This is a genomic window from Pseudomonas neuropathica (assembly GCF_015461835.1).
GTDB classification, from domain to species: domain Bacteria; phylum Pseudomonadota; class Gammaproteobacteria; order Pseudomonadales; family Pseudomonadaceae; genus Aquipseudomonas; species Aquipseudomonas neuropathica.
Genome location: NZ_JACOPX010000007.1, coordinates 171314 through 227566, shown reverse-complemented (window position 1 = coordinate 227566; position 56253 = coordinate 171314). Strand labels below are relative to the sequence as shown.

The following is a 56253-nucleotide window of genomic DNA, read 5'->3' as shown; positions in this document are numbered from 1 at the left end:
ACAGCTGCCCCGCCTCGGTCAGCGTCAGACTGCGGGTGCTGCGCTGAAACAGCCGCACACCCAGCCGAGCCTCAAGCTTTGCGACACTTTTGCCAACCGCTGCCGGGGTCAGGCTCAAGCGCCGCGCCGCCTCGGCAAAGCTACCGACCTCAGCACTACGGACAAAGCATTCGATACTGCTGAAGGTTTCCATGGCCACCACTATAAACTTTTGGTTTACACAGACTATAGCAATCAGGGTCTACACGGTTGTGGATCAGAGGCCGATACTCGGCTCCAACAACAAGGCATCCCGCCTTGAATAGTCTGGAGATCGAACATGACCACTCAACACCTCAGCGGCAAAGTCGCTCTGATTCAAGGCGGTTCCCGTGGTATCGGCGCTGCCATCGTCAAACGCCTGGCCGCTGAAGGCGCTGCAGTAGCCTTCACTTACGTCAGCTCCACCGCCAAAGCCGAAGAGTTACAGAACAGCATCACCGCCAGCGGCGGCAAAGCCCTGGCGATCAAGGCCGACAGCGCCGACGCCGCAGCGATCCGCCACGCCGTCAGCACCACGGTCGAAGCCTTTGGCCGTCTCGACATCCTGGTCAACAACGCTGGTGTGCTGGCTGTCGCTCCGCTGGAAGATTTCACCCTGGAAGATTTCGACCAGACCCTGGCCATCAACGTGCGCAGCGTATTCATCGCCTCGCAAGAAGCCGCCAAGCACATGGGCGAAGGTTCGCGCATCATCAACATCGGCAGCACCAACGCCGACCGCATGCCCTTCGCCGGTGGCGGTGTGTACGCCATGAGCAAATCGGCGCTGGTCGGTTTGACCAAAGGTCTGGCCCGCGACCTCGGCCCGCGCGGCATCACCATCAACAACGTCCAGCCTGGCCCGGTCGACACAGACATGAACCCGGCGCACGGTGACTTCGCCGAAAGCCTCATTCCGTTGATGGCCGTCGGTCGTTACGGTAAAGCCGAAGAAATCGCCAGTTTCGTCGCCTATCTGGCAGGCCCGGAAGCCGGTTACATCACCGGTGCCAGCCTGACCATTGACGGTGGTTTCGGCGCCTGATTTATCTGAGTCGACTGAACGAAAAACGCCGCCCCTCTTTTTACAGAGGGGCGGCGTTTTTTTGTCTCAGATGTTTACGCCCATTCCAGCGCCGGCAAACCACAGGCACTCGGCGTGAACGCTTTCAGGGTACGAAGAATCCCGTCAGCGTGTGCGTACTTTTCATCGGCCATGGCGGCATCGGGGATGGCGATGGCCGTCATGCCTGCGGCTTTCGCTGCGGTCACGCCAAACGGCGAATCCTCGAACACCAGGCAGTCCTCAGGTGCCACACCCAGACGGCGAGCAGCGGTCAGGAAGATATCCGGCGCCGGTTTCGCCGCGCCGACTTCCGGATCGTCCGCCGTGACAATGAAGTCGAACAGCGCGAACCAGTCGCGGTGCAGCGTGGTTTTTTGTCCGAACGATTGCCGCGACGAACTGGTGCCGACGGCGATGGGGATGTTGTGCGCCTTGAGGTGGCGAATCAGTTCCTCGGCACCCGGCATCGCTTGCGCTGTGGGAAAACGCTCGCGCATCAATGGTTCGCGGATCACCAGAAACTCTTCGGCGGTGATCGGCAGATCCAGCGCCTGCACCACGTAGTTCGCCAGATCATTGGCTCCGCGGCCAATGATGTTCTGCTTGACGCTCCAGTCGAAGGTGCGCCCGTAGCGCTGGGCAATCAGCGAGGTGACTTCCGTGTAAATGCCCTCGGTGTCCAGCAGCAAACCGTCCATATCGAAAATCACGGCCTTGATCGGGCCGAACGCCTTCAGCGGTGCATTCATCATCGGATCCGTTAACAAAGACATCCCAGGCGGCAGGTGATGCCGCTGCTCGGATCTGATTAAAGGGTTCAGCAGCATAACGATCGCGACAGACATTGAGCAACGGGCAATATTTGTTGGGCGATGAACTACTCGCAAACATTTAGCGAAACATCCTACAGACATCACCTACTCGCCCGACTTCTTTCCTGATTGATCCCCCGCAATGTCCCCGCACCTTTTTGATGTGCGCGAGAGACTGCGAATGCTTCCAACCGATCGGCTGCTGGCCCTGAACAACAGCATCGGCCTGCTCGTTGTTGCTGCTTTGAATCCCGACGAACCGGACTTCGAACACCTGATCCGCGAATTCCGCCTGTGTCTGAACAACTACGACGCCTGGGCCGAGCAGTTCTGGACAGGCACCGCGCTGGATGTCGAGCAGGTGTTCACCGTCGGCAATGACGTGCGCCTCAGCGCGCCGATCAAGTCACGCCAGCCGCTCAGTTCATCGGTGGCCATGTGCTCGGCCAGCGGGGCGTTGACGCTGGTGCACATGTTCGAGGCCGCGAGATTTGTGCCGATTGGCAACACGCCGGTGACGCTCGAACCGGTGCTTGCCGATGTCGGCGGCGTGCTGACTTTCGGCGAAGCGCTGCATTACACCATCGGCCCCAGCGGCATTCTGCAAGTGACCGACTGCGATCGGGGCCAGCGTTATCGCATCACCTTCTTTCCCGATGTGTCCACCGACCATGTGCGTGCTCTGTATGCCTCTTATGAGGGTGTCACTGCAGGCCTGGAAGGCTGGCTGCGCGCTGAATGGGCCGGGTTTCAGCCGCAGTGGACGGAGTTTTCCAGCGCCGGGTTTTTTGACCGGTACGGTCAGTTGCAACAAGCCGATTGGCGTGGGTTCGAGCAAGCCCTGAATGGTGTCTGGGACGACATCAAACAGGTATTCGCCCTGCTCGCCGACTTGCAGGCCAACAGTGAAAAATTGCTGGAATACCTTAGCGAGACCGAGCTTGAGGCGTTATTGAATGCCTCCAGCGAGGCCATCGCCGACGGCCTGTTGATCCTCAGTGACGAACCGCTGCTGTTTATTCATCTGGCCGCGTTTACCAGTTGGCTGAAGATGCTACCGCCGCAGTATCTGGCCGAAGTGGTGGCCGAGGTTCGGGCCGAACTGCTGGTCAGTTTTCTGCTGATGGGGTTGTCGGGTGGCGTCGGTGTGCCGGTGCGCCTCAGCAGCAAGGTGCTGGCGAAGATCAAGTCGCCGCGCGCGCGCGAGTGGCTGGCGGCTTCGGCGTTGCGCCTGGCTGAGCTGACGTCCTCGGCGGATTTGACGCGGCATGCCAGCGTTTTGAAGCCGCTGATGCTCAATGTGCGTGACGTTGAGTTGAAACCGACACCGGCGATACCGCTGAACATTCGTCAGGCCGATTCGCTGGTGTTGACGGTGCCGAATCCGGCGCCTGTTGTGCGGGACAAGTCTGGCGGTTCGAGCCGGTTGCAACGGCATGAGCCTCACGACGATTCGCCGGATCAGGCGAAAAATCCCAACGGCGACAGCGCCGATTGCGTGCCCTTCACCTGCACCAACGGTTGTCCGGTGTCGATGGTCACCGGTGAGGAACTGCTGACCCTGAACGATGCGGTGCTCGATGGCGTGTTGCCGTTTGAGTTCACGCGGTTGTATCGCAGTAGTGCGGCGGAGATCGATGTCGGGCTGGGGTTTGGCTGGAGCCATTCGCTGGCGCATCGGCTGGAGTTTGCCGGCGACTTTGTGGTCTGGGTCGACCATGAAAACCGGCGCACTCGCTTTCCGTTGCCGAGCGTTGAACGACCGGCGATTCACAACAGCCTGTCGCGGGCGGCGATCTTTCTGGGCGATGAGCCGGAGGAACTGATCCTTGCGCTGGCCGGGGAAACGGCGCGGTTTTATCACTTTCGCGCGGGACGGCTGACGGCGATCAGCGATGCCTATGGCAATCGTCTGGCGGTGCAGCGCGATCGGTCTGACCGGGTGCAGCGCCTGGACAACGGCGCCGGGCGTTCGCTGTTGTTGCGCTATGACCGCGCGCAGTTGCTGGGTGTGGATTACCAGGTGTTTCGCGACGGTGCCTGGGGCACTGAACAAGCGCTGGTCAGTTACCGCTACGACGCTTATCAGCACCTGATCGAAGCGACCAACGCCGTCGGTGACAGCGAGCGTTACGACTACGACGACGCTCACGTGATTCTGCAGCGGCAACTGGCCGGCGGCGCGAGTTTCTTTTGGGAGTGGGAACGGTCGGGCAAGGCTGCCCGCTGCGTGCGCCACTGGGCGTCGTTTTCACAGATGGACACGCGCTACGTCTGGAACGACGACGGCAGTGTGGCGGTGCATTACGTCGATGGCACTGAAGAGGTTTACGTCCACGACGAGCGTGCGCGGCTTGTGCGTAAAGTCTCGGCGGATGGTAGCGAGCAGCTCAAGGCGTATGACTCCTCGGGGCGCTTGATCGCCGAGCAGGATGCCTTGGGCGCTGTCACTGAATACCGCTACGACGAGGTCGGACGGCTAGTGGCGCTGATTCCACCGGCTGACGCGCCAACGTCCTACGAGTATCGCAACGGTTTCCTGCATAAACGCTCTCGCGGTGACGCGGTATGGATGTACCGGCGCAATGCCGAGGGTGACGTCACCGAAGCAGTCGACCCCGATGGTCAGGTCACCCATTACTACTACGACACCCGTGGCCAGTTGCTGTCGATCCGCTACCCGGACAGTAGCCGCCATCGACTGGTCTGGAACAGCCTCGGCCAGTTGACCGAGGAAACCCTGCCCGACGGCGGCGTGCGGCGTTTTTCCTACGACGCGCTGGGGCGACGGATCACCACCGCCGACGAACACGGCGCGGTCACCCGTCAGCATTGGGACGCCGTTGGCCGACTGATCCAGACGACATTTCCTACCGGCAGCACCCGCGCCTACAGCTACGGCGCCTACGGCCAGGTCACCGCCGAGCGCGATGAACTCGGGCGCATCACCCGCTACGAATACGACGACGATCTGCACCTGGTCTCGCGGCGGATCAACCCCGACGGCACGCAGGTGCAGTACCGCTATGACCATGCGCAACTGCTGCTCACCGAGATCGAGAACGAATCCGGGGAAAAGTACCGGCTGGACTACACGTCCACCGGGCTGATTCGTCAGGAAAGCGGTTTTGACGGCCGCCGTACCGCGTACGCCTACGACCTCAATGGGCATCTGCTGGAAAAGACCGAGTTTGGTGATGACGGCTCGCAGCTGGTTACTGGGTATAAACGCGATGCCGCCGGGCGTCTTCTGCTCAAAACCCTGCCCGATGGGATCAAGGTCTCCTACCAATACGACCGCCTCGGACGTTTGATCGGTGTCGACGACGGCCAGCAACATCCGCTGGCCTTCGAGTACGACCGCCAGGACCGGCTGATCACCGAGCATCAGGGCTGGGGCACCCTGCGTTACCGCTACGACGCCTGCGGTCAGCTCAAGCGCATGCGCCTGCCGGACAACAGCCTGCTCGACTACCACCACGCCAAGGGTGGCGCGCTGACCGGCATCGACCTCAACGGCGCGCCGCTGACCCGTCATGTCTACCAGGCCGGGCGCGAACAACAACGTCAGCAGGGCCTGCTGCTCAGCGAATATACCTACGACGATCAAGGACGATTGCTCGCCCACGCCGTAGGCCATCAGCGTGATGCGTTGTACCGCCGCGATTATGCCTACAACGCCAACGGCAATCTCGCGCACATCGCCGATAGCCGCCACGGCCAACGCACCTACGGCTACGACGCCCTCGATCGCCTCATCCGCGTACGCCACTCACGCGACGAACTGCCGGAAAGCTTCGCCCACGACCCGGCCGGCAACCTGCTGATGCAGGACCGCCCCGGCCCGAGCCAGATCCAGGGCAACCGCCTGCTGATGCAGGGCGACCGCCACTACGACTACGACGCCTTCGGCAACCTGATCCGCGAACGTCGTGGCCGCGGCCAGACACTCGTCACCGAATACCGCTACGACAGCCAACACCGCCTGATCGGCATGACTCGCCCCGACGGCCAAACCGCCAGTTACCGCTACGACGCCTTCGGCCGACGCATCAGCAAAACCGTCGGCGACGACACCATCGAGTTCTTCTGGCAAGGCGACCACCTCGTCGCCGAAAGCAGCGAAAACGAATACCGCAGCTACGTCTACGAACCCGGCACCTTCCGCCCGCTCGCGCTGCTCGACGGCAAAGGCCCGAAAAAAGCCTGCCCGTTCTATTACCAACTCGACCACCTCGGCACCCCGCAAGAACTCACCGACTACAGCGGCGACATCGTCTGGTCAGCGCAATACGACGCCTACGGCAAAGTCGCCGCACTGACCCTCGCCGGCGAGGACTACCTGAACCAGCCGCTGCGCTTTCAGGGGCAGTACTTCGATACGGAAAGCGGGCTGCATTACAACCGACACCGGTACTACGACCCGCGGCTGGGACGGTATCTGACGCCGGATCCCATCAAGTTGGCGGGTGGCTTGAATCAGTACCAGTACGTACCGAATCCGACGGGGTGGGTGGATCCGTTGGGGTTGAGTTCCAACTGTCCGCCGCCGAATAAGCCTGGGTGTGAGGTGCCGGGTGGAAGTGACGGGATTACGGTTGATGAAGGAGAGCCAAACCTACCGGCCATCGCTCACAATATAGATCCAAAAACTTTGAAGCGAATACATACAATAGAGGGAAAGACTTCAACCAAGAAAGTCGAGGATTATAAAAATAAAATGCGCAACGGATACGATCCAGTAGATCCCATCGATGTCATAGAACATGACGGCAACCTGTATATTCTTGACGGACACCATCGCGCAGCAGCCGCACGGCAAACCTCAATAAATGTGACAATCAAACTCATAACCGACCTTATAAAATACGACAGAACTCTAAACAGTATTGAAGATGTAATAGATTCAGCAAACAACGTAGGTTTAGACAGATTGGAGCATCGGAGAAGAAGATGAGCGATCAAAATGAAACTTTGGACATCCTGATAAATGACTTTATCTCCATGGTGGAGTCCAGCACGCTGATATTTGAGCGCAAATTTGGCACTCGAGACATTCGAAGGCTTTGGCGCACCAAGGCAATAAAGCGATGCGGGAGAGTTACTCGTGGCGTTAAATATGAATTGCACGGTATTGGCTGCCGCATCAATTTATCGACAGGAAGCGTAGATTTCGACTATGGCCCTAACGGTGAAATCAATGGATTTGATACTTGGCGCCTATACAACTTTGCCTGTGAAAGACCCTCTAAACATAGAAAATATTGCGATGAAGAAACCATAAAAAAAGAACTCAAAGAATATATAGAGCTAAAAAAAATCAAAAAAATGTCAGGCATAAGTAACCTGTATGTATTGGCTGACTCAAAAGAAACCGATTAGACTCGACCACCAAAAGGGCCTGTTCACTCAGGCCCTTAAAACCAATTCCAGACTTTCAACCTAACCTATTCCCCTCACTGCTCATCCTCATCCTCTTCATACTCCATATCTGCCTCATCCGAATCATTCAACGGCACTGTCGCATCATCCATCAACGACCCCGGATCCTCATTCCCCGGATCATTGATAAACGGCAGTCCACTAGAACCTTTCTCTTCCTTGCCTTCGGTTTCGGGAGTCATGGCAAACCTCGTCATTTCAGGGAGTGTATGACGTTCGAAAAGCCCTACAGCCAATCGTTCCGAAGTCCGACGAGCAAATACAAAAAACCCGGCAAAATGCCGGGTTTCCGTTTAACCCTCCATCAATGATGGCGGTTTTTATGTTTGTTCTTGTGCTTGTGACCGCCGCCCGAATGAGAGCCACCATCGTCACCGAGATTATTGCCGACCGCACCACCCGCCGCGCCGCCCAACCCTGCACCAATGGTCGAGCCCGTAGAGCCGCCGAGGCTGTTGCCGACGACCGAGCCGCCCGCCGCGCCGAGACCACCGCCAATGGCAGCTTCGGTGCGATTACGCTTATTCGCGCCGACGGCACTGCCGGCCGCGCCACCAACACCCGCACCTACCGCCGCGCCAGTACTGCCACCGAGTTGTCCACCGACCACATTGCCGAGCGCGCCGCCCAAGCCGCCGCCCACAGCGGCGGTTCCATCACCGGCGGCCATCGCCCCTTGTGCTACCAGCAAACCGAAAAACAGTGCAGATAATGACAAGCGCATATGAACCTCACAGTTCCCGAAGCGGGACAGTCCGCCCAGACATGGGCCTATGTGAGATTGGAGAGTCGAACGGGGAAAACGTTCAGCCATGAAAAAGCCCGACATCGAGCCGGGCTTTTTCTGACAAGGGATTAGTCTCAGTGACGCTTGTGACCTTTGGACAAGTTGCTGCCCACTGCGCCGCCAGCTGCGCCACCCAGGCCTGCACCAATCGTGGCGCCGGTTCTGCCGCCCAGGCTGTTGCCGATCACCGAACCACCCGCTGCACCGACACCGCCGCCAATCGCCGCTTTGGTCCGGCTACCCTTGCGCGCCGCCATTGCGCTGCCCGCCGCGCCTGCTACGCCGGCACCAATGGCCGCGCCAGTGCTGCCGCCCATTTTCTGGCCGACGACATTACCCAGTGCGCCACCCAGACCACCGCCCAACGCAGCAGTGCCATCACCGGCAGCCATTGCACCTTGAGCAACCAGAAGCCCCAGAACCAGAGCAGGCAGTGTTAAACGCATGACGAAAACCTCAACAATTGGGATGACAAAAAGGGCCGGGATTTAATGCCGTCGTTGCGCGAAAGTCCAGCCAAAATCGCGGATCTCGCGCGCACTCGGCGCCGATTGGACAGCGATTCTGGAAAAGGTTTTATGGCAGGCAAAAAAAAGCCCGCTGGGGAAACGGGCTGGAGACTTGCTTTCTAACGGATGGCTTCACCCTACTGCGGCAGACGTGAAAAGTTTGTGAAAGCAGACTGATTTTCCGTCACCACCTGTAGGAAAATTCTTCAAACCCACAACCATAAAAAACCCCGCTCAGTAGCAGGGTTATGCAGAGAACCATTATTTCCTCGAACGCGTGGTGACCCTGGGGAGAAATTTCGCCTTGGGTCCCTTGGGTGCCGCGGATTTGATTTTGCCGATCTGCACCGGATCCTCGCCAAAACCTGACTGATACTCGGTCTGGCCGCACCGTACGCAGTTATTGAAGGAAAATTCAGCGCCATCGTCTTCGATATACGGATCAGTCATACCTTCACCCCGTCGCAACAGATCGACACCGGCAAAAACCCTTTTGCCTGAAAAAATATCGACCTCCATGGCTTTTTAGACTAGTCGGTCATTCCTGGACTTGTGATTCAGATCTCCTGATGCCGACGAATGGCCTGAAAAATTTAAACAGACGATGAACCATTGGTCCCACATTACTAAAGAATCTTAAAGCCAGGCCGTTGCCTTTTTCATACAAATGAATCTCAAGGAGAGAACATGCAAATCAACGGATTCCCCAATATGCCTGTCGTAAAACTCACGGACGAACAGATCGCAGCCGGCAAGGCTGGCGCGGAAAAACTCAAGGAGAAGATCGCTTCCGGTGAAATCACCATCAAGTATCCGGGTCCGGATACACCGGTTCTGCAACCAGGGGTCATTTACCATCCCAGCAAGCCAGTCGAACCCAACCCGCCTTCTGATACACCCCCTCTCGTCGCCGTCGACACACCACTGACCTATGACGAAAGAGGCACCGTAATCCTCAAGCCACAAGGCTGATTGCACCGCAAGATTGAGCCTATTCAACCTCTGAATGGGCTTACACACCCGTCAAACAAACTCAGCGCAACTTCACCGCCGTACCCGTCGCAAACACAACAACCATTCCGCCCTTCCCGCCGGGCATACTGATCTCAAAGTCCACCCCGACCACCGCATCCGCTTGCAAAGCACGCGCCCTCTCCCTGATTTCCTCGGTCGCCTGAATACGCGCCTCCTTCAAAGCGCGCTCCAGCGTCTGTGAGCGGCCGCCAAAAAAGTCGCGCATACCAGCGAACATATCGCGGATCACATTGACGCCCTGCACCGATTCGGCACTGACGATATCCAGGTAGGCCGCGATCTGCCTGCCTTCAATGGCGTGAGTGGTGGAAATGATCATGGAATGTCGTCCCTATATGGATGAATAAATCCGCAATGGTAATCGCTCAAAACGAACTTCAAGCCGTAGCCAATAAAATCCAGACGCCAGAAACCACAAAACCCCTGACTTCTTTCGAAATCAGGGGTTTTGTGTACTGAATGTGGCGGTGAAGGAGAGATTCGAAACTACCCGTTTGCGGTTTTTTGAGCATACCCCCCCGGTTTATAAGGGCTGCAGAGGAGCGAGTTTTTTAATCTCAGTCCCATGTCAGTCCCATGGGTTTTGCGCACCAGGTTGCAGAACACGGACGCGAAGGCCGTTTCGACGTTTCATGTTGACCCATGGGAAAAAGGTAATTTTGGTAATGCGGCATGAGGCAAGCTCTGGAAGCCTTGAAAATCGGGGCGTTGAGAGCAGTAAGCAAAGGTAATAATTTGGTAAGTATGAGGTTAGAAAATTACCTTTCCTATGAGTAATCCCTTATAGCCCTCAAACCCAGTAAAACCGGGCACTTCAGAAATTATTACCCTAACTCTTACCTAAAATTACCTCTTGAGGTAATGAGTGAAAGCCAGGCATGACAAGGGCTGTAGCGCGTTTCTACACCTCGCTTACCAAAATTACCTTTTTCCCAGCCCACGTCTGAAAAATGGCCAAGAAGACGTCCCTTTCCGACGTTTTTCACATCATGCAAATTGGCACTGGTCGTAAGTAAATCCTTGGTTACGCTGTGCAATACCAGAAAATAACGGAGAGCCAAGCAGGCTAGGCCTTACAGCCGTTTTGCAAGCGGACTGAGCGGTGTCGGATTCCCAGCTGGTGCGACCAGTGCCGAAAACGAAAACATCCTGTGCGGTAGGTTTTTCAGGGCGCCGCCCCTGCACGCCGGGCGTTTCACTCCCTTTGCCAACTCGTCGACGCTCCGTAACGCAGTGCAACTACCTTTGCTCTTTTTTGCAAAACCTTGCACTGCGTGCAATCGCTACAACGCCAACAGCCCCCGCAGCAGGCTTGGCCAGAGCAGGTGTTTGCACCACTCTGGCCTTTGCATAAAAAAGGGACGCAAAGCCCGTCGGCGGGAGGGGGATAAGTGCTTTTTGGATTATTTTTTTCTCCCTTAGCGATTTTTTGCCTATATCGGATAGTACGACCTTCGACGTCAGGCAAGTCTTGCTACCTGAGCCCCTGCCACATAAACTCCTATATTTGACTCTAAGGAAGAGGAAATTTCGTGATAAGAACGATCGAAATTCAGAATTTCAAATCGATCGACAAAGTTAAAGTTGAACTTGGCCGGATCAACGTTTTCATTGGTGAAAACGGTGCTGGGAAGAGCAATTTTTTAGAAGCGATTGCGCTGGCGGGTGCAGCTAACGCTTCTAAACTTGATAACGAATTTCTGATGTCACGCGGAATCCGGGTAACCTCCGCTCCACTCATGCGGCCACAATTCACAGGATTCTCTGATGCTGCCCCGATCTTAATAAACATAAATGAAGACAACGGCAATACATCGAGCTTCACCCTCCAAAATGACAACAAACATTATTCGAACTGGACGCATGAAATTTTAAGAAACAACACAACTTCTGGCGACTACTACAAAAGCCGTATAGGCGAATTCGTATCAGAAGACAAAGCCAACTTGGAAAAGCTAAAAGAGTCCATATCTGAACTCATGGACTTCCTCACTAGCGAAGAGGTTAACAATTTACTAGCACCAGATGGAAAAAGGAAAAACACGAAAATACAAGTTCCAACATCCACACTCATCGGCACACTTATCAGCAACTTCAAGTCCGAATATGACGCCCACCTAGAGGACCTGAACAACTTTGTTATATACTCACCTGAAAACACAGCGTTAAGGCTTCTTGAAAAAGAAGGTCAACTGGAACCGCTTGGAATAAATGGCGAAGGGCTAATTAAGCTCTTACTTGTTATATCCGAAGACAACGACCACGCTAAAATCTTAGAAATAAACAACTGCCTAAAAGTTCTCGGATGGTTCGATCGCTTCTCCGTTAGCGATAAAACCTCAAACTCAACAGCAGTGCTAGACATTACCGACAGATATTTGAAAGTTGGACAAGCAAAGTTAGATCATAGAAGCGCCAACGAAGGATTTATGTTTCTGCTTTTCTACTTCGCACTCTTTTCAACAGATCTCACGCCCAAAATATTTGCAATCGATAACATCGACGCATCCCTAAATCCGAAACTCTGCTCAAAACTTATACAGGAACTAAGCACTCTCGCTGAGTCTCACGACAAGCAGGCACTACTTACCACACACAACCCTGCTATCTTAGACGGACTAAACCTTGAGGATGATGAACAGCGTCTTTTCGTAATTAGCCGAAACCCTCATGGACATACCCGCATTAAGAGAATCACAAAACCTAAAGGTCAAGATCTAAAGCTGTCTGAAATGTTTATGCGCGGCGTGATTGGTGGACTTCCAAAAGGATTTTGATATGCCAAGTTTTGCATTAGTCACAGAGGGAATTACAGATCAGGTAGTAATCGAGCGCATTATTTACACGGTGATCGAAAGTACCTTAGGTGAAGAGGCTGATATTAATGTTTTGCAGCCACTCAGGGATGCCACAGACGTCGCACGGCAGGCGAGAGACAGTTTTGGCGGCTGGGAAAAAGTATTGGAGTTCTGCTCAAACAATGAAAAACTAACAGAAGCATTGGAATACAACGAGTTCCTAGTAATTCAAATTGATACAGACTGCTGTGCGCACGAAAACTTTAATGTTCCGTACTTCAAAGATGGCACCGAACTTTCCGCAGAGCAACTGGCAAGCGACGTGGAAAAATTTATCGGTTCAAAATTAACTGAAGATTTTTTAGACAAATTTGGCCATAGAGTCATATTTGCCATAGCAGTTCACTCTACCGAGTGCTGGCTTATCCCGTTTTATACTGGACTTAAACGTGACAAATCCAAATTAAAATCTTGCGAAACCCATCTAAAAAAAGCCCTTGCAAAATCCGATATACGACATGAAAAAACCTTTCAGTGCTACAACTCGCTGAGCAATTGCTTTAATAAAAATCGAGATATCAACGACGCCAAGGCTTTCAGCCGTACGCTAGAGATTTTTATAGATTCTCTAACTTCAAAAACTGCTCACCTTAATAATTAACCCGCCCTACCATTCAAATAACTCACGAAATCTCATTATAACCAGATCAATATCAACCTAGCTTCGCAGATCGAAATAAAATTTGAAACTTATCAGCCATACTCGATTAAAGCATAATAGATTTAATCTTAGAATTAATTATCATAGCCTCTTTAGCATTATTTGAGAACGAAGGAGCGTTATTTGGCGGCGCCCCTACCGAGTGAACATGCACAGCTAAACTACCATTCATCTCCTCTACTAAAGTTATCAATTCACTCAAAACCCGCAACAAGTTTAAATCAGAAGAACCAATCCATGTCTTTGGCGCTAGCATTGCTTGACTTATTTTCACAACACTCTCACGCAAGCCCTCGATCCTCTCGTGCATATCGCCACCCACCGTAACGTTGTGCTTTTGACCCACAACCAGGTTCAGATCACGACCGGTCGCCTGGTGCAGATCGTCCACCGCCGCCAGGCTCGCTGATCCGCCCGACATCAGCTTGAGCGCGCCAAGCGCCTCGATCTTTTTCACACCACCCACAGTCTCGGTCGAATGGTCGTCGACCGCCCGTGTGTGGCTCTGGAACTGCTCGTGGTTGTCCAGGGCTTCGACTTCGCGCTCGATCGCCTGATCACGGATCTTGCCATCGGTCTGGCGTAGCCAGTTACCGTCGGCATCGACGCGCTGTTGGGCGGCCTCGCTGTGCTGCCACACCTGATCACCCTTCGGCACCTTGGGCATGCTCAACCCGTGCGGCAAGATCGATTGGATGTAGGGCTTGCTCGGTAGGCCGTAGGCGAAGCACACCACGACCCGCGTGCCCTCCTCCGGAAAGGCATAAATGCCCATTTCCTCGCCACCGGTGGGCAGTGGTAAAGGAACGCCAGTGAGCGGCGGCATGGCCGGATCTGGCTCGTCATCCGGACCGAGTACGACAATGTCGATGGCGTAGCGCGGACGGAAGTCGTCGCACAGTCCGGCGTCCGCCGGCGCGTCGGCCACGGCGACAACCCGGGCAAATCGCGGCAGGTGATAGCCACCGGTGAGTTCGGGGAATTGGCGCTCTACAGCGCGGCGGATTGCGTCTTCCATCGGATAGCCATCTGGTCGTTGGCAAGCGACACCGTGGTGATGCGCTCGCCGTTATTGATTGTTGCACCTGGGCGCAACCCGGGAAGGGCCGCGACCATCGCGCTCTGGTTGCCCTGGTAGCCGTCGAACAGCTCCGTGGGAATTTGCAGCGGCGCGCGCGCGCCGAAAAAACTGTCGGCCCAACTGCCGGCGAACACTTCACCGTTGCCCAGCTGGTGCCAGGTGAAGTCGGGAATGCTGAACACTCGGGCCAGACTGTCCATCGCCTGGTATCCAGCGGCGAGGCTGTAGAAATACGGCGCCTTCACGCTGGCATAAGGCCGATCGGGAATCCGAAAGCGCAGCCCGGTCTGTTCGCTGACCTCGGCCAGCACGGCCCGCAGATCCACATGACGCAGGTTCAACGGCAGCGTATTGGCCAGCACGGCAGCCAGCTCACGGCAGAACAGTACCTGTTCAACCGCGTTGGCGGCAGTGCAGCGCTCGACGTAGCCGATAAAGTGGCGTTGCAGCGTGCCCTCGTTGTAGCCGATGTCCAGCGTCACCAGCCCTTTCAGCGGCACAGAGGATTGAACGGTGAAGTTCGCCCGGCCGGGGCTGGTAGCGTCCAGCCTGACGTCTTCCTTGATCAGCCGGATCGGCGCCGTTTCCACGCAACCACCGGGGATCAGGTAAACACCCGGCTCCAGCGGCGATTCTTCAGCCTTCACGGCACCAATGAAAATGCCCAGATGATTGTTCGGCAAGGTCGACGCCGGATGTGGTGGCGATCGCGCCGGCTTCCTTGAACGCGTCTTTCATCGCCGCGCCGCTGGTGCGAAACAGCTGCACGGCCAGCGCGGTTTGACCGCCGAGCTTTTCCACCCACGCGCCCTTCCCCATCGCATCCGCTTGGGACTTCTGCAGGTTGTAGAGCGTGCCGACGTATTCGCCCATGGTTTCGGCGTCAGACTTGGTGGCCTTCGCCAGCAAGTTGCTGGTGTTGGTGAACGTGGCGAGCTGGTTGCCCGCAAGCCCTTTGATGGCGCCCTCGATCAGGTAAGCCGAGGCCACAAAATCCTTGGCGTTCTCCGCGCGCGTTACCAGTCGTTTCCGTTTCTGGAGGCCACCGGTGAGGCCGGCGCCGGCAAGACCACCCTGCTCAACCTGCTGTGGAAACTGCTCGGCCGCGAGGGTTACGAAGGGTTCGACCCGATGAAGTCGACCAAGGCGGGTCGCTCGCGCCTGATGGGCCAAGTCTCCGGCATGCCGGTGGTGTTCCTCGAGGCCGATCGCCACAGCGATGATCGGGCACACGCGAAGACCTTCGAATGGGATGAGCTGAAAGACTTCTACGGCGGCGGCACGCTGGCCACCAAAGGCGTCAAGACAGCAGGCAATGAGACGTACGAACCGCCCTTTCGGGGAACGATCGCCATTAGCCAGAACGCGGCGGTGATTGCCCACGAAGCGATCATGACGCGCATCGTCAAACTGCACTTCGTACGCCCGACCGTGACCCCGGAGAGCCGTGCGGCCGCTGATCAGTTGAACGCACTGGACGGCGGCGTCCTCAGTCATTTTCTGTTGAAAGCGGTGGGTAAAGAATCCGCTGTGCTTGATCTGTTCGCCCAGCGCATGCCCGAACACGAATCCAAACTGCGCCGCCTGCACACCCACTGTTTTGCCTGCAGCACGGCCTATGTCAGCGACCAGGGCAACTGCAGCAGTTGCGGTTATGACCTGCGCGGCTACATCCGCGTAGAGCGGATCAGCAAGAACCACGCACAACTGCTCTCGCTGCTGGACGCGCTGCGCCTGGTGCTGAAATTGAGTGATCCGCAAGTCGCCGCCACGCAACGGCAAATCGTCCGTATGGCGATCGAGCGCCAGGCCTCAATCAGTTCTGACCACCCGGCCGTCGCCGAATTCTGGGAGGTCTACGACTACCTCGAATCCTTGAGCGAGGACCCCGTGGTCGACCACAGCAGTGACCCGACCGTGATCGCCATCAACCTCAACGAATTCTGCGAGCGCGCCGCCGAACACAAACAGAAGCTGGCCGACGTGGCCACGTTGCGCGATCTGCTCAAAGAGTCGCGATCGCGCAAATTCCTCGACAGCAACAAGGCCGTGCACAGTGCCGTACGCGCCGCCTACAACCACCGCAACCCCGTTTCACAACCCCGGCCGACCACGGTCAAGTGCTGGACATTCAAGGCGTAAGGAGAGCGACACCGATGCAGATCCAAGTGTTTATGGGCAGTGCCGGCAATATCGGTACTTACAAGTTGCAGGAGATTTACAAGGAGTCGATCGCGGGAGGAAAAATCCCAGCATTTATTAACGCAGCGATCTTCGGGGAGTACGGCCTCATGGACGTCTTGGAAGCTCAGGCCGTTGATGGGCAGCGAGAAATTCTGGTGGATTTCTGCACACGTACGCAGATTCAGCAGGTGCTGGAGTGGCGATCATGTGTCGAACACGACCCCAGTTTTGACGATCTGGTGATTTACCTAGCTCGTTGGGAATGACCTGATAAGAAACAGTGCCGAGGAGTTGCAGCTCCCCGACACCTGACCGCTAAAGAGGGCTATACCATGCAAGCACAGAACCTAAACAGCAGCGGCACGCAGGCTACCACACCGGCGCGGCACCTGGTGGCGACCGCGATCATCGGTGCTGCCGTCATCGGCTACCTGGTGCATAAAACCCCTGAAGCTCGAACGCGCCTGGAAAGCCTCAGCCAGATGGCCAGCACCCTGGGCGACCTGAGCGAAACAGATGTCGCCGTGATCAGCCAACTGCTGGCCACCCCGGCCACTCGGGGAGCGTCCCGCCATGACCAATGACCCTGCCGCAACACCGGTGCGCCGCTTTCCCTGGAACATGGATCACACCAGCGTGTGCGACCAGTGTGGCAAGTGGCGCGCCCAGGGCAATCACCAGACCTGCAGCCGGCGGCGTCAGCTGTTGAATGCCCACCTGCGCCGGCACAAGCCCAAACCATAAGCCGCGTCCACCAGAAGACGCGCTTGCAGATACTTGGCCCGGAAACGGGCCTTTTTGTTTCCGATCGTCAGACTGTCGAAATACGAGTACAGCTTTAGGGGTTTACATGAGTGGGGTCGAAGCTCGCGGCAAGTCCGTGAGAATCTATTTTCAATACAAAGGGGAGAAGTGCCGGGAAACGGTCCCGGGCAGCAACACACCGGCTACCGTGGCCCAGGCCAAGCGCCTGGCCGACATCATTGAATACGAGATCCAGACCGGCACCTTCGATTACGCCCGGCACTTTCCGAACTCCCCCAGGCTGGTGGAAAACACCTTTGGTCATTACTTGGATCTGTGGTTGAAGATCAAGGCCAACAGCGTCGCGGCCTCAAGCTACCGAGGTTACGCCAACAAGGCCGAAGTGCATGTGCGGCCACGCTGGGGCAAGGTGCAGATCAACCAGATCGATCACCTCGACCTGCAGGTCTGGATTCAGGACACGCTGTCGAAGACCCTGAAGAACAAGACCATCCGCGACATCATCAGCAATGTGCGGCAGGTGTTTCGCTTGTACCGCACGCGGATGAAGGTCGCGCACGACCCGACCGAAGGATTGATGGTGCGCCTACCCGATCCGGAAGCCCCGGACCCGTTCACCCGCGCGGAAATCAAACAGATCCTCGACACCCCCACCAGCCGCACGCATGAACTGCTGATGGTGCAGTTCATGTTATGGGCAGGCCCACGGGTGTCGGAGACGATCGCCCTGGCCTGGGAGGATGTCGACCTGGCGCAAGGCACGGTGACCTTTCGCCGGTCCAAGGTACGCGGCGCCTACCGGGTGACGAAAACCCGCCGATCGACGCGCCGAGTGCGCCTGCTGGCACCCGCCTGGGACGCCCTGCAGAAGATCGATGCGTTGACCCGCAAACGCAAAGCGGAAACCGTGGAGGTGGTCGAGCGGGACAACAAGACGGTGCGGCAACACAAGCTGCACTTTGTGTTCCTGAATACCAAAAGCGGCCTGCCGCACGCCAACGACTTCGTGGTGCGCGATCGCTTCTTCAAGGCGCATTTGCTCGCCGCCGGCGTTCGCTATCGGGGACCCGGACAGTGCCGGCACACCTACGCCAGTCAACTGCTGACCACCGGGGTGGCGTCGATCGACTGGATCGCCGAACAGATGGGCCATACCAACGGCAACATGATCCGTCAGCACTATGGGACGTGGATCAATGAAGACGGACCGGATGTGGTGGGTATGCTGCAACTGGCGTTGAAGCTGTCACCGGTTACAGCTCAACACTGAATCCACTGAGGCCGATGCTCTCGGCAAAGCGTCCCACCGCCGTCAGGCTGGCCCAGGTGCGCAGCGACTCACGCCGGGAGCGCACCGGCACCAGCCGCGCCGTGGGACTTCCCAGGCGCACCGATAGGGTCCATTTAGCATTATCAGCATTGACCCGACCCACCACGACTTCGCGGATCACGTGCTGGCTGACCAGGACTTTCAAAGTATCGGACTGAATGGCCTGGCCGATCATGTCATCAGCCCTTGGTATGACGACGGGTACGACGCAGCGCTGCCTCGCGAGCCTGGGACAGAAGGTCGTGCATCAGATCGCGTTGCACATCCGTAATCAACTCCCCCACAGACAAGGCCAGGATAAAGCCCTTAGCCGTTGCGGTATCGATTTCAATCTCGGCGCCGTCATGTTCGACGCGGTGCAAGTTATCCAACAGATCTCCCCAAAAGTGTTGCAGCACGGCCGTACTCAGCTCCACTCGGGGTGCGCCAGACGAGAATGTGGCGGGTTTTGGATTGGCTCCAGGGGCGGCCATAAGCGGGTCTCCTGTTCGGGGATGAGTAGCGGGAATCGCGCAACCAGCATAGGGGGGTGTGGTAATCCAGTCCACGGAGTTCCGGCGGACGGTAGCTAACAAAAAGGCCCCCACACCTGAGCCAGGTGTGGGGGCCGATTGAACATAGGCTGGAATTCAATGAACCAGTCATGGATGGTCGCTATCGGCCAATAGTGGTCATTCAAAGTGCCCATACAACACAAAGCACGAAACCTCTTAATCGCATCGGCGCAGCGTTCTAGCACATCTCAACAAGCTGACTCGAGACGTCAAGGGCACCGTCTTCCGATCTCGTCCCGGGACTGTAGGGGCGGCCAGAAGCAGGGAGAATCAGACGGTTCTTGGTTTTACAGGTAGTTCACGATGAAGGTGACTTCGGTGTTGGCGCTGCCAGCCTTGAGTTCATCGTTCGTCAGACGGTAATACGAGGCAGACAAGGGAATATTGAAGTCGGTGGCGGTGGTGGTGAAGGCGTCGAACGGGTAGATGGTATCCAGTGCGATAGGCAAGCCGGCGTCATTCATCAATTGAAGACCGATACCCTTGGCGGTGGAACCGGCATTGAGCGCAACGATACCTTTTTCCGCGTCGATGGCGGTGGTGTTGGCCTTGAGCAAGTAGGTGACCTTTTGGATGCCGGCCTGGCATTGATTCAAGGCGATGTTGAAGCGCACCGTCCGTGGTGTTGGGTTGGCATCGCGAAATTCGTGGAGTTGATAATCGTCGCCCATGGCTACCGAGACGGAAGGGGTCTTACATGAGGCGGCATTCAACACGATGGGGTTGATTAGGTTGTATATGTATAGGTCTGAATTATCGAATTTCAAAGACCCTAGGTGGCCGGCTGCAATTTTTGTTAGCGAAGACAGCTCGCCTGTCTTGACGATTTCCAGCCGCATCCCCCCCGCTGGAAAAACATAATTACCTGGAAAGACCGAACTCTTAGAGTAAAGATAGTAACTTTGGGAACCTGTCCAGATGCGGTAGGAGAGCCCTGTCTTACCTATAGGAAAAGTTGATACCGAGGCACCCACGGCTATGGTAGCCAGCGCCGGATTTGGTATGATGCCGTACATAAAACTTGTGTCGCATTGCCAAGTCATCCTGCTCGCTTGCAAGCTTTCTTGGTAGACCACCGTGCCAATGGGCGCATCGGCGGGAATATTTAGACCACCACTGGTGAGATTCGCACCGTAGTTAAGGTCTATAGTGGAGGTTTTGAGTTCGCACTTGGCCATGGCGCCTGGCATGTGCGCTAGTAACGTCACCGCGGCAAAGGTGAGTAGTGGATTCTTAAGGCTTAAACGCTTCATTGGACCATGTTTGACGATAAGTTGAATTGCAGGCTAATCAATCAAAATATCAAAGGGAATCAGGCGATTCTTAGAACACGTCGCAGCCGTCCTGCGCCCTGACTCGCAATCTACAAGCTTATTCCTCCCTGGGGATGGTCTGAAAAAGGCTGAAGTACGCCGATCCCGTCACACGAGTTTCCCGATAAATCAGATGACCTTCGCCGACACCGAGTACGCCGGCAGGCGCAAGCAAACCCGCTAGTAATTGCTCCTGCCCCGCTGACTCGTCAAGGGAGTCAATGGCGACTAATACCGGAGATAGCGCAAAGGTCCACTTTTGGCAGATTGCAGCCTATCAAGACGATTCCCTAAAGCCGACGGAGTCGCATGATCACATCTGTAATTGCTTTCGCGTTTTCATCTAGGGTTTCCATGGCCCCGACCGCGTTCTCTGCAACTGTCCCTACGCCATTCCGCGAAAGCCACTTGGTGACCTCCTCTATCGCCGCACCAAGCGCATGCTGGTTGTGCAGTAGTAACGTGAGTGCATCTGCAGTAGCAATGTTGGAATCTGAGTTATTTGGCATAGCAGCTTTCCTTGGAGTTCGGTTCGCAGAAGCCTAGCTCATCGAATCGCTGGCGAAGGTCAGCCACCCATTCGGCGGCGGCCATTTTTGCACCAAAATAGCGCGCCAGTCCCATCTCAGTCCCATATGACCTTTTTTCAGACGCCAAAAACCACAAACCCCCGACTTTCTCTAGGAAAATCAGGGGTTTGCGTTTACTGAATGTGGCGGTGAAGGAGAGATTCGAACTCTCGATACAGTTTCCTGTATACACACTTTCCAGGCGTGCTCCTTAAGCCACTCGGACACTTCACCGTATCTCTTCAAACATGTTCTGTCTGTCGAGGCGCGCTAATGTAGTCGAAAGCTTTTCCGATGGCAAACTTTTTTTCAGAATTTTCATGCGGTTAAGAGAAAAAGTCGTTTTGCCCGCTAGCAGGCCATGGCAAACCGGCCAATCTTCGGTGGGTGCAGCCCTTCTATATAGAAGCAGAACGCCTAGCCACGCCGGGTGGGTCGGGAAACGGTGACTGGCGGGTCAGTCATGGCGCTTTACCTGGCCTGCGGCGGTGGGTAACGTCTGCCCATCTTTCTTACAAGGAATAGCGTCATGAGTGAGTTGATTTCCTACCACCTCGAAGACGGTATCGCGACCCTGACCTTGAGCAACGGCAAGGTCAATGCCATTTCTCCGGACGTGATTGCGGCATTCAACGCGGCGCTGGATCAGGCGGTGACTGATCGTGCCATCGTGATCATCACCGGTCAGCCAGGGATTCTGTCCGGCGGCTATGACCTGAAAGTCATGACCGCTGGCCCTAAAGAAGCTGTGTCGCTGGTAACCGCAGGGTCGACCTTGGCCCGGCGCCTGCTCTCTCACCCGTTCCCGGTGATCGTCGCATGCCCAGGTCACGCGGTGGCGAAAGGCGCTTTCATTCTGTTGTCTGCTGATTATCGCATCGGTGTCGACGGCCCGTTCAGCATCGGTCTGAACGAAGTGCAGATCGGCATGACCATGCACCACGCGGGTATCGAACTGGCTCGCGATCGCCTGCGTCGCTCGGCATTCCACCGCTCGGTGATCAACGGCGAGATGTTCGATCCAAAAAGCGCCGTGGATGCCGGTTTCCTCGACAGGGTGGTTGCCGCCGAGGAACTGCAAGGTGCCGCCCTCGCCGCTGCGCGTCAGTTGAAGAAGATCAACATGCTCGCGCACAAGAACACCAAGTTGAAGGTGCGTAAAGCACTGCTGGAAGCTCTGGATAACGCGATCATCCAGGATCAGGAGCATCTGGGCTAAGCCCGGCTGATGCGCAAAAGAAGCCCGACCGTCGTGTCGGGCTTTTTCTTGCACGCATGGTTTAAAAGTCCGCGACCGCTCTAGGACAGGTCTGACCCTCCATTCTGAAACATGCGCTTAAACATCGGCTATCTCCGCACTCTATAGCGGCAATTGCCGAAAACAGTGCACATCCGTACACTGCGCCACCTTTTGTCCCGGTGGGGCCTGAAAATGCTGTTCGTGTTTCGTATGTTATTGATGGGCCTGCACTTTATTCTCGCCGGCGTGCTCGGGGTGATTCTCGGCATCTGCCGCCCGTTCAATCCGGACAACAGCCGTCTGTGCGCCCGTCTCTACGCGCTGCCGGCGATGTGTATTTTGCGTTTAAGAGTGAAATCCGACGTCAGCGGTTTGATGAACAAACCCGACAGCTGCGTGATCATCGCCAACCATCAGTCCAATTATGATCTGTTCGTGTTCGGCAACGTAGTGCCTCGCCGCACCGTGTGCATCGGCAAGAAGAGCCTCAAATGGGTGCCACTGTTCGGGCAATTGTTCTGGCTGGCCGGTAATGTCTTGATCGACCGTGGCAATGCGCACAAGGCGCGCCAATCGATGCTCACGACCACCAACACCCTGCAGAACAAAGACACTTCGATCTGGGTGTTCCCGGAAGGCACGCGCAACCTCGGCGAAGAATTGCTGCCTTTCAAGAAGGGTGCGTTCCAGATGGCGATTGCTGCCGGTGTACCCATCGTTCCGGTTTGCGTCAGCAGTTACATCAAGCACATGCGCCTGAATCGCTGGCGCAGTGGGAAAATCCTCATACGCTCGTTGCCGGCGATTCCTACAGCCGGATTGACCATGGACGACATGCCCATGCTCATCAATCAGTGCCGCGAGCAGATGCGCGAGTGCATTGAATCGATGGATCGGCAACTGCAAGCTGCCTGAAAAGACAACCCGCCCTGTGCGGGTTTTCTTTTGCCCGGTGAACTGTACAGATTTCACTGACTCTCAAGCAGCGACACGGCTAAGCTGAAGCCTTGAATTCCCTGCCACCTGCCAAGAAGAAGTGAATCACCACCATGGGTCGAGTTGTTGCTGCTGCGGTGTACAGCGCAGGCAAGAAAGTCACCAATATTACCCTCGACGAAGGCGCTGCCTGGGCTGCGAAAACCGGCCACTTCGTGTGGATCGGCCTGGAAGAGCCGGATGCACAAGAGCTGTCCAACCTGCAACGTCAGTTCAACCTGCACGAACTGGCCATTGAAGACGCCCTGGAAAAACACAGTCGACCGAAGCTCGAAACCTTTGGCGACGCTTTGTTTATCGTCACCTACTCACCCATCCGCGAGAACGGCGTTCTGCAATTTATCGAGACGCACATCTTTGCCGGCAAGGGCTACATCATCACCGCGCGTAATGGCCACTCGGCGTCCTACGCGCATGTCCGCCAACGTTGTGAGGCGCGTCCGCTGTTGCTGGAGCACGGGGAAGATTTCGTACTGTATGCGTTGCTCGATTTTGTCATCGAAAACTATCAGCCGGTCGGCGAAGCGATCCATGCCGAGATCGATGAACTTGAGCGCAATGTTTTGTGCAGTGCGTTGAATGAGCGTGACATTCAGAAGCTGCATGGCTTGCGTCGCGATGTCGTGCGCCTGCGTCGGTACGCAGCGCCGATGGTGGAGATTGGCGAGGAACTGCAGAAGCTGAGTTTCCCGTTTATCGATAAGAACATGCGCCCGTACTTCCGTGATGTGCAGATTCACGTCACGCGGCAAATGGAAGACCTGACCACCTTGGCCGACATTGCCAGCCAGACCATCGAGATTGGCGTGTTGCTAGAGGCATCACGGCAAAGCGTGGTGCAACGCAAGTTTGCTGCCTGGGCGGCGATTCTGGCGTTTCCGACGGCAGTGGCGGGGATTTACGGGATGAATTTTCAGAACATGCCGGAGTTGAGCTGGCACTACGGCTATTTCGGTGTGCTGGGGTTTATTGCGGTGGGATGTGTGAGTTTGTGGGCGAGTTTCAAGAAGTCTGGGTGGTTATAAAAAAAGCAAAAGATCGCAGCCTTCGGCAGCTCCTACAGCGTCTCAGTGTAGGAGCTGCCGGAGGCTGCGATCTTTTGATCTGCTGTTAAACCGTTTCCGGCTTGTGCGCCACAAAGCGCATCATCCATTCCGCCACTGTGGCGCCATGGTGTTCCTGCTCCAGGCTAGCCACACCTTTGCTGTAGATCTGCGAACCCAACGCTTCCTGACGCAGATCGAGCAGCGCCCGCGAGTAATCGTGAATGAACTCCGGGTGGCCCTGAAAGCACAACACCTGATCGTTGATGTGATAGGCCGCGAACGGGCAGAAATCGCTGGAAGCAATCACCGTGGCGTTTTCCGGCAGCGCTGTGACCTGGTCCTGATGGCTGATCAGCAGCGTCAGCTCCTCACGCACCGGGTTCATCCACGGCGCCTTCGCCGCCAGTTTGTAGTTATGGGTGCCAACACCCCAACCTTGCGTGGCGCGCTCGCTCTTGCCGCCGAGCAGCAGCGCCAGCAGTTGATGGCCGAAGCACACGCCGAGCAGTTTGTCGCCACGCTCGTAACGAGTCAGCAGGTATTCCTTCAGGGTCTGGATCCACGGATCAGTACCAAACGAGTCAGCCTTGCTGCCGGTGACCAGGTATGCGTCGAAGGTTTGGTCGTCGCTCGGGTATTCGCCCTGCATCACGTTGTAGACAGTGAACTCGGCGGCAATCGGTTGCTGTGAGAACAGGCGCTGGAACATCTGCCCGTAACCCTGATATTGATCGACCAGTTCCGGACGCAGGATGTCGGTTTCCAGAATGCAGATGCGTAGCGACATAAAAAATACCTGACACGTGATGGGAATAATGAACACCCCAGAGCCTGCCTTGAAACACCCTGGCAAGGCAAGCCCCGGAATGCTCGTTGTCCTTAGAACATTTCACCTTTTGCCGCTTTGTCCAGCAGCAGCGCGGGCGGTGCGAAACGCTCGCCATACTGTTCAGCCAGATACTGCGCGCGAGCGACGAAATCTTTCACTCCGTACTGGTTGATGAACTGCAACGCACCGCCGGTCCACGGCGCAAAACCGATACCGAAGATCGAGCCGACGTTGGCATCCGCCGTCGAGGTCAGTACGCCCTCCTCCACACAACGGACGGTTTCAATGGCTTGTACAAACAGCAGCCGATCACGCACGTCTTTGGGCGAAATCTGTCCGTCAGCCTTTTCGAAACGCACCTTCAAGTCGGGCCACAGATGTTTCTGCCCACCAGCCGGGTAATCGTAAAAACCACCACCCGCGGCTTTGCCCGGACGCTTGTATTCGTTAAGCAGCAAGTCAATCACGGCGAAGGCCGGGTGCTCAATCAGCGGTTTCCCTTCTGCCTGTAGGTCCTTGGCGGTTTGCTGACGGATATGGCTCATCAGGCTGAGGGAAACTTCGTCAGAGATCGCCAGAGGCCCGATCGGCATCCCGGCCTTGCGCGCCTCGGTCTCGATCATCGGTGCGCTCACGCCTTCGCCGAGCATGGCGATGCCTTCGTTGGTGAAGGTGCCGAAGACGCGTGAAGTAAAGAAGCCGCGACTGTCGTTGACGACGATCGGGGTTTTCTTGATTTGCAGCACGAAGTCGAAACCGCGCGCGAGGGTTTCATCGCTGGTCTGTGCACCTTTGATAATTTCCACCAGCGGCATTTTTTCTACCGGGCTGAAGAAATGCAGGCCGATGAATTTGCTTTGATCAGGTACGGCAGCCGCCAGCCCGGTGATCGGCAACGTCGACGTGTTGGAGGCGATGACCGCTTCGGCGCCAACAACCCGCTGGGCTGCAGCAGAGACCCTGGCCTTGAGATCGCGATCCTCAAACACCGCTTCGATGATCAGATCGCAACCCGCGAGGTCGGCATCATTTTCGGACGGTTTGATCCGCGCCAACACCTCATCACGCTTCAAAGCATCCATCTGCCCACGGGCGACTTTCTTGTCCAGCAACGCCGCAGAATGGGCTTTGCCTTTCTCGGCGGCAGCCAGATTGACGTCCTTGAGCACCACTTCAATACCCGCCGAAGCGCTGACAAACGCAATCCCCGCGCCCATCATCCCGGCGCCGAGCACGCCGACCTTCTGCGTCTTATAAGGCGCAAAGCCCTGCGGCCGCGAACCTCCGGCGTTGATCTCATTGAGTTGAAACCAGAACGTGCCGATCAGGTTTTTCGAGATCTGCCCGGTGGTCAGTTCGGTGAAGTAACGGGTTTCGATCAAGTGCGCGGTGTCGAAATCGACCTGCGCGCCCTCGACTGCCGCGCAGAGGATTTTCTCCGGCGCCGGCATTGTCCCTTGGGTCTTGCTACGCAGAATCGACGGCGCAATCGCCAGCATCTGCGCCACTTTCGGATTCGACGGCGTGCCGCCCGGAATCTGATAGCCCTTCACATCCCAACGTTGTACCGCCGTCGGATTGGCGACGATCCAGGCGCGCGCCTTGGCCAGCAATTCATCGCGATTCGCCGCCAGCTCATCAATCAAACCGGCCTGCAATGCCTGCTGTGGACGCACCTTCTTGCCCTCGAGCAGATAGGGCAGCGCTTTTTCGAGACCGAGCATGCGCACCATGCGTACCACCCCGCCGCCGCCCGGCAACAGGCCGAGGGTCACTTCCGGCAGACCGAGCTGTACCGACGCGTCATCCAGTGCCACGCGGTGGTGACAGGCGAGGCAGATTTCCCAACCACCGCCCAGCGCCGCGCCGTTGATCGCTGCGACCACCGGTTTGCCGAGGGTTTCCAGGGTGCGCAACTGCGCTTTGAGGGTCAGCACCATGTCGTAGAAGGCTTTGGCTTCAGGCTTGCCGACCTTGATCAGCTCATTGAGGTCGCCGCCGGCAAAGAAGGTTTTCTTTGCCGACGTAATGATCACCCCGGCAATGTTGTCTTTTTCCGCCACCAGCCGAGCGACGCACGCGGCCATGGCCTCGCGGTACACAGCGTTCATGGTGTTGGCGCTCTGGCCCGGCATGTCGATGGTCAGCACGACGATCGCGTCCTGGCCTTTTTCGTAACGAATGGCTTCGCTCATAACAAGGTTCCTTGAATTCGGGGCTCAGAGGCGTTCGATGATGGTGGCAATGCCCATGCCGCCGCCGACGCACAGCGTCGCCAGGCCATAACGCAGGCGCCGCGCTTCCAGCTCATCGAGCAAGGTGCCGAGGATCGCGCAACCGGTCGCGCCCAACGGGTGGCCCATGGCGATGGAGCCGCCGTTGACATTGACCTTGTCCGGATCGACGGACATGTCCTTGATGAACTTCAGCACCACCGAAGCAAACGCTTCGTTGACTTCGAACAGGTCGATGTCTTCAACGCGCAACCCGGCCTTGGCCAGTGCCTTGCGCGTTGCCGGCGCAGGGCCTGTGAGCATGATGGTTGGATCGGTGCTGGTAACCGCCGTGGCGACAATCCGCGCCCGAGGTTGCAGGCCCAGCGCACGACCCTTGGATTCGGAGCCGATCAGCATTAGCGCGGCACCGTCGACGATCCCTGAGCTGTTGCCCGGTGTGTGCACGTGATTGATGCGTTCGACATGGCTGTAGACCCGCAGCGCGGTCGCGTCGAAGCCCATCTGCCCGATCATTTCGAAACTTGGCTTGAGCTTGCCCAAGCCTTCCAGGGTCGATTCGGCGCGAATGAACTCATCGTGATCGAGCAGAATAATGCCGTTCTGATCCCGCACCGGCACCAACGACTTGTTAAACGAGCCATCGGCCCGCGCCCGTGCGGCTTTCTGCTGCGAGTGCAGCGCGTAGGTATCGACGTCGTGACGACTGAAGCCCTCAAGCGTAGCGATCAGGTCGGCACCGACGCCTTGCGGAGTGAAATGACTGTGCAGATTAGTCTGCGGATCGAGCGCCCAGGCGCCGCCATCACTGCCCATGGGCACCCGCGACATCGACTCGATACCGCCGACCACTACAAGATCTTCGAAACCCGAGCGCACTTTCATCGCGCCGAGGTTGACCGCTTCCAGACCCGAGGCGCAGAAACGATTGATCTGCACACCGGCAACGCTGACATCCCAATCGGCCACTTGCACGGCAGTTTTGGCGATGTCCGAGCCTTGATCGCCAATCGGCGTCACGCAGCCGAGCACTACGTCATCGACCTGACTGGTGTCCAGCGAGGAGCGTTCTTGCAGCGCGTTGAGCAGACCAGCGACCAGATTCACCGGTTTGACGCTGTGCAGGGCGCCATCGGCCTTGCCTTTGCCACGGGGCGTGCGTAACGCATCGAATATCAAAGCTTGGGTCATGACGTCCTCGAACCTGTGCGGGGAGTGATTACTTGTACCTCCACTCTTGACCCGAGCGGCCATGGATTCAATGACCACAGCGCTCAATGCGGTTGACGCACACGCTCAGACGGACGGTCATCGGAGGCTGGGTGAACCGGTTCAGGTCGGCGAGTTGTCTAGCCAGCGGTCGGCAAAGAAGCTGGCAATAAGCCTCATGCCTTTTTTATCGCATCTGGCAAGTACTCCATATGAAATGGATCTAAGCCAAGCGTGACGCGGCCCCTAATGTAGAACATGTACGTCAGAGTCGTCGGGTTTTGCCGGGGCAGACGTTCTTCAACAGGAAGTGCAGCGCTTGCCGTCATGGATATGCAGGCAGGCATCAGGAAATAACAATAAAGGCGGTCAAGCCATGTTCAAACAACCGAAAGTTCGTCAAGCAGGGCTCATTCTTTTCGCCACGACGCTGTTGTTGATTTTGCCGAATCTGACCAAGGTCATCGGTTGACTCGAGCGCCGGGCGCTGCTCATCGCCACTGAAAATGTGACTGGCCCGCTACCCGGGCCAGCGTGGCTGTGCCAACCTTGGCGCACTCCCACGACATGGACGGCGATCATTTGAAAGCGCTCATTGTGTTCGGGGCCATGCTGCTGAGCATGCCCTTGTCTGCCGCACAGCTGGATCTGCAACTGGGCGCAAGCAGCCGCACCTGGCAGACCGAGGAACTGCTCAAGCATCCTCAAGTGCAAACCCTGACTATCAAAAACGATGTGTCCTACAAGAAGGACATGACTTATCGCGCCGTGCCTGTGGCCTCATTGCTGACAGGGATCAAACCGCAGGATCACCTGCAAGCGGTGGCACTGGACGGCTTTGCCGCCGAGCTGTCAGCTGCGCCGTTGCTTAATACAACAGGTGCGCGAGCATGGCTGGCCATCGAAGATCCGGCGCAGCCGTGGCCACCGCTGTCGGAAGGCAAGCACAGCGCCGGGCCGTTTTATCTGGTCTGGACCGATCCGCAGGCCGGCAATATCAGCCCGGAGCAATGGCCGTTCGAAGTCGCGAGCATCAAGCGCATGGCGCCAGTGGCGGAGCGTTTCCCTGCCCTGCTGCCGGATCCTGCGTTGAAAGCAGATGACCCGGTGAATCAAGGGTTTGCGCTGTTTCAGAAAAACTGTCTGGCGTGTCACCGGTTGAACGGTGCGGGTGATGCGCAATTCGGGCCGGACCTGAATATTCCTTACAGCCCGACCGAGTATTTCGGCGCGGATTTCCTTAAGCGTTACATTCGGGATCCGCAGAGTTTGCGTCAGTGGCCGCAGGCGAAGATGCCGGGGTTTTCGGTGGAGGTGTTGCCGGAGGGGGATTTGGAGTTGCTGGTGAGGTATCTCAAGCACATGGCCGGACGCAAGGTTAAGCCGTAACGCCATTTCCCTTGTGGGAGCGAGCCTGCTCGCGATAGCGGTGTATCCGTCAGCACATTTGTAACTGACAGACCGCTATCGCGAGCAGGCTCACTCCCACATGAGTTTTGTGTGAACCCGTTACTGCTGTTGCACCGAGATGATCGGGGTTGGCGAGACGAACACTTTCGCATGCATCTGCTCACACCCACCGCCACGGCGCATGCCGCGCACCGGGCAGGCATCCAGATAATCCAGACCCACCGCCAGTTTCAGATGGCGTTCGGGCCGCGCCAGTTCATTGGTCACATCAAAGCTGTACCAGGCGTCATCCAGCCACGCTTCAGCCCAGGCGTGGCTGGCCAGATGCTCGCAATCCTCGCTGTACAGATACCCCGACACATAACGCGACGGAATCCCGAGACTGCGTGCGCAAGCCAGAAACGCGTGAGCATGATCCTGGCAAACACCCGCACGCCCGGCGAAGGCCTCAGCGGCGCTGGTATCGACCTCGGTGGACCCCGGCGTGTAGGTCATGTGCTGATTCAAGCCGTGCATCAGATCGATCAGCGCCGTGCGATCACGCCGCTGCTTGCAGGATTTCTCGGCGAACGCGCGTAACGCCTCATCCGCCTCGGTCAAACGGGTAAAGCGCAGGAACGGCAGCGCCGACTGGCTCTCATGCTCGGCCTCGCGCAGTTCGTCGATATCGACCTGCCCGCGCGCACCAATGATGATCGCTTCGTGCGGTTCATCCATGGTCAGCACGTGCAGGATATTGCCGAACGGATCGAGTTGCGCGCGCACCGGGCGCGGCAAATCGAGCTGCCAGCTCAACACGTGCTGACGCTCGCTGTCGTGTGGGGTCAGCCGCAGGTACTGGATGCTCGCCCGCACCTGATCTTCGTAGTGATAGGTGGTCTCGTGGCTAATGGAAAGTCTCATGCAGCCTCCAGGTAGGAACTGTGAATGGCGTTGCCCAGCTGGCGCACCAGCGGGATGAATTCGGTCAGCCAGGCGTGCAGGCCTTCCTCGAGAATTTCGTTGATGCCGGTGTAGCGCAGGCGTGCATCCATTTCGGCCGCCAGACGTTGTGCCGGTCGACCGTTGGCTCCGGGCAACTGCGCAAGAATCTGATCGATCTCTTCGGTGCAGGCCCGCAGCGAGCGCGGAACATCGGCGCGCAACAACAGCAACTCGGCAACATGCCGCGCCCCCGGCGCATCGCGATAGATTTCGGTATAGGCCTCGAATGACGACAAGGCGCGCAGCAAGGCGCTCCACTGGTAGTAGGCGTGGGCCGTCCCGTCGCTGACTGCTTCAGCCTGATCGCCCGCCATTTCATAGCGGGCATCGAGCAATCGCAGGGTGTTGTCCGCGCGTTCGATGAACGTACCGAGGCGAATGAAACGAAACGCATCATTACGCATGATCGTGCCGTACGACGCACCACGAAACAGGTGCGAACGCTCCTTGATCCATTCGCAGAAACGGCTCATGCCATAGCGACTGAGGCCCTGCTCGGCGATTCCACGAATCTCCAGCCACGTCGAATTGATGTTCTCCCACATGTCCGCCGTGATCCGCCCACGCACCGCATGGGCACTGGCCCGCGCCGCGCCGAGGCAGCTGTAAATGCTCGCCGGGTTAGCCGCATCGAGGGCAAAAAAGTGCAGCAGACGCTCAGCATGCAGCGCGCCATGGCGCTCGAGGTAATCGTCGAGGGTACCGGTGATCAGCAGCGGCATGGCCAATTCGTGCAAACCGTCGCCGCGACCGTCCTGCGGCATCAGCGACAGCGAATAACTGATGTCGAGCATCCGCGCGAGATTTTCCGCCCGCTCCAGGTAACGCGACATCCAATACAGATCCGAGGCAGTTCTACTTAACATGGCAAGCTTCCTTCAATCCTCGACCACCCAGGTGTCCTTGGTTCCGCCACCCTGGGAGGAATTCACCACCAAGGAGCCTTCGCGCAGCGCCACACGGGTCAACCCCCCAGGCACTACCCGGGTTTCGCGCCCGGACAAGACAAACGGACGCAAGTCGATATGGCGCGGCGCAATGCCGTTTTCGACAAAGGTTGGACAGGTCGACAGCGACAGCGTCGGCTGCGCGATGTATGCGTGAGGCTTGGCCTTGATTCGTTCGCGGAAGGCATCGATTTCCGCTTTCGTCGATGCCGGCCCCACCAACATTCCGTAACCGCCTGAGCCTTGGGTTTCCTTGACCACCAGATCTGGAAGATTGGCCAGCACGTGAGAAAGTTCAGACGGGTTGCGGCATTGCCAGGTCGGTACGTTCTTCAGAATCGGCTCTTCGTCGAGGTAGAACCGAATCATGTCAGTGACGAACGGATACACCGATTTGTCGTCCGCTACGCCGGTGCCGATGGCGTTGGCCAGCACCACGTTGCCCGAGCGATAAGAGGACAGCAGCCCCGGCACACCGAGCATCGAGTCGGGGTTGAACGCCAGCGGATCGAGAAACGCGTCGTCGAGCCGACGGTAGATAACGTCCACCGCTTTCGGGCCGTCCGTAGTGCGCATGAAGACTTTGTCGTCGCGAACGAACAGATCCGCGCCCTCGACCAGTTCAACGCCCATTTCCCGCGCCAGGAATGCGTGCTCGAAGAACGCACTGTTGAAGCGCCCCGGCGTCAGCACCACCACGCTCGGGTCATCAATAGGACTTGAGCTTTTCAGGGTGTCGAGCAGCAGGTTCGGGTAGTGATCGATCGGGGCGATACGCTGGGCGGCGAACAACTCCGGGAACAGGCGCATCATCATCTTGCGGTCTTCGAGCATGTAGCTGACGCCGCTCGGTGTACGCAGGTTGTCTTCGAGCACGTAATAGGTGCCGTCACCATCGCGCACCAGATCGACGCCGGAGATGTGCGAATAGATATCGCGGTGCAGATCCAGGCCTTGCATCGCCAACTGATATTGCTCGTTGGCCAGCACCTGTTCGGCAGGAATGATCCCGGCCTTGATGATGCGCTGCTCGTGATAGAGGTCGGCGAGAAACATGTTCAGCGCCTTGACCCGCTGGATGCAGCCGCGCTCAACGATTCGCCATTCACTGGCAGGGATGCTGCGCGGGATGGTGTCGAAAGGAATCAGGCGCTCGGTGCCCTGCTCGTCGCCATAGAGCGTGAACGTGATGCCGGCGCGATGGAAAAGCAGATCGGCCTCGCGTCGCCGTTGAGCCAGCAGCTCGTCAGGCGTGTCGGCCAGCCATCGGGCGAACTCCCGATAATGCGGGCGAACCTGGCCGCCGGCATCGTACATCTCATCAAAATAGGTGCGGATCATGCCGTACTCCTTGTCACCCGGACCTACAGGCCTTCGCAAGGCCCGTGCCATCGGCATAAACGCTTTGATTTCAATCGGTTGGAAATACACGCCGCAGGCACCGCACCATTCCTGTGCGGCAAATGCCCCAACCGGATTGCCCCCGCTTCATTGCGACGCACTGCATCGCCTATCACCAGCATAGTCAGAGTTGATTTCACTGCCCGGTGCTGCCTGCGGATAATCCGCACATCCGCTGCAAAACTTCACCGGCCCCGGCGCCATGAAGCGGCCAGCGCAACTGATTGGGATCGCCTCGGCGGCCCGCCCCGCTGCAACCCTGACCGGTTTCCTCTCCTTATCGGTCTTCCCTTTTAGCCACCCTCTCCGGTGGCTTTTTTTTGCCTTGGATTGTTGTTTCAGGGTTTTGCCACTGCGTTTTTGCAGACGCCGGAAACGACAACGGCCGACCCAAAGGTCAGCCGTTGCTTAGCTCTTTTTGCATGAGATCAGTTCAAACGATGGCGGTTGCGCACCTCCTGCTTCACGCCCCAGCCTTCGATGATGCCGCCCAGCGGCTCGACCACGGCGGAAAAGCCCTGCTCGAAGTCGCCGATATCGTCATACGTCGCGTACATCACTTTGCTCAATTCCAGCGCCCACGCACCGTCATCACGCAGACTGACCTGGGCATTGATGGATTCACCGCGAAATTTGCCTGCCGCCCTGCGCGCCCGCTCCTCGTCCGGGAAAATCGCGTAGAACTCGATGGGATGGAATCGGGAAAAATCGAAACCGCCTTCTTTCATGCGGCGCAGAACATTGCTGCTGATGTCTTCTTGATAGGCTGTGCTCATGAATCGTCCCCCTCGCATAGATGGATAGACTTTCCGTATTCCCGCCCCGGGCCTTTGGCCAAAGTACGACGGCAACGTGGTTGCACGCGGGAACAAGCATGTAGCTGACAAGACCAGACCTTAGCGATCCGTTCGCTGATCTCGCTTGCAGAGTAGCCCCAAGATAGAGCTGCTGCCAAGGCCTGGTTTCAAGAGATGACAGGAACTGTCAGACGGGTGTGATGCTGCGGATTTCGATGCCATTCTGGGTTTTGAGGTTTTTCACCCCGGCATCGGCGGTGCGCCCTTCCAGATCATTCAGATCCAGCTTGGCGGCGACCGGAAGAAGCCGCTCCTTGATAAGCCGCGCGGCTTCGTCATCGGACGGGCATTCCTCACGTTCGAAGACTTCATCAAGAATTTCACCGTGATCATCCACGAAAGTGACTTTCCACTTTTGCATCAGTGCCTCCTCGATCAAACCCGCAAATGGGCTTACACCTATCTCGACTTTAGACGCAGAGAGTTGGTTCAAAAGGATTACAGCGGGCGAAGATGAAAAAAACGACATCTACTGTAGGAGTGAGCCTGCTCGCGATAGTGATTTCTCATCCAACGCTGATGTTGGTAGACAAACCGTAATCGCCAGCAGGCTCAGTCCTGCAAAGATTTGCAGCGATTATTCAGTCGTTGCCTGGCTTGTTGATCGCCTGCAGCACGTACTGCGGCAAGCCGAACGCGCCGATGTGGATTTCAGGGTTGTAGTAGCGGGTGACGATGCCGCTGCCGATGAAGCGCTGTTGCAGGGTTTCACGGCTCAGTTTGCGGTACGCCGGGTTGGTCGAGCCCCAGGCGAAAGTCATCGAGCCGCCGATGTAGGTCGGCACGGCGGCCTGATAGAAGTGCCAGTCCGGGAACAGACTGTTCAGGCGACCGGCAGTGGTTTTCACTTCGTCGATCTGCATGAACGGTGTGCCATTCTGGGTCACGAGGATGCCGCCCTCGTTCAGGCAGCGATGGCACGCCTGATAGAAGTTCTCCGAGAACAACACTTCGCCCGGGCCGATCGGGTCGGTGGAATCGGAGATGATCACGTCGAATTTTTCGGTGGTGGTGGCGACGAAACGCATGCCGTCGTCAATCACCAGGTTCAGGCGTGGATCGTCGTAGGCGCCGCTGGAGTGATTCGGCAGGAACTCTTTGCACATATCGACCACGGTGCCGTCGATCTCGACCATGGTGATGTGCTCGACACCGGCGTGCTTGGTCACTTCACGGAGCATGCCGCCGTCACCGCCACCAATGATCAGCACGCGCTTGACGCTGCCGTGGGCGAGGATTGGCACATGGGTGAGCATTTCGTGGTAGATGAATTCGTCGGCTTCAGTGGTCTGGATCACGCCGTCCAGCGCCATGACCCGGCCCATGCGCGGGTTCTGGAAAATCACCAGGTGCTGGTGTTCAGTGCGCACTTCGTGCAGCAGTTTTTCCATGCGAAAGCGCTGACCGTAGCCCTCGTAGAGGGTTTCCAGGTACTCGCTGGTTTTGGTGACGGTCATGGTCAAGTACTCCGATGAATGCGCGGGCGCCAATCGTGGGGGGAGATTGCCCGGGAAAGGCGCGCATTCTACGTTGCCGAAGATGACAGGTCGAACCTCCCTTCATCAGCAAACCGCAATCCCTTGTAGGAGTGAGCGTGCTCGCGATAGCGGTTTTTCAGTCACTGACTCATTGACTGGAGGATAGCTATCGCGAGCAGGCTCACTGCTACAGGGTATTGCGGTGTTCTCGGGGTCAGCGTCAGATCCGCACGTTGCCTCGCGGTCCGGCAATCGCCCAGATGATCAGGCCCAGCACTGGCAGGAGGATGATCAGCAGCACCCAGACGATTTTCATCCCGGTGGTTGCGCCGCTTTTCAACACATTGATGATGGCCCAGATGTCGAGGGCGAGGATGATCAGACCGATCAGACCGTTGAACGTGGAACCCATGGTGTCGCTCCAGAATAGTGGCATGCACTTTTAGGATAGACGGTCGCGCGCAGGGTTCCCTTTTATTGCTATCTCGCTCAGACGTGCACGGCGATCTTCAGCGCTTCGAGCGATGGCGCAGCGGCGATACCGACTTCGGCGCACAGCTCCAGCACCCGTGGCACGTCATTGCCGTAGACCAGCACCACCTGCAGTTCGTCGTCGAGCAACTGGCTGAAGTTCATCAGTGTGTAACCGCCGTTTTCCTTGTTCAGGCTGCTCATCTGCACCTGGATGCGGTTAAGGGCGGTCAATGCTTCGGTCTTGGCCAGTTGCTTGGGTTTTAGGTTGAAATCCACGCCCGGGCCGAACGAGGCAACGATCTGCGCGAACAGGTCGACATAGGTGTCGGCCTGGAACAGCACGGTTTCCGGCAGGCTGCCGACCACGACCCACTCGCCCAACGCAATCGGGAATGTGTCGTCGTAGTTGATGTCCGGGTTGGCTGCCAGAAAGGCACCCGCATCGGCGTAAGCTTGCGCAGCTTCGTCAGCCACTTTCAGGATCTCGTCCTCGCCCATGCAGCCGGAGCTGATTTTGCTGATGAGTTCGACGAGTGCGGCTTTCATGAGGGCGGATCCTGTGGCGAAGGTGAATTTCGAGGGCGCGGAGGATAGCGCACAAAGCAAAAGATCGCAGCCTCGGCAGCGCCTACGCTCAGCGCTCATCCGCGGAATGGCGGGCAACCGCGTTCAATGGAGGAGCTGGCGCAGGCTGCGATCTTTTGAGGCCCGTCAGGCCAGCAGTTTTTCCAGTTTCGCGGTGGTATCAACCGCCCCCATCGTGCGGGCCGCATCCAGCGCCGTCACGCCATTGGCGTCCTTGGCTTGCGCATTGGCCCCCTTGCTGATCAGGTAATCAACGATTTCAACGCGGTTGAACATCGCCGCCATCATCAGCGCCGTACGACCATCAAACGACGAGCCTTCGATCTCTGCGCCCGCTTCGACCAGCGCCTTGACCACCGGCAGATCGCCTTTGAACGCGGCGCCGGCAATCGGGCTCTGGCCGTTGCCATTGCGCATTTCCGGATCGGCCTTGTGTTTGAGCAACACCTGCACCGCATCCAGATGGCCGTAATAGCTGGCCAACATCAACAACGTGTCACCCTTGCTGTTCTTCAGGTTGACTGGCAAACCGGCCGTGACCAGGCGATCAAGCATCTCGGCATCACCGTCGCGCGCCTTGTTGAAAACCTGCTCGGTGAATTCGGCAGCTTCTTCAGGGGTCATCTGGCGGCTTTGGTCGGACATGGGGCAACTCCACTTTCGGTCAATCGGAAAGCCGACAGTTTCCCGAGCGAGGCGCTGGCTGTCACCCCCTTTTTCTCAAGTCGAGCCATAGTCAGATTCAATAACGATGCTTGCCCTGATGAATTTCCGCCAACACTTCATCGGTGACCCGAACGTAAGTCTGCGTGCCGGGCAGCCATGCGAAAATCGGGTCATCCCCCGTCTGGCCGGGGTCGAAGCCTTCGTTCTTGAGGCGGGTTTTCTGGTATTTGAAGGTGCCGGTGGTCTCCATCTTGACCTTCACTCGCAGGAACAATGGCACGGCATAAGCTGGCATTCGCTCCCGGGCAAAAGTCAGCAACTCGGCGAAATCCAGCGTCGCAAGGGATTCCGCTGGCGTGATCGCCGCCATACCGGCGCGACCATTGGTATTGCAGATCTCCACGCCATAGGCCACCGCCTCGGAAATCTGCGGGTGTTGCAGCAGAAGATTTTCGACTTCGGTGGTCGAGACGTTTTCGCCCTTCCAGCGATAGGTGTCGCCGAGGCGGTCGACAAATTGGGCGTGCCCGAAACCGATATTGCGCAGCAGGTCGCCGGTGTTGAAAAAACGATCACCTTTCGTAAACACGTCGTGCAACACGACCTTGGCGGTTTTCTGTGGATCGGTGTAGCCGTCCAGCGGGGCTTTTTCGTCAATCCTTGCCAGTAAAAGCCCCTGCTCGCCTTTGCCGACCTTGCGCATGAATCCGTCAGTACTGCGGATTGGCTCGCCGCTGTCATGGTCGTAGGCGACCAATTCCCAGGCCATCAGGGAGAAACCGATGGTGTTGTCGAAGTTGAGAATGTTGGTGAATCCGATGTTGCCGTCGCTCGCCGCGTACAGCTCACAGATGTGCTCGACGGCGAAACGTGTCTTGAACTCGGCCCAAGCGCCGGGGCGCAAGCCGTTGCCAATCATCTTGCGCACATCGTGACGGCTGTCATCGGCGCTGGCCGGTTGATCGACCAGATAACGGCACAACTCGCCGACATAACCGAGGGTGGTCGCGCGATAGCGGCGCACATCGTTCCAGAATTGACTGGCGCTGAACTTGCGGCGAATCGCGAAACCCGAAGCACCATTCACCGCCGAACCCCAGCACACGCAAAGACCGGTGGCGTGGTACAGCGGCAAGGTGCAATAGACGACGTCGTCAGGGCTCATATTGAGAGCGATCATGCCGAAACTGGCGGAGCTGCGCATCCAGCGCCCGTGCTTGAACACCCCGGCCTTGGGCAGGCCGGTGGTGCCGGAGGTATAAATGTAGAAACACGGATCGTCGAAGAAGATCTGCTGGCTGCTCGGCGGATTCTCGCTGGAGGCGTCGGCACTGGCGCTGATCAGATTGACGTACCCGTCGGGCGCAATGCCCGGATGGCTGTAGGTGTCCTGATCGGCGACAAACCAAGTGCGCGGTGCAGTGATCGCTATTTGATCGCGAATCGCCGCATACGCTGCAAGCAGTTCTTCGCCCACAATGATCGCCACCGGCGCCACCAGATTCACGCTGTGGACAAGTGTGTCACGCGTCTGCGAGGTGTTGAGCAACGCGCTGACCGCGCCGACCTTGGCCAGCGCCAGAATGGTCACCAGCAGTTCCGGGCGGTTTTCGATGAACACTGCGACCACGTCGCCCTTGCCGATGCCCTGCCCGTTCAGATAGTGAGCGATGCGGTTGGCCCACTGGTTGACCTGCGCATAACTCAGTCGCACATCGCCGTGCAGTAACGCCGGCCCCTCGGGGTTGCGCAGCGTCGCTTGCTCGAATGTCCAGCCAAGGCCACAGCTTTGGGTCGGATCCGTGACGTTGGCCACCTTCATGCCCTTGACCACCCGCGGGATGGCTTTGGCAATCATCGGCAGTTTGCGGAGCATCATGCCCCAGGTAATCGTGTCGCTTGGCGCGTGACTCATGGAAGCTCCCCGTTCAACCTTGACGTGCAGGTCGATGTTTTTATTTTTCGGGCTTTGACTTGAACCAACCGGCGCATTCGAGCACGGGTCGAGGTCGAAAATACGTCAGCGCTTCTCGGCCTGTACACGCGGTTTTTGCAATGTTTTGTATCCGCTGCTCTTCAGCGAGCGCAGGTGATCTGCGGTTCAGCGATTGGTTCCATCGAATCGATATCGATCCCGCAAAATGCAGGATGCACGATGGCCATTCATGCAGTTTGCACGACCATCTGAATTTTAATTATTTTTATCTCGTTGATTTATAACGATTTTTTTATTTTCAAATGCTGGCACAATCGCTGCAACCTCCTCTGCATGCTTGCCATTCAAGTGCATACGGAGCGGAAAGACATGAGCCTGATCCAAGAAAAATTTACCTCCCTGTTCTCCAACTTCGACGTCATCACTGCGCCACGTCCCGATGGCGGGATCCTGCTGACCCTGCGCAGCAGCGACGGCAAAGTGTTCAAACGCGCACTGACTTATCAACAACTGCATGCCGGCGACCAACTGTCGTGGGCCATCAGTGCAATTCGTCGTGACCTGGCAGAACAAGCCAGTGAGTTGCCGCAAATTGCCATGCTGCAGAGCCAGCAGCGTTTTGCTCTGCCGACCTATCACTCGCTGTAATTTTTCAAACGCATTAAACAAAACAGGCCGTGGAGCTTCCGCTTCACGGCCTGTTTTTTTATGCGCGATCTTTACTGCGATCTCTAACTCTTTGTAGGAGCTGCGGAACGCTGCGATCTTTTGATCTTGTTTTTGAAGATCAGGATCAAAAGATCGCAGCGTTCCGCAGCTCCTACAGGGATTGTGTGGGTTAGAAAGCTTCGGGTTCTATTCCGGTGAACGTGTCGACGGTGATGTGGTTCCCCAGTTCCCCGCCTTCACGGGCCAGGCCGCAGGTTTGCAGGCCAGCCTCTTGCGCGGCGTCGAGTTCTTCGACGATGTCCGAGAGGAACAGAATCTCCCCCGCTTCAACACCGATGGCTTGCTGAATATTGGTGTACGACTGCGCATCACGCTTGGGCCCCGACGTCGTGTCGAAATAGCCACTGAACAGCGGCGTCAGATCCCCCGCCTCCGAGCAGCCGAAAATCAGTTTCTGCGCCTGAACCGAACCCGACGAGTACACAAACAGTTGATAACCCGCGGCATGCCAGCGTCGCAGCGCTTCAACGGCATCTGGATAAACATGCCCCTTCAATTGCCCGGCGTGATAACCCTGCGCCCAGACCATGCCTTGCAAGGCCTTGAGTGGAGTGGCTTTGCGATCTTCCTCGATCCAGCTCAACAGAATCTCGACAACCCGCTCAACATCGGCTTGCGGCGCATTGCTGTCACGGCGCACGGCGTCGAGTTGCTCGGCCACATCGGCACGTTCGGCGTTCTGCCGCACGAAATCCGGTAAATGTTTGGCCGCGTACGGAAACAGCACGTCAAACACGAAACTTACCGCGCTGGTGGTGCCTTCGATGTCAGTGACGATGGCTTTGATCGACATCGAATCAGTCCTCCAGACGCGGGAAGCGGCTGGCGATGTCTTCGCCGGTGAAATTGGCAACCCAGCCTTCCGGGTTGTTGAACAGACGGATCGCGACGAAGTGCGGATGCTCGCCCATGTCGAACCAGTGTTTGGTGCCGGCCGGTACCGAGATCATGTCGTTCTTCTCACAAAGCACGGCATAAACGTAATCGTCGATGTGCAGGGTAAACAGGCCACGACCAGCGACGAAAAATCTGACTTCGTCTTCGCCATGGCGGTGCTCTTCGAGGAACTTGGCGCGAAATTCGGCTTTTTGCGGGTGATCGCTGTTCAGACTGATGACGTCGACAGTGATGTAACCGCGCTCGGTCATCAGTTTGTCGATCTGCTCTTTATAAGCACTGATCACCTCTTCCTGGGTGGCGCCGGGCTGGATTTTCGCGGCGGCTTGCCAGCGGTCGAAGCGCACGCCCTGCTCGGCCAGGGTCGAGGCGATGTCTTCAAAGTGGGTCAGCACTTTGTTTGGAATGTCGGGGCTTGCGACGTGATAGACGGACAGGCTGCTCATTGGGGCAATTCCTCGGTATCGGCCTTGCCGTCCGGTTCTTGCAGACCGGTCGGGCACAGCATTTCATCAGGCAAATGGGCTACTTCTGGTGAAGTCAGCCTTGGCGGTTCATGACGCTGCGGGTTTTCAACTCGCATTCAAACAGAAATTCAAAGGCCTCGATCTGCCGCAGCGCGTCGCTCATCTGCGCGCCCCAGGTATAGAGGCCGTGGCCGCGAATCAGGTAACCGACACAATCAGGATGGGCGTCGAGCCAAGGCTGCACCTTGGCGGCGAGGCGCGCAATGTCCTGATCGTTGTCGAAAATCGGTACGCGCACCCGCGATTCGTGGGTCGAGATGCCGCTGAAGGCTTTTTGCAGCTCGTAGTCTTCGAACTCGATAAAGTCCTGCGGAGTCAGGCGCGACAGCACCGTGGCGTTGACCGAATGGGTGTGCAGCACTGCGCCGATCTCCGGCCGCCAGCTATACAGCTGGGTGTGCAGCAGGGTTTCGGCGGACGGCTTTTTGCCCGGTTCCAGGCTAGTGCCGGAGAGGTCGGTGGCGAGCACATCGTCCACACTCAACTGGCCCTTGTGCTTGCCCGACACGGTCAGCAGCGCTTCGCTTGGCGACAGGCGCGTCGAATAGTTGCTGCTGGTGGCCGGCGACCAGCCGCGACCATAAAGAAAGCGCCCGGCATCGACGATTTGCTGGGCGAGTTGTTCACGCGTAAGGCTCATGGCCTGTCCTCTTGCATACGTGTGGCAATGATAACGGCAGCAGCGAGCGCCGCGAGACTGGCAATACTAAAGGTCAATGTCGCGCCGAGGGCATTCCAGCTGTAGCCGGAATACAACGCGCCCATGGCGCCGCCGGTGCCGGCCAGTGCGGCGTACAACGCCTGGCCTTGCCCTTGCTGGCGCGCGCCGAAGCTACGTTGCACGAAAGCGATGGCAGCGGCGTGAAAACTGCCGAAGGTCGCCGCGTGAAGCACCTGCGCAAACAACAACACCCACAGGAACTCGGCGAACGAACCTAGTAACAACCAGCGCAGCGCCGCCAGCAGAAAACTTGCCATCAGCACCCGGCGCAGGGAAAACCGCGCGAGAATCCGGCTCATTGCCATGAACATCAGCACTTCGGCGACCACACCCACGGCCCAGAGCATACCGATGGTGCCGCGGGTGTAGCCGAGGCGCTCAAGGTGCAAGGTCAGAAAGGTGTAATACGGGCCGTGGCTCATTTGCATCAGCGCGACGCAGCCGTAAAACGCCAGCACGCCGGGATTGCGCAGTTGTGTGAGAAAACCCTCACCGCTCGGCCGATTGCCTTGCGGCGGCTGCGCGTTCGGCACCCACAGACTGCTGAGGACGATGCCGGCCATGATCAACACCAGCGCCGCCGGGTAGATGTCGAGGCTGAGCCATTCGAACAATCGGCCGAGTGCAACCACAGTGATGATGAACCCGATCGAGCCCCACAAACGAATCTGGCTGTAGCGCGAGGTCTGCCCCTGCAAATGCGCCAGGGTGATGACTTCGAACTGCGGCAGCACCGCGTGCCAGAAGAACGCGTGCAAGGCCATGACCATCGCCAACCAGGCGTAGGTCTTGCTGACGAAGATCAGTGAAAACGTCAGCAGCGTACACACCGCGCCGAAACGCACGATAGCCAGGCGTTTGCCGGTGTAATCACCGAGCCAGCCCCAGATGTTCGGCGCCACACAGCGCATCAGCATCGGGATCGCGACCAGCTCACCGATCCGCGCGGGACTAAAGCCGAGGTGGTCGAAGTACAGCGCCAGAAACGGCGCTGTCGACCCGAGCAAGGCGAAATAGAACAGATAGAAACTGGACAGCCGCCAGTAAGGGAGCGCCGCCACGCCGGTTATGCCGCGACGGCTTTAAGGCCTGCCATCAAAGCTGGCCCAGCACCGGCGTGCTCACGCGCACATCGGCATTCTGGCCACGGTGACGCAGCAAGTGATCCATCAGCACAATGGCCATCATCGCTTCGGCAATCGGCGTGGCACGGATGCCGACGCACGGATCGTGACGGCCCTTGGTGATCACATCGACCGGATTGCCGTGGATGTCGATCGAGCGGCCCGGGGTGGTGATGCTCGACGTCGGCTTCAAGGCCAGATGCGCAACGATCGGCTGACCGGACGAAATACCACCGAGAATGCCGCCCGCGTTGTTGCTGAGGAAACCTTCCGGGGTCATTTCATCGCGGTGTTCGGTGCCACGCTGCGCGACCGAGGCAAAACCGGCACCGATTTCCACGCCTTTGACCGCGTTGATGCTCATCAGCGCATGCGCTAGCTCAGCGTCGAGACGGTCGAAAATCGGCTCGCCCAGACCCGGCATCACCCCTTCAGCGACCACGGTGATCTTCGCCCCGACCGAGTCCTGATCGCGACGCAATTGATCCATGTAGGCTTCCAGCTCCGGGACTTTATCCGGATCGGGGCTGAAGAAAGCGTTGTCTTCCACCGAATCCCAGGTCTTGAACGGGATTTCGATCGGGCCGAGCTGGCTCATGTAGCCACGAATAACGATGCCTTGGGTGGCCAGGTATTTCTTCGCGATCGCACCCGCCGCCACGCGCATCGCGGTTTCGCGTGCCGAGCTGCGGCCGCCGCCACGGTAGTCGCGCTCACCGTATTTGTGGTGGTAGGTGTAGTCGGCGTGGGCCGGGCGGAACAGATCCTTGATTGCCGAATAGTCCTTGGACTTCTGGTCGGTGTTGCGAATCAGCAGGCCGATCGAGCAACCGGTGGTGCGGCCTTCGAATACGCCAGAGAGGATTTCGACTTCGTCGGCTTCCTGACGCTGGGTGGTGTGGCGGCTGGTGCCCGGCTTGCGGCGATCGAGGTCGCGCTGCAGGTCTTCGAGGGAGATCTCCAGGCCCGGCGGGCAGCCGTCGACAATGGCGACCAACGCCGGACCATGGCTCTCGCCAGCGGTGGTGACAGTGAACAACTTGCCGTAGGTATTGCCGGACATGCAGGACGCTCCGTGAAATCAAACCCAAATTCGTGATGCGCGCCAGTATACGCAGGCTAACCGAGTAGTTCATCCTCGAACCTTAGTGGTGCTGGCGAGTCCAACCGGCACCTTGGCGAATGATGGCGTGATGATGCTGCGAGTTTTGATCTTGAGTCTTACCCTGTTTACGGGCTTTGCCCAAGCGACGGTCCTACAACGCCCGGTCACTCTGGATACCGGCACCGGCGAACTTTTCGGTTCGCTGCTGCTGCCAAAGTCCGACAATCCGGTGCCGGTTGTCCTGATTATTTCTGGCTCCGGTCCTACGGATCGCGACGGAAACAACCCTGACGGCGGGCGCAACGACAGCCTCAAGCGCCTGGCGTGGGTGCTGGCCAAACACAACATCGCCAGCGTGCGTTACGACAAACGCGGTGTTGCGGCGAGCCTCGCGGCGACGCCGGATGAGCGCAATTTGTCGGTCGAAGCCTATGCGGCGGACGCGGTGGCATGGGGGCAGAAGCTCAAGGCCGATCCGCGTTTCGGCAAGTTGATTTTGCTCGGCCACAGCGAAGGCGCACTGATTGCCAGCCTCGCCGCGCCGAAAGTGGCTGCCGCTGCGGTAATTTCCCTGTCCGGCAGCGCCCGACCGGTCGATCAAGTGATCCGCGAGCAATTGGCCCGCAGCCTGCCACCACCGCTGATGTTGCGCAGTAATGAACTGCTCGACAGCCTCAAGGCCGGCCACACTGATGAAAATGTGCCGCAACCGTTGCAGGTGATTTTCCGTCCGAGCGTGCAGCCGTATCTGATTTCGCTGTTCCGTCAGGATCCAGCGAAAGCCTTCGCGCAATTGAAGATGCCGGCGCTGATCGTTCAGGGCAGCAACGACATGCAGGTCGGCGTTGGCGATGCGCAGGCGCTGAAAGCCGCCAAACCGGACGCCGAACTTGTAGTGATCGACGGCATGAACCACGTCATGCGCATCGTCCACAACGATATGAAGCGGCAACTGGCTTCGTACAAGGATCCGAATTTGCCACTGGCGGCGGAACTTGGCGCGAAGATCATTGAGTTTATTGACGGACTTCGCACCCGTTAACGGTTGTTTACCCTCTAGTCCTGCAAAAAACGGCCGATAAGCCTTTGTCGCCAGCGCAACGGCTGGCGACAAGCAGGGCTTGGACAGGATCTCGCCGTTATGACTGATACCCCGACTTCACCCGACACCACCGCTGAAAAAGACGCACCGCCAGCGGTCGAGCTGCCGTGGGCGGATGTCCACGTCGAGCACCACAAGATGCTCCGCCTGGCCCCGCTGCAGACCGACCGCAACACTGGCGGCCGCCCCTTGCGCTTCGTCGAATTCGGCTATGCCGAGCGCAACAGCAAAGAAAAAAGCCTGATGCGCATGACGATCAAGCTGCCCGGCCAGCGTGTGCGCAAAGAGCAGAATCAGCTGGACGTGTGGGTTGATCACACGACCAAACGTGTGCACTTCGGCCCCGACAGTGGCTTGCAGATCGAACCCATGAACCGTGGCATCGGCCGTTACATGGCCGCGCAAGGCATCAATTGGGCGAAAAAGCGCTGGCCGACCTACACCGTTGACGGCATGGACTTGAACAACAAGGACGCGCTGAACGAAGACACGCGCCTGCGTCGCGATCATTTCCTGCGGGTGCATGGTTTTGATGTGGTGTACGCCGATGCCCAGCATTTGAAAGGCAGCGTCAAGGATGTGCTGGTCGGCGATTTGCTCGGCGACTGGAACAGCGAGAAGCTGCAGATCGTCGAGATTCTTGAAGCGGCGCAGATGCTTCAGCAGGCTGAACAGAATCTGGCCGAGCAGGAAGTGAAGCTGAAGAAACAGGAAGAGAAGGTCAGCAAGTTCAAGCGTGAAGACGCCGGGCTGCGTTTCACCATTACCTGTCTGGTGGCGTTTGCGGTGTTTCAGGCCGGGCTGCTGATCTGGATTGCCACGCACCGGTAAATCAAAAGATCGCAGCCTTCGGCAGCTCCTACAAGGTGTACACAAATCCCAATGTAGGAGCTGCCGAAGGCTGCGATCTTTTGCCTTTAGCCTTTAAACGCGGGAAGCGAACAGCGCCTGATGATCGCGGCACTGCTCCGCCGTCAGCATGAACACGCCATGCCCGCCGCGCTCGAATTCGAGCCAGGCGAAATCGACTTCCGGGTACAACGCGTCAACGTGTACCTGACTGTTGCCCACCTCGACAATCAACAACCCCTTCTCGGTCAGATGATCGGCCGCTTCAGCGAGCATGCGTCGCACCAGGTTCAAACCATCGTCGCCACACGCCAGGCCCAGCTCCGGTTCATGCTGATATTCGTCCGGCATGTCGGCGAAATCTTCCGCATCCACATAAGGCGGGTTCGACACGATCAGGTCGAAACGCTGGCCCGGCAAGCCATCAAACCCATCGCCCTGCACGGTATAGACGCGCTCATCGACGCCATGGCGCTCGATGTTCTGGTTGGCCACTTCCAGCGCTTCGAACGACAGATCGGCCAGCACCACTTCGGCGTTCTGAAACTCGTAGGCGCAGGCGATACCGATGCAACCAGAACCGGTGCACAGGTCGAGAATCCGCGCAGGCTCGTTGCCGATCCACGGGGCGAAGCGGTTTTCGATCAGCTCGCCAATCGGCGAGCGCGGGATCAACACGCGCTCATCGACGATGAACGACATGCCGCAGAACCATGCCTCACCCAACAGGTAAGCGGTCGGAATGCGCTCTTCGATACGGCGCTTGAGCAAACGCTGCAAATTGACCAGCTCGTCGTCTTCCAGCGCGCAATCGAGGTAGCTGTCGGCGATTTCCCAAGGCAGGTGCAAAGCTCCCAGCACAAGCTGCCGCGCTTCGTCCCAGGCATTGTCGGTGCCGTGGCCGAAAAACAGATCCTCCCCATGGAAGCGGCTGACGGCCCAACGAATGTGGTCGCGCAGGGTACGAAGTCGGGAAGTGATCACGGGGCAGAACTCCAGAAAAAACGACTGGCGATTCTAGCAGCCAAAACGCGCGACGACGACGCAGGAAAAACATCGCACCGACGGTAGGAGTTTTCTGTTTTTTGCATCGGCTATTGAACAGAACGTGTAACTTGACAAGGCTGCAGGCCAATAACGACGGTGCCTACGATGGTAGCGATTCACAGAACCGCTCAGCCAGAGGACAATGTCGCAAAAGCCCCACCCCAAGGAGCCCCAGAATGTCCGTTCCAAAAACGATGTTTCAACTCAGCGGTCGCGGTTACGCAGCGGCCACACTGAGCCATGCCACCGTGGTCATCATCGATGCCCAGAAAGAATATCTCAGTGGCCCGCTGGCCCTGAGCGGCATGGACGCGGCCGTCGCGAACATCAAACAAGTGGTTGCCGCAGCCCGTGCAGCCGGTCGGCCGATCGTGCACGTGCGTCACCTCGGCACCGTCGGCGGCCTGTTCGACCCGCAGGGCGAACGCGGCGAATTCATCCCTGGTCTCGAGCCACAGGGCGATGAAACCATTATCGGCAAACTGCTGCCGAGCGCGTTCCACGGCACCGAGTTGCTGGACCGTTTGCAAAACCTCGGCTCGCTGGACCTGATCGTCTGCGGTTTCATGAGCCACTCCAGTGTCAGCACCACCGTACGTGCGGCGAAGAATCTGGGTTTCCGCTGCACCCTGGTCGAAGACGCCTGCGCCACCCGCGACCTGCCGTTCAAGGGCCGCGTGCTCAGCGCCGCTGTGGTACAGGAAGCCGAAATGGCGATCATGGCGGACAACTTCGCCACCCTCGCGCTGACGCAAGACCTGATCTGATCGACCCTGATGAGCGGCTCACGGCGCCGCTCATCCGCAAAATCCTCTCATTTGCCGCAAATGCCATAGCCTCAGGAACAACCCGGTCAACTCCCGGTCGAAGGGCCGATACCCATTGAGGAAGGTCGGAATGAAGTTATCCGATGGATTTGACGCACGCCGCTTGCGGCCCAAAGGCCAAAGCAACTGGCGTTTTCGATTCGGCGCGGCGATTGCCGCCATTCTGGCGACGTTCGGTGTGCTGCTGGCGATGGCCGGGGCCGCCAGCCTGCTCGGGCGCCCGCCAGCGCTCGGTGATTTGAATGCCACGCCGATGGGTTCGGCGATCATTCTGGCTGTCGGCTTGCTGTTTCTGTATTTCGGCGTGGCGCTGTGGCGTCGTTGCCGGCGTCGCGCCCGGCAATCGCGGGAACTGAACATGTCCCCGCACCTGATGAAAAAACACGACTGAATCACCGGCCTGGCTTTTTGCCGGGCCGTTTTGTTTCGACTTGGGTAAACTGGCCGCCCTTCGCGGAGGCTGACATGCAAGACGACGATTTTTCCCTGTTCAAAAGTGCGATCCAAGGCGTCAAGCCGATCAAGCACGACCGCGCCGACACCGGCAAACCCAAGGCTGACCGCGCACAGATCGCCAAGCTGCGCCAGTCCGCCACCGTGCGCACCGACACCGCTACCGTGGATGGCCTTTCCGACCAGTTCGTGATCGACGTCGGCCCGGAAGACGAGTTGATGTGGTCCCGTGACGGCGTGCAGGAAAGTCAGATGCGCAAGCTCAAGGTCGGCCAGATCCCGTTCGAAGGCAGCCTCGACCTGCACGGCATGAGCGTGGAAAAAGCCCGCGAAACCCTCTGGGCCTTTCTTGCCGAAGCGACTAAATTCGAAATCCGCTGCGTACGTGTCACCCACGGCAAGGCTGTGCGCCTGGACGGTAAGCGGCCAATGATCAAAAGCCACGTCAACACCTGGTTGCGCCAGCATGCCCAAGTGCTGGGATTCTGCTCGTGCCAGGCGAAACACGGCGGTGCCGGCGCGGTTTACGTGATGCTCAAACGCACCATGATGGAAGGCCGCGACGAATAATCCCGTTACACCGAACTTGCAGGGTTGTGTCCGCCACCGTACCCTTGCCCTTTGCGAAAATCCCCACAGGTAGTTTCATGTCCCTGGAACAGAATTACACCGCGATTCTCGGCCAATTGGGCGAGGACGTGTCCCGCGAGGGCCTGCTCGACACGCCAAAGCGTGCCGCCAAAGCCATGCAGTATCTCTGCCGCGGTTATGAACAGACGCTCGAAGAGGTCACCAATGGTGCCCTGTTCAGCTCCGACAACAGCGAAATGGTGCTGGTCAAGGACATCGAGTTGTACTCGTTGTGCGAACACCACCTGCTGCCGTTCATCGGCAAGGCGCACGTCGCCTACATCCCGAGCGGCAAAGTGCTGGGCCTGTCGAAGGTCGCGCGGATCGTCGACATGTACGCCCGTCGCCTGCAGATCCAGGAAAACCTCAGCCGCCAGATCGCCGATGCAGTGATGCAAGTCACCGGCGCGCTGGGCGTAGCCGTGGTGATCGAGGCCAAGCACATGTGCATGATGATGCGCGGTGTCGAGAAGCAGAATTCGTCGATGATCACTTCGGTGATGCTCGGTGAGTTCCGCGAAAACGCAGCGACCCGCAGCGAATTCCTCAGCCTCATCAAGTAATTCGTTGCCCGAAGAAAACCGGCATTCATCGCCGGTTTTTTTTCGTCCGTGAAAAATCGGGTAAGCTGCGCGCCTTTCTCAATTTGCACCGTGAGGCTTTAAACGTGTTCGTCAAAGCGCTTCGTGTCGGCCTCGGCCAACTGGTTATCTTCATCGACTTCATCACCCGCCCGGGCAAGAAACAGCGTCCTGCCGAAACTCAGGCCCGGGTCAACGCCGCCGCGCAAGGCCTGACCCTGTATCAGTTCCATGCCTGCCCGTTCTGCGTGAAAACCCGCCGCACGCTGCGTCGCCTGAATGTGCCGGTGGCGCTGAAGGATGCGAAGAACAACGAACAGGATCGTCAGACGCTGCTGGATCAGGGCGGCCGGATCAAGGTGCCTTGCCTGCGCATTGAAGAGAATGGCCAGACAACCTGGATGTATGAGTCCAAGGTGATTATTGATTATCTGGATAAGCGGTTTGCCGCTGTCTGATGATTATGTGCTGGGTTGATTGACGCATTTGCGAGCAGGCTCGCTCCCACCCTTTGGAATGCATTTCCACTGTGGGCGCGAGCCTGCTCGCGAAGGGGCCCTCTCAGCCACCGCAAATCCCAGACAAAAATAAACCGGCCCATGAGCCGGTTTATTTGTTTTCAGGCCGCTTTCTCTAGCAGCGCCTGGCGCACCACCGCCGCCAATCGCTTGAGCCCTTCATCCAGTCGCGCCGGATCGATGTGGCTGAAATTCAAGCGCAAATGCCCAAGGTTGTTATCCGGATCCGGAAAGAACGGCTCCCCCGGCATAAACGCCACGTCATTGGCCAACGCCTCATTGAGCAACGTTCGCGTATCCAGCGGCTGCTTCAACGTCAGCCAGAAAAACAGCCCGCCCTGCGGCATGTTCCAGTCGGCCAGATCAGCAAAGTGCGTTTCCAGCGCCGCCTGGAAGGCATCGCGCCGTTGCCGATAGAAGCCGCGCAACTCGCTCAGATGCTGCTGATACTTGTCGCTGCCGATCCATTGCAGGGCCTGCCACTGACCGATGCGGTTGGTATGCAGATCTGCCGATTGCTTGAGTTTGAGCAGATGCGGGAACAGGTCCGGGCTGGCGATCAGGTAGCCGACGCGTAAACCGGGCAACAAGGTTTTCGACACGGTCCCGGTGTAGATCCAGCTCGCCTTCTGCAGACGCCCGGCAATCGGCTTGGCGCTGCCGCCATCGAAAGTCAGCTCGCGGTAGGGTTCGTCCTCGATCAGGGTGACGCCGAATTCGTCGAGCAATGCCGCTACGGCTGCACGCTTGGCTTCGCTGTAACGCACGGCGGACGGATTCTGAAACGTCGGGATCAGGTAGATGAATGCTGGTCGGTGCTGTTCGAGACGACTGCGCAATTGCGCCAGATTCGGGCCGTCGGCTTCTTGCGGCACGGTCAGGCAATCGGCGCCGAACAGCTGGAAAATCTGCAATGCAGCGAGATAGGTCGGCGCTTCAAGCAGAATTTCCGTGCCCTTGTCGATGTACAGCTTGGCCGCCAGATCGAGGGTTTGCTGCGAGCCGCTGACCACCAGTACCTGACTTGCGGTGCACTCCAGGCCCAGCGCCCTCGCCTCCGCTGCCAAGGCTTCGCGCAATGCCGGCTCGCCTTCGCTCATGCCGTATTGGCCGAGCGACAGCGGCATGTCAGCCCACTCGACCTTCGGCAGCATCGCTTCGGCCGGTAAGCCGCCAGCGAACGACATGACCTCCGGACGCTGGGCGGCGGCAAGGATTTCACGGATCAAAGAACTTTTAAGGCGCGCGACACGTTCGGAAAAAGCCATGGAAGTCACCGGTAGCGAGGCATGGGAAAAATGAGTCAAACTGGTTGACTGAAATTACGACAGCTTGAGCGAGTACGTCAATATGCTTGACCTTAAAAACCCCGCGAGCCAACAACAGGCGATGGAAGCGTTTTTCTTCGGCTATCAAGCCTTCACCGCCAAGGCTGATGAAATGCTCGAGCGCCGTGGGCTGTCGCGGGTGCATCAGCGCATTGTGTTTTTCATCGCTCGATACCCTAATTTGAGCGTGAAGGAATTGCTGGGATTGCTTGGCGTGAGCAAGCAGGCCTTGAACATGCCGTTGCGGCAGTTACAGGAAATGCATCTGGTCGACAGCGTGGCGTCCGAGGCCGACAAGCGAAAGCGTCTGCTGAAATTGACGGCCGAAGGCGCGAAGTTTGAACAGGCGCTGCGGCGTGAGCAGGTGAAATTGCTGGAGCGAGTGTTTGCCGAGGCTGGCGAGGCGGCGGTGAATGGCTGGTTAGCGGTGAATATGGCACTGGGGAAAAGTCAGACGGCTCTCGATTGAATAGGACTGCCTCTTCGCGGGCAAGCTCGCTCCCACAGGGGAACGCATTGCAAATGTGGGAGTGAGCTTGCTCGCGAGGGGGCCAGTACAGGCGATATACCCCTATTGACGGAACTTTCGTAAACAAAATCAAAAACAATATTTGCTTTATTTGTACACAAAAGCATAATCCACAGCGTGCGAGTTCCTGACCGCATGGTCAACAAATTCGCGTATGCCTCAAAGGGCCGCTGCCACCCCTCATGGGTCCGGCCCTGGAAATAACAATAAAACTCTTGAGGAGTACTCGCTGTGGAAAGCCGCAAATCCGAAGCATCGACGCTGGACCTCTCGCCGCCATTACGCAGTGGCCTGCTGGAACGTCTGTTTAAACTCAGCTTGCATGGCACCACGGTGAAGACCGAGCTGATTGCCGGTCTGACAACCTTCATCACCATGGCTTACATCATCTTCGTCAACCCGAACATCATGGCCGATGCCGGGATCGACCATGGTGCAGCCTTCGTCGCCACCTGTATCGCCGCCGCGCTGGGCTGCCTGTTGATGGGGCTGTACGCCAACTGGCCAGTGGGGCTGGCACCGGGCATGGGCCTCAACGCGTTCTTCACCTACACCGTGGTCGGCACCATGGGCTACAACTGGGAAACTGCACTGGGTGCGGTGTTCGTCTCCGGTGTGCTGTTCATGATCCTGACTTTCTCGCGGATTCGCGAGTGGCTGCTGAACAGCATTCCAGTCAGCCTGCGCTTTGCGATGGGTGCCGGTGTCGGTCTGTTCCTTGGCCTGATCGGCTTGAAAACCGCGGGTATCGTCGTCGATAGCCCGGCCACACTGATCAAACTCGGCTCCCTGCGCGAACCTGGCCCACTGCTCGCGGCCATCTGCTTTCTGATGATCGCGATCCTCAGCTACCATCGAGTCTTCGGCGCAATCCTCATCAGCATCATCACCGTGACCCTGGCCGGTTGGGGCCTGGGCATCGTGCACTACGAAGGGATCATGTCGACCCCGCCAAGCCTGGCTCCGACCTTCATGGCCATGAACGTCGCCGGCGTGTTTAACGTCAGCATGATCAGCGTGGTACTGGCCTTTCTCTTTGTGCACATGTTCGACACCGCCGGCACCCTGATGGGCGTCGCCCAGCGCGCCAATCTGGTGAATGCTGACGGCCGTATCGAAAACCTCTCCCGCGCAATGAAAGCCGACAGTGCGTCCAGCGTCTTCGGCGCTGTAGTCGGTGTCCCTCCAGTTACAAGTTATGTAGAAAGTGCCGCTGGTGTGGCCGCTGGTGGTCGGACTGGTCTTACCGCAGTCACCGTAGGTGTGCTATTTATAGCGGCGATGTTCTTCGCACCGCTGGCCGGCATGATTCCCGCTTACGCCACCGCCGGTGCACTGATCTATGTGGCGATGCTGATGATGGGCGGCATGGCCCACATCGAATGGGACGAAGCCACTGACGCCATCCCGGCCATCGTCACCGCGATCATGATGCCACTGACCTTTTCGGTCGCCGACGGCATCGCGCTGGGCTTCATCACCTACGTGGCGTTGAAGGCCGGTACCGGCAAGTACAAGGAGATTTCCGTGAGCCTGTGGGTGCTCTGCGCGATTTTCATCGCCAAGTTCATCTTCTTGTAAGCGTCACGCGGTTCACGCTTCAACACAGCCTCACCCAATCGGGTGGGGCTTTTGCACATTCTTGAGTACAACAAAAAAAGGAGGAAAGTGATGAGTCTGGAAACCTGGCTGCTGTTCAGCGGCGCTGCATTGGTGGTGATCCTGATTCCGGGGCCACTGTCGTTGTTGATGATCAGCAACAGTCTGAATTATGGGTTGCGCCGTTCTTATCCGGCATTTCTCGGTGGCGTATTCGCCTCTATCTGCCTGCTCAGTGCTTCTGCGTTGGGGCTGGGTGCCTTGTTGCTGGCATCGGAGCAACTGTTCAGTGCCCTGAAAATCGTCGGCGGACTCTATCTGTTCTATCTGGCCTGGCAGAGCTGGCAGCAATCGCGCCAGCCATCGGTCGGCGCCGTCGTGCCACAAGCTGCCGCCATTCCACGGTTTCGCGCGTTGTTCGGCCGCGCCTTTGTACTGGGCGCCAGCAACCCGAAAGACATCCTGTTCTTCGCCGCTTTCCTGCCGCAATTCCTCAGCGCCGAGCAGCCCTTCCTGCCGCAGTTGCTGGTGATGATCGCCACCTGGACCTTGTTGGATCTGCTGTGCAAACTGGCCTACGGACTCGGAGCCCACGGCGCAGCGCGTTACTTGCGCAGTGGCAAAGGACAGAGCTGGTTCAACCGGATCAGTGCCGGCTTGTTCGGAGGCGCCGGCGCGGCATCGTTGCTCAGCAGTCACTGAGACATTTGGATCACAAACTTTTTATTTATCTGTAGCCATCCCTGACTTGAAAAACTCAGGTCAGGGATGGCATTCGCAGCGACCGCTCGTGTTGCTCGCGACATATCCCCGCCGCCACAACTGCATCCCTCAAGCGCAATACACAGCAACAACCCGTTGATGTACATCGTTCAAAAGGCGACCGTACTATCACGACTCAAATAAATAAAAACCCGCCAGAACAAGGAAGTTCACATGGCCACCCTGATACGTAAAGCGTCATTGGAAACTGCAGAAATCACCGACGCCGTCGTCATCGCCGACATGCGTTTCGAGAGCAATGAACATCATGTTTCGACCATTGATTTCAAACCCGAAACTGATGAAACAACCAGCATCAAAGTAAAAAGCACAGTCGATCAACTGAAAATAGTCGACTCCGTATTCGGCCCGCTGCAAATCGGCAATATTTCAATAACACGAGTGTCACTTTATGCCTTGGGCGCCACGTTTGACGGCCAACCACTGAGTGGCAAAAGCACCTTTTTCCGGGTACCCAAGCGATCTTTCATCAACGCGTTGCAGTTCAGTGCCGTCGACATTGAACACCATATGAAATCGTCAACAGGCAAGGACAGTTATTTGTTGACGACACTGCTTTTCGAAATGGCCAGCGAACGCCCACTGACGGCCCCTCATCTGATAAGAGAAAGTTCGCAAGTCTCTACAGACGAAGGTAACTACCGTAGCAAATTGGTAAAACTACTGGGTTGCGCACAGAAACTGGACCTGTATCACGCAAACCTGCCCAAACATAATCCTCGCTGGGTGTCTCTGGCGAAAAGTTACGCCGCGCTCGGGTCGAGTGTCGGCATCCAAGCTTTCGGCATATTCATGGGTTTACGTGGTGTGGTGGATGCTATCAAAGCAAACAACACCACCGAAGTCGCCATCAACAGCTTGGGTATTGGTACGGAAGTGGGTTCCATCGTTGTTGACATCGCCGTCAGCAAAATTGCGTCGAATATGCTCTCGGCCGGGCAAGGCGCCCTGATGGATTTTGCCAAAACCCGGTTTGCCCTGAGGCTGGGTCGCTCCGGCGGTCTGATCGGCGGCGCACTGACATTGCCGTTCGATATCTTCACTGCTGTCAGATCGATCAATGCCGCTGAAAATGCCGTCGGAAAAGAAGCCATGGACCATTACGTGAGCGCTGGATTGAGTATTACCAGCGCCGCCATGACGGTCATCCTCGGTGCGGCAGCGTTGGCAGGCTTTTCATTTGCAGGCCCGGTCGGGCTTGCAGCTGGTGCAATCCTGGCCATCGGGTCGCAAATTTATGGCGCGGTACGCGTGGTCGACGACATTGATGACTACATCGAACTGACGCTGGACGAGCGCTGGCGCACAGGCTGGTTTTCGTTCTGCATGATGGACCCTGAGCAGGCCGTGCAAAACCGCTATCTGCTGGCAAAAACCAGGCTCCAACACGCGAAACAATTGAAAGAAACAGCCAGAAATCTGTTGGATGGGCAACTAAAGGACACAACCGAAGCCATCGTTAATGGCAAGTTTGAAGTCCACCTCAATCCCTCCCGAGTGCGCAAGCGTAACTGGTGGACCAAACAAGACCGTTGGGAAACGATCCAGGTTCCCGAGATCAAGGGAGGCGATGACATCATTGACGCCCGCAACGGGGTTTCCAAGGATACGCCTGGTGCAGAGTT

Annotated in this window: 59 protein-coding genes, 1 tRNA gene and 2 pseudogenes (2 of these 62 only partly in view); 27 read left to right on the top strand and 35 right to left on the bottom strand. The window is 57.6% G+C overall.

The window, feature by feature from the left end; translation table 11 throughout:
* Positions 1-193: the beginning of a LysR family transcriptional regulator gene (locus tag H8F23_RS12250; protein ID WP_194934531.1), read on the bottom strand. Its footprint begins 731 nt before the window's first position; 193 of the gene's 924 nt are visible here — the first part of the coding sequence; its start codon is at positions 191-193; its stop codon lies beyond the left edge, outside the window.
* A gap of 126 nt (positions 194-319) precedes the next feature.
* Between H8F23_RS12250 and H8F23_RS12245 the strand changes: the two genes are divergently transcribed.
* Positions 320-1066: a 3-oxoacyl-ACP reductase family protein gene (locus H8F23_RS12245; RefSeq protein ID WP_194934530.1), complete on the top strand. Its 747-nt coding sequence runs from the start codon at positions 320-322 to the stop codon at positions 1064-1066.
* Positions 1067-1140: 74 nt separating this feature from the next.
* On the opposite strand, the gene H8F23_RS12240 is transcribed toward H8F23_RS12245, so the two are convergent.
* On the bottom strand, positions 1141-1836 hold the full coding sequence (locus H8F23_RS12240) for an HAD-IA family hydrolase (protein ID WP_026000652.1): 696 nt from the start codon (positions 1834-1836) through the stop codon (positions 1141-1143).
* A gap of 244 nt (positions 1837-2080) precedes the next feature.
* Between H8F23_RS12240 and H8F23_RS29290 the strand changes: the two genes are divergently transcribed.
* Positions 2081-6856, top strand: coding sequence for an RHS repeat-associated core domain-containing protein (locus tag H8F23_RS29290; RefSeq protein WP_194934529.1), 4776 nt, complete (start codon positions 2081-2083; stop codon positions 6854-6856).
* Positions 6853-7281: a DUF6896 domain-containing protein gene (locus H8F23_RS12230; RefSeq protein WP_194934528.1), complete on the top strand. Its 429-nt coding sequence runs from the start codon at positions 6853-6855 to the stop codon at positions 7279-7281. Before H8F23_RS29290 ends, H8F23_RS12230 begins: the two co-directional genes overlap by 4 nt.
* A gap of 74 nt (positions 7282-7355) precedes the next feature.
* On the opposite strand, the gene H8F23_RS12225 is transcribed toward H8F23_RS12230, so the two are convergent.
* The 4 genes from H8F23_RS12225 to H8F23_RS12210 all read right to left on the bottom strand — a co-directional run bounded on the left by H8F23_RS12225 (position 7356) and on the right by H8F23_RS12210 (position 9087).
* Entirely contained in the window at positions 7356-7523 is a 168-nt protein-coding gene (locus H8F23_RS12225) for a hypothetical protein (protein WP_007914082.1), read from the bottom strand.
* A 122-nt stretch (positions 7524-7645) separates the two neighbouring features.
* Complete coding sequence (locus tag H8F23_RS12220) at positions 7646-8065, bottom strand: YMGG-like glycine zipper-containing protein (protein WP_007914081.1); 420 nt, start codon at positions 8063-8065, stop codon at positions 7646-7648.
* Between the two features lie 137 nt (positions 8066-8202).
* Positions 8203-8574, bottom strand: coding sequence for a glycine zipper domain-containing protein (locus H8F23_RS12215; protein ID WP_016983669.1), 372 nt, complete (start codon positions 8572-8574; stop codon positions 8203-8205).
* A 324-nt stretch (positions 8575-8898) separates the two neighbouring features.
* Positions 8899-9087 carry a hypothetical protein gene (locus tag H8F23_RS12210; protein ID WP_093441821.1) on the bottom strand — a complete coding sequence of 63 codons (189 nt, stop codon included), beginning with the start codon at positions 9085-9087 and terminating at the stop codon, positions 8899-8901.
* A 237-nt stretch (positions 9088-9324) separates the two neighbouring features.
* Between H8F23_RS12210 and H8F23_RS12205 the strand changes: the two genes are divergently transcribed.
* Positions 9325-9609, top strand: coding sequence for a hypothetical protein (locus H8F23_RS12205; protein WP_093441802.1), 285 nt, complete (start codon positions 9325-9327; stop codon positions 9607-9609).
* Between the two features lie 61 nt (positions 9610-9670).
* Here H8F23_RS12205 and H8F23_RS12200 read toward each other — a convergent pair whose 3' ends face one another.
* Positions 9671-9991 (bottom strand): YbjQ family protein, encoded by a 321-nt coding sequence (locus H8F23_RS12200; RefSeq protein WP_099758444.1) that lies wholly within the window; start codon positions 9989-9991, stop codon positions 9671-9673.
* A gap of 1213 nt (positions 9992-11204) precedes the next feature.
* Here H8F23_RS12200 and H8F23_RS12195 point away from each other — a divergent pair.
* On the top strand, positions 11205-12449 hold the full coding sequence (locus tag H8F23_RS12195; RefSeq protein WP_194934527.1) for an AAA family ATPase: 1245 nt from the start codon (positions 11205-11207) through the stop codon (positions 12447-12449).
* A 1-nt stretch (position 12450) separates the two neighbouring features.
* A complete protein-coding gene (locus H8F23_RS12190) occupies positions 12451-13131 on the top strand; it encodes a phage tail protein (RefSeq protein ID WP_194934526.1) in 681 nt (226 codons plus the stop codon).
* 106 nt (positions 13132-13237) lie between these two features.
* Here H8F23_RS12190 and H8F23_RS12185 read toward each other — a convergent pair whose 3' ends face one another.
* The 3 genes and pseudogenes from H8F23_RS12185 to H8F23_RS12175 form a co-directional block, all read right to left on the bottom strand.
* Positions 13238-14209 carry a hypothetical protein gene (locus H8F23_RS12185; protein WP_194934525.1) on the bottom strand — a complete coding sequence of 324 codons (972 nt, stop codon included), beginning with the start codon at positions 14207-14209 and terminating at the stop codon, positions 13238-13240.
* On the bottom strand, positions 14182-14880 hold the full coding sequence (locus H8F23_RS12180) for a hypothetical protein (protein WP_194934593.1): 699 nt from the start codon (positions 14878-14880) through the stop codon (positions 14182-14184). The genes H8F23_RS12185 and H8F23_RS12180 overlap by 28 nt, the downstream gene beginning before the upstream one ends.
* A gap of 64 nt (positions 14881-14944) precedes the next feature.
* Positions 14945-15292, bottom strand: a pseudogene (locus tag H8F23_RS12175) (phage tail tape measure protein); the annotation flags it as partial.
* Between H8F23_RS12175 and H8F23_RS12170 the strand changes: the two are divergent.
* From H8F23_RS12170 to H8F23_RS12150, 5 genes and pseudogenes are all read left to right on the top strand, one after another.
* A pseudogene (locus H8F23_RS12170) lies at positions 15278-16414 on the top strand (bifunctional DNA primase/helicase); the annotation flags it as partial. The pseudogenes H8F23_RS12175 and H8F23_RS12170 sit on opposite strands and share 15 nt — an antisense overlap.
* A gap of 14 nt (positions 16415-16428) precedes the next feature.
* On the top strand, positions 16429-16722 hold the full coding sequence (locus tag H8F23_RS12165; protein ID WP_194934524.1) for a hypothetical protein: 294 nt from the start codon (positions 16429-16431) through the stop codon (positions 16720-16722).
* A gap of 66 nt (positions 16723-16788) precedes the next feature.
* Positions 16789-17040 (top strand): hypothetical protein, encoded by a 252-nt coding sequence (locus tag H8F23_RS12160; protein WP_194934523.1) that lies wholly within the window; start codon positions 16789-16791, stop codon positions 17038-17040.
* Entirely contained in the window at positions 17030-17200 is a 171-nt protein-coding gene (locus H8F23_RS12155) for a hypothetical protein (RefSeq protein ID WP_194934522.1), read from the top strand. Before H8F23_RS12160 ends, H8F23_RS12155 begins: the two co-directional genes overlap by 11 nt.
* Before the next feature lie 106 nt (positions 17201-17306).
* Positions 17307-18491, top strand: coding sequence for an Arm DNA-binding domain-containing protein (locus tag H8F23_RS12150; protein WP_194934521.1), 1185 nt, complete (start codon positions 17307-17309; stop codon positions 18489-18491).
* Here the strand turns inward: H8F23_RS12150 and H8F23_RS12145 are convergent.
* The 5 genes from H8F23_RS12145 to H8F23_RS12130 all read right to left on the bottom strand — a co-directional run bounded on the left by H8F23_RS12145 (position 18475) and on the right by H8F23_RS12130 (position 21221).
* Positions 18475-18726: a hypothetical protein gene (locus tag H8F23_RS12145; protein ID WP_194934520.1), complete on the bottom strand. Its 252-nt coding sequence runs from the start codon at positions 18724-18726 to the stop codon at positions 18475-18477. The genes H8F23_RS12150 and H8F23_RS12145 overlap by 17 nt on opposite strands.
* 4 nt (positions 18727-18730) lie before the next feature.
* Positions 18731-19024: a hypothetical protein gene (locus H8F23_RS12140; protein WP_194934519.1), complete on the bottom strand. Its 294-nt coding sequence runs from the start codon at positions 19022-19024 to the stop codon at positions 18731-18733.
* A gap of 368 nt (positions 19025-19392) precedes the next feature.
* A complete protein-coding gene (locus H8F23_RS12135) occupies positions 19393-20358 on the bottom strand; it encodes a fimbrial protein (RefSeq protein ID WP_194934518.1) in 966 nt (321 codons plus the stop codon).
* Positions 20359-20708: 350 nt separating this feature from the next.
* Positions 20709-20927, bottom strand: coding sequence for a hypothetical protein (locus tag H8F23_RS28875; RefSeq protein WP_228759202.1), 219 nt, complete (start codon positions 20925-20927; stop codon positions 20709-20711).
* Between the two features lie 204 nt (positions 20928-21131).
* A tRNA-Ser gene (locus H8F23_RS12130) sits at positions 21132-21221 on the bottom strand.
* A 295-nt stretch (positions 21222-21516) separates the two neighbouring features.
* Here H8F23_RS12130 and H8F23_RS12125 point away from each other — a divergent pair.
* The 3 genes from H8F23_RS12125 to H8F23_RS12115 all read left to right on the top strand — a co-directional run bounded on the left by H8F23_RS12125 (position 21517) and on the right by H8F23_RS12115 (position 24248).
* Entirely contained in the window at positions 21517-22206 is a 690-nt protein-coding gene (locus H8F23_RS12125; RefSeq protein WP_194934517.1) for a crotonase/enoyl-CoA hydratase family protein, read from the top strand.
* A 213-nt stretch (positions 22207-22419) separates the two neighbouring features.
* Complete coding sequence (locus H8F23_RS12120) at positions 22420-23142, top strand: lysophospholipid acyltransferase family protein (RefSeq protein ID WP_194934516.1); 723 nt, start codon at positions 22420-22422, stop codon at positions 23140-23142.
* A gap of 134 nt (positions 23143-23276) precedes the next feature.
* On the top strand, positions 23277-24248 hold the full coding sequence (locus H8F23_RS12115; protein WP_194934515.1) for a magnesium and cobalt transport protein CorA: 972 nt from the start codon (positions 23277-23279) through the stop codon (positions 24246-24248).
* Positions 24249-24333: 85 nt separating this feature from the next.
* On the opposite strand, the gene H8F23_RS12110 is transcribed toward H8F23_RS12115, so the two are convergent.
* From H8F23_RS12110 to H8F23_RS12100, 3 genes are all read right to left on the bottom strand, one after another.
* A complete protein-coding gene (locus H8F23_RS12110; protein ID WP_099758443.1) occupies positions 24334-25056 on the bottom strand; it encodes an amidotransferase in 723 nt (240 codons plus the stop codon).
* Between the two features lie 92 nt (positions 25057-25148).
* Complete coding sequence (locus H8F23_RS12105) at positions 25149-27293, bottom strand: 3-hydroxyacyl-CoA dehydrogenase NAD-binding domain-containing protein (protein ID WP_194934514.1); 2145 nt, start codon at positions 27291-27293, stop codon at positions 25149-25151.
* Between the two features lie 24 nt (positions 27294-27317).
* Positions 27318-28523 carry an acetyl-CoA C-acetyltransferase gene (locus H8F23_RS12100; protein ID WP_194934513.1) on the bottom strand — a complete coding sequence of 402 codons (1206 nt, stop codon included), beginning with the start codon at positions 28521-28523 and terminating at the stop codon, positions 27318-27320.
* A 585-nt stretch (positions 28524-29108) separates the two neighbouring features.
* Here H8F23_RS12100 and H8F23_RS12095 point away from each other — a divergent pair.
* Complete coding sequence (locus H8F23_RS12095; RefSeq protein ID WP_194934592.1) at positions 29109-29930, top strand: c-type cytochrome; 822 nt, start codon at positions 29109-29111, stop codon at positions 29928-29930.
* 120 nt (positions 29931-30050) lie between these two features.
* Here H8F23_RS12095 and H8F23_RS12090 read toward each other — a convergent pair whose 3' ends face one another.
* The 10 genes from H8F23_RS12090 to H8F23_RS12045 form a co-directional block, all read right to left on the bottom strand.
* Entirely contained in the window at positions 30051-30854 is an 804-nt protein-coding gene (locus H8F23_RS12090; protein ID WP_007914065.1) for a transglutaminase family protein, read from the bottom strand.
* On the bottom strand, positions 30851-31801 hold the full coding sequence (locus tag H8F23_RS12085; RefSeq protein ID WP_016982907.1) for an alpha-E domain-containing protein: 951 nt from the start codon (positions 31799-31801) through the stop codon (positions 30851-30853). Before H8F23_RS12085 ends, H8F23_RS12090 begins: the two co-directional genes overlap by 4 nt.
* A gap of 12 nt (positions 31802-31813) precedes the next feature.
* Entirely contained in the window at positions 31814-33223 is a 1410-nt protein-coding gene (locus H8F23_RS12080; protein ID WP_007914061.1) for a circularly permuted type 2 ATP-grasp protein, read from the bottom strand.
* Positions 33224-33711: 488 nt separating this feature from the next.
* Positions 33712-34059 (bottom strand): ribonuclease E inhibitor RraB, encoded by a 348-nt coding sequence (locus tag H8F23_RS12075; RefSeq protein ID WP_093441760.1) that lies wholly within the window; start codon positions 34057-34059, stop codon positions 33712-33714.
* Positions 34060-34267: 208 nt separating this feature from the next.
* Entirely contained in the window at positions 34268-34501 is a 234-nt protein-coding gene (locus tag H8F23_RS12070; protein ID WP_123449605.1) for a hypothetical protein, read from the bottom strand.
* A 220-nt stretch (positions 34502-34721) separates the two neighbouring features.
* Positions 34722-35597, bottom strand: a complete 876-nt coding sequence (speE, locus tag H8F23_RS12065; protein WP_194934512.1) for a polyamine aminopropyltransferase — start codon at positions 35595-35597, stop codon at positions 34722-34724.
* A gap of 241 nt (positions 35598-35838) precedes the next feature.
* Positions 35839-36030, bottom strand: coding sequence for a PLDc N-terminal domain-containing protein (locus tag H8F23_RS12060; RefSeq protein WP_007914053.1), 192 nt, complete (start codon positions 36028-36030; stop codon positions 35839-35841).
* Positions 36031-36107: 77 nt separating this feature from the next.
* The gene (locus H8F23_RS12055; RefSeq protein ID WP_093441747.1) at positions 36108-36638 is read right to left on the bottom strand and encodes a hypothetical protein; all 531 of its coding nucleotides are present in this window, start codon (positions 36636-36638) and stop codon (positions 36108-36110) included.
* A 165-nt stretch (positions 36639-36803) separates the two neighbouring features.
* On the bottom strand, positions 36804-37322 hold the full coding sequence (locus H8F23_RS12050) for an ankyrin repeat domain-containing protein (RefSeq protein WP_194934511.1): 519 nt from the start codon (positions 37320-37322) through the stop codon (positions 36804-36806).
* A 97-nt stretch (positions 37323-37419) separates the two neighbouring features.
* Positions 37420-39258: a long-chain-acyl-CoA synthetase gene (locus H8F23_RS12045; RefSeq protein WP_194934510.1), complete on the bottom strand. Its 1839-nt coding sequence runs from the start codon at positions 39256-39258 to the stop codon at positions 37420-37422.
* A 390-nt stretch (positions 39259-39648) separates the two neighbouring features.
* On the opposite strand from H8F23_RS12045, the gene H8F23_RS12040 reads away from it, so the two are divergent.
* Positions 39649-39927, top strand: coding sequence for a DUF3509 domain-containing protein (locus H8F23_RS12040; RefSeq protein WP_194934509.1), 279 nt, complete (start codon positions 39649-39651; stop codon positions 39925-39927).
* 190 nt (positions 39928-40117) lie between these two features.
* Here H8F23_RS12040 and mtnC read toward each other — a convergent pair whose 3' ends face one another.
* The 5 genes from mtnC to aroC form a co-directional block, all read right to left on the bottom strand.
* A complete protein-coding gene (mtnC, locus tag H8F23_RS12035; RefSeq protein ID WP_194934508.1) occupies positions 40118-40801 on the bottom strand; it encodes an acireductone synthase in 684 nt (227 codons plus the stop codon).
* Between the two features lie 4 nt (positions 40802-40805).
* The gene (locus tag H8F23_RS12030) at positions 40806-41351 is read right to left on the bottom strand and encodes a 1,2-dihydroxy-3-keto-5-methylthiopentene dioxygenase (RefSeq protein ID WP_194934507.1); all 546 of its coding nucleotides are present in this window, start codon (positions 41349-41351) and stop codon (positions 40806-40808) included.
* A 94-nt stretch (positions 41352-41445) separates the two neighbouring features.
* Positions 41446-42072, bottom strand: coding sequence for a methylthioribulose 1-phosphate dehydratase (locus tag H8F23_RS12025; RefSeq protein ID WP_099758436.1), 627 nt, complete (start codon positions 42070-42072; stop codon positions 41446-41448).
* The gene (locus tag H8F23_RS12020; protein WP_093441720.1) at positions 42069-43214 is read right to left on the bottom strand and encodes an MFS transporter; all 1146 of its coding nucleotides are present in this window, start codon (positions 43212-43214) and stop codon (positions 42069-42071) included. Before H8F23_RS12020 ends, H8F23_RS12025 begins: the two co-directional genes overlap by 4 nt.
* Before the next feature lie 34 nt (positions 43215-43248).
* Positions 43249-44340 (bottom strand): chorismate synthase, encoded by a 1092-nt coding sequence (gene aroC, locus H8F23_RS12015; protein ID WP_099758435.1) that lies wholly within the window; start codon positions 44338-44340, stop codon positions 43249-43251.
* Positions 44341-44470: 130 nt separating this feature from the next.
* Here aroC and H8F23_RS12010 point away from each other — a divergent pair, with 130 nt between their 5' ends.
* Both H8F23_RS12010 and H8F23_RS12005 read left to right on the top strand, forming a co-directional pair.
* Positions 44471-45424 carry an alpha/beta hydrolase gene (locus tag H8F23_RS12010; RefSeq protein ID WP_194934506.1) on the top strand — a complete coding sequence of 318 codons (954 nt, stop codon included), beginning with the start codon at positions 44471-44473 and terminating at the stop codon, positions 45422-45424.
* 99 nt (positions 45425-45523) lie between these two features.
* Entirely contained in the window at positions 45524-46315 is a 792-nt protein-coding gene (locus H8F23_RS12005; protein ID WP_093441710.1) for a hypothetical protein, read from the top strand.
* A gap of 93 nt (positions 46316-46408) precedes the next feature.
* Here the strand turns inward: H8F23_RS12005 and prmB are convergent, their stop codons facing one another.
* Positions 46409-47317, bottom strand: coding sequence for a 50S ribosomal protein L3 N(5)-glutamine methyltransferase (prmB, locus tag H8F23_RS12000; protein ID WP_099758433.1), 909 nt, complete (start codon positions 47315-47317; stop codon positions 46409-46411).
* Between the two features lie 239 nt (positions 47318-47556).
* Here prmB and H8F23_RS11995 point away from each other — a divergent pair, with 239 nt between their 5' ends.
* The 5 genes from H8F23_RS11995 to H8F23_RS11975 all read left to right on the top strand — a co-directional run bounded on the left by H8F23_RS11995 (position 47557) and on the right by H8F23_RS11975 (position 50329).
* Positions 47557-48147, top strand: coding sequence for a cysteine hydrolase family protein (locus H8F23_RS11995; protein WP_007914026.1), 591 nt, complete (start codon positions 47557-47559; stop codon positions 48145-48147).
* A gap of 130 nt (positions 48148-48277) precedes the next feature.
* Entirely contained in the window at positions 48278-48598 is a 321-nt protein-coding gene (locus tag H8F23_RS11990; protein WP_007914024.1) for a hypothetical protein, read from the top strand.
* Positions 48599-48672: 74 nt separating this feature from the next.
* Entirely contained in the window at positions 48673-49230 is a 558-nt protein-coding gene (locus tag H8F23_RS11985) for a Smr/MutS family protein (RefSeq protein WP_038366959.1), read from the top strand.
* 77 nt (positions 49231-49307) lie between these two features.
* Complete coding sequence (gene folE, locus H8F23_RS11980) at positions 49308-49853, top strand: GTP cyclohydrolase I FolE (protein WP_003442011.1); 546 nt, start codon at positions 49308-49310, stop codon at positions 49851-49853.
* 104 nt (positions 49854-49957) lie between these two features.
* Positions 49958-50329, top strand: a complete 372-nt coding sequence (locus H8F23_RS11975; RefSeq protein WP_194934505.1) for a glutathione S-transferase N-terminal domain-containing protein — start codon at positions 49958-49960, stop codon at positions 50327-50329.
* A gap of 161 nt (positions 50330-50490) precedes the next feature.
* On the opposite strand, the gene H8F23_RS11970 is transcribed toward H8F23_RS11975, so the two are convergent.
* Complete coding sequence (locus H8F23_RS11970) at positions 50491-51657, bottom strand: aminotransferase-like domain-containing protein (RefSeq protein ID WP_116256627.1); 1167 nt, start codon at positions 51655-51657, stop codon at positions 50491-50493.
* 82 nt (positions 51658-51739) lie between these two features.
* On the opposite strand from H8F23_RS11970, the gene H8F23_RS11965 reads away from it, so the two are divergent.
* The 4 genes from H8F23_RS11965 to H8F23_RS28870 form a co-directional block, all read left to right on the top strand.
* A complete protein-coding gene (locus H8F23_RS11965) occupies positions 51740-52186 on the top strand; it encodes a MarR family winged helix-turn-helix transcriptional regulator (RefSeq protein WP_194934504.1) in 447 nt (148 codons plus the stop codon).
* Positions 52187-52477: 291 nt separating this feature from the next.
* Entirely contained in the window at positions 52478-53827 is a 1350-nt protein-coding gene (locus tag H8F23_RS11960; protein WP_007914003.1) for an NCS2 family permease, read from the top strand.
* A gap of 90 nt (positions 53828-53917) precedes the next feature.
* A complete protein-coding gene (locus H8F23_RS11955; protein ID WP_194934503.1) occupies positions 53918-54547 on the top strand; it encodes a LysE family translocator in 630 nt (209 codons plus the stop codon).
* Positions 54548-54781: 234 nt separating this feature from the next.
* Positions 54782-56253, top strand: partial view of a calcium-binding protein gene (locus tag H8F23_RS28870; protein ID WP_228759201.1) — the beginning only. Its footprint extends 2074 nt past the window's final position; the window shows 1472 of its 3546 coding nt (coding positions 1-1472); its start codon is at positions 54782-54784; its stop codon lies off the right edge, out of view.

Bases quoted from the DNA above. Each gene is read 5' to 3' on its own strand.
- H8F23_RS12155 (WP_194934522.1), top strand. From the start codon at position 17,030: ATGACCAATGACCCTGCCGCAACACCGGTGCGCCGCTTTCCCTGGAAC.
- H8F23_RS11990 (WP_007914024.1), top strand. From the start codon at position 48,278: ATGAAGTTATCCGATGGATTTGACGCACGCCGCTTGCGGCCCAAAGGC.
- H8F23_RS12090 (WP_007914065.1), bottom strand. From the start codon at position 30,854: ATGAGACTTTCCATTAGCCACGAGACCACCTATCACTACGAAGATCAG.
- H8F23_RS11955 (WP_194934503.1), top strand. From the start codon at position 53,918: ATGAGTCTGGAAACCTGGCTGCTGTTCAGCGGCGCTGCATTGGTGGTG.
- H8F23_RS12210 (WP_093441821.1), bottom strand. From the start codon at position 9,087: ATGACTGATCCGTATATCGAAGACGATGGCGCTGAATTTTCCTTCAAT.
- mtnC (WP_194934508.1), bottom strand. From the start codon at position 40,801: ATGTCGATCAAAGCCATCGTCACTGACATCGAAGGCACCACCAGCGCG.
- H8F23_RS12070 (WP_123449605.1), bottom strand. From the start codon at position 34,501: ATGCAAAAGTGGAAAGTCACTTTCGTGGATGATCACGGTGAAATTCTT.
- H8F23_RS11985 (WP_038366959.1), top strand. From the start codon at position 48,673: ATGCAAGACGACGATTTTTCCCTGTTCAAAAGTGCGATCCAAGGCGTC.
- H8F23_RS28875 (WP_228759202.1), bottom strand. From the start codon at position 20,927: ATGCCAAATAACTCAGATTCCAACATTGCTACTGCAGATGCACTCACG.
- H8F23_RS29290 (WP_194934529.1), top strand. From the start codon at position 2,081: ATGCTTCCAACCGATCGGCTGCTGGCCCTGAACAACAGCATCGGCCTG.
- H8F23_RS12145 (WP_194934520.1), bottom strand. From the start codon at position 18,726: ATGATCGGCCAGGCCATTCAGTCCGATACTTTGAAAGTCCTGGTCAGC.
- H8F23_RS12135 (WP_194934518.1), bottom strand. From the start codon at position 20,358: ATGAAGCGTTTAAGCCTTAAGAATCCACTACTCACCTTTGCCGCGGTG.
- H8F23_RS12080 (WP_007914061.1), bottom strand. From the start codon at position 33,223: ATGATCCGCACCTATTTTGATGAGATGTACGATGCCGGCGGCCAGGTT.
- H8F23_RS12225 (WP_007914082.1), bottom strand. From the start codon at position 7,523: ATGACTCCCGAAACCGAAGGCAAGGAAGAGAAAGGTTCTAGTGGACTG.
- H8F23_RS12190 (WP_194934526.1), top strand. From the start codon at position 12,451: ATGCCAAGTTTTGCATTAGTCACAGAGGGAATTACAGATCAGGTAGTA.
- H8F23_RS12050 (WP_194934511.1), bottom strand. From the start codon at position 37,322: ATGTCCGACCAAAGCCGCCAGATGACCCCTGAAGAAGCTGCCGAATTC.
- H8F23_RS12045 (WP_194934510.1), bottom strand. From the start codon at position 39,258: ATGAGTCACGCGCCAAGCGACACGATTACCTGGGGCATGATGCTCCGC.
- H8F23_RS12230 (WP_194934528.1), top strand. From the start codon at position 6,853: ATGAGCGATCAAAATGAAACTTTGGACATCCTGATAAATGACTTTATC.
- H8F23_RS12055 (WP_093441747.1), bottom strand. From the start codon at position 36,638: ATGAAAGCCGCACTCGTCGAACTCATCAGCAAAATCAGCTCCGGCTGC.
- H8F23_RS12100 (WP_194934513.1), bottom strand. From the start codon at position 28,523: ATGACCCAAGCTTTGATATTCGATGCGTTACGCACGCCCCGTGGCAAA.
- H8F23_RS12150 (WP_194934521.1), top strand. From the start codon at position 17,307: ATGAGTGGGGTCGAAGCTCGCGGCAAGTCCGTGAGAATCTATTTTCAA.
- H8F23_RS12110 (WP_099758443.1), bottom strand. From the start codon at position 25,056: ATGTCGCTACGCATCTGCATTCTGGAAACCGACATCCTGCGTCCGGAA.
- H8F23_RS12220 (WP_007914081.1), bottom strand. From the start codon at position 8,065: ATGCGCTTGTCATTATCTGCACTGTTTTTCGGTTTGCTGGTAGCACAA.
- folE (WP_003442011.1), top strand. From the start codon at position 49,308: ATGTCCCTGGAACAGAATTACACCGCGATTCTCGGCCAATTGGGCGAG.
- H8F23_RS12140 (WP_194934519.1), bottom strand. From the start codon at position 19,024: ATGGCCGCCCCTGGAGCCAATCCAAAACCCGCCACATTCTCGTCTGGC.
- H8F23_RS12185 (WP_194934525.1), bottom strand. From the start codon at position 14,209: ATGGAAGACGCAATCCGCCGCGCTGTAGAGCGCCAATTCCCCGAACTC.
- H8F23_RS12205 (WP_093441802.1), top strand. From the start codon at position 9,325: ATGCAAATCAACGGATTCCCCAATATGCCTGTCGTAAAACTCACGGAC.
- H8F23_RS12200 (WP_099758444.1), bottom strand. From the start codon at position 9,991: ATGATCATTTCCACCACTCACGCCATTGAAGGCAGGCAGATCGCGGCC.
- H8F23_RS12165 (WP_194934524.1), top strand. From the start codon at position 16,429: ATGCAGATCCAAGTGTTTATGGGCAGTGCCGGCAATATCGGTACTTAC.
- speE (WP_194934512.1), bottom strand. From the start codon at position 35,597: ATGACCGTCACCAAAACCAGCGAGTACCTGGAAACCCTCTACGAGGGC.
- H8F23_RS12160 (WP_194934523.1), top strand. From the start codon at position 16,789: ATGCAAGCACAGAACCTAAACAGCAGCGGCACGCAGGCTACCACACCG.
- H8F23_RS12075 (WP_093441760.1), bottom strand. From the start codon at position 34,059: ATGAGCACAGCCTATCAAGAAGACATCAGCAGCAATGTTCTGCGCCGC.
- H8F23_RS11995 (WP_007914026.1), top strand. From the start codon at position 47,557: ATGTCCGTTCCAAAAACGATGTTTCAACTCAGCGGTCGCGGTTACGCA.
- H8F23_RS11965 (WP_194934504.1), top strand. From the start codon at position 51,740: ATGCTTGACCTTAAAAACCCCGCGAGCCAACAACAGGCGATGGAAGCG.
- H8F23_RS12005 (WP_093441710.1), top strand. From the start codon at position 45,524: ATGACTGATACCCCGACTTCACCCGACACCACCGCTGAAAAAGACGCA.
- H8F23_RS12240 (WP_026000652.1), bottom strand. From the start codon at position 1,836: ATGAATGCACCGCTGAAGGCGTTCGGCCCGATCAAGGCCGTGATTTTC.
- H8F23_RS12120 (WP_194934516.1), top strand. From the start codon at position 22,420: ATGCTGTTCGTGTTTCGTATGTTATTGATGGGCCTGCACTTTATTCTC.
- H8F23_RS12085 (WP_016982907.1), bottom strand. From the start codon at position 31,801: ATGTTAAGTAGAACTGCCTCGGATCTGTATTGGATGTCGCGTTACCTG.
- H8F23_RS12095 (WP_194934592.1), top strand. From the start codon at position 29,109: ATGGACGGCGATCATTTGAAAGCGCTCATTGTGTTCGGGGCCATGCTG.
- H8F23_RS12040 (WP_194934509.1), top strand. From the start codon at position 39,649: ATGAGCCTGATCCAAGAAAAATTTACCTCCCTGTTCTCCAACTTCGAC.
- H8F23_RS12215 (WP_016983669.1), bottom strand. From the start codon at position 8,574: ATGCGTTTAACACTGCCTGCTCTGGTTCTGGGGCTTCTGGTTGCTCAA.
- H8F23_RS12125 (WP_194934517.1), top strand. From the start codon at position 21,517: ATGAGTGAGTTGATTTCCTACCACCTCGAAGACGGTATCGCGACCCTG.
- H8F23_RS12245 (WP_194934530.1), top strand. From the start codon at position 320: ATGACCACTCAACACCTCAGCGGCAAAGTCGCTCTGATTCAAGGCGGT.
- H8F23_RS12030 (WP_194934507.1), bottom strand. From the start codon at position 41,351: ATGAGCAGCCTGTCCGTCTATCACGTCGCAAGCCCCGACATTCCAAAC.
- H8F23_RS12105 (WP_194934514.1), bottom strand. From the start codon at position 27,293: ATGAGCGAAGCCATTCGTTACGAAAAAGGCCAGGACGCGATCGTCGTG.
- H8F23_RS12010 (WP_194934506.1), top strand. From the start codon at position 44,471: ATGATGCTGCGAGTTTTGATCTTGAGTCTTACCCTGTTTACGGGCTTT.
- H8F23_RS12025 (WP_099758436.1), bottom strand. From the start codon at position 42,072: ATGAGCCTTACGCGTGAACAACTCGCCCAGCAAATCGTCGATGCCGGG.
- H8F23_RS12115 (WP_194934515.1), top strand. From the start codon at position 23,277: ATGGGTCGAGTTGTTGCTGCTGCGGTGTACAGCGCAGGCAAGAAAGTC.
- aroC (WP_099758435.1), bottom strand. From the start codon at position 44,340: ATGTCCGGCAATACCTACGGCAAGTTGTTCACTGTCACCACCGCTGGC.
- H8F23_RS11970 (WP_116256627.1), bottom strand. From the start codon at position 51,657: ATGGCTTTTTCCGAACGTGTCGCGCGCCTTAAAAGTTCTTTGATCCGT.
- H8F23_RS12060 (WP_007914053.1), bottom strand. From the start codon at position 36,030: ATGGGTTCCACGTTCAACGGTCTGATCGGTCTGATCATCCTCGCCCTC.